Annotated in this window: 31 protein-coding genes (1 of these 31 running past the window's edge); 16 read left to right on the top strand and 15 right to left on the bottom strand. The window is 66.7% G+C overall.

The features are described 5' to 3' along the window. The 5 genes from rfbD to ACTHQV_RS17100 all read left to right on the top strand — a co-directional run. Positions 1 to 771 carry the 3' portion of a dTDP-4-dehydrorhamnose reductase gene (gene rfbD / locus ACTHQV_RS17120; RefSeq protein ID WP_440491952.1) on the top strand. The gene continues 117 nt to the left of window position 1, outside the view, so only the last 771 of its 888 coding nucleotides appear in the window; its start codon lies beyond the left edge, outside the window; the stop codon is at positions 769 to 771. Then, the gene (gene rfbA / locus ACTHQV_RS17115) at positions 768 to 1,637 is read left to right on the top strand and encodes a glucose-1-phosphate thymidylyltransferase RfbA (RefSeq protein WP_440491951.1); all 870 of its coding nucleotides are present in this window, start codon (positions 768 to 770) and stop codon (positions 1,635 to 1,637) included. Before rfbD ends, rfbA begins: the two co-directional genes overlap by 4 nt. A gap of 90 nt (positions 1,638 to 1,727) precedes the next feature. Then, a complete protein-coding gene (locus ACTHQV_RS17110) occupies positions 1,728 to 2,597 on the top strand; it encodes a glycosyltransferase family 2 protein (RefSeq protein WP_440491950.1) in 870 nt (289 codons plus the stop codon). A gap of 81 nt (positions 2,598 to 2,678) precedes the next feature. Next, entirely contained in the window at positions 2,679 to 5,165 is a 2,487-nt protein-coding gene (locus ACTHQV_RS17105) for a glycosyltransferase (protein ID WP_440491949.1), read from the top strand. Next, the gene (locus ACTHQV_RS17100; RefSeq protein WP_440491948.1) at positions 5,162 to 6,454 is read left to right on the top strand and encodes a glycosyltransferase family 4 protein; all 1,293 of its coding nucleotides are present in this window, start codon (positions 5,162 to 5,164) and stop codon (positions 6,452 to 6,454) included. The genes ACTHQV_RS17105 and ACTHQV_RS17100 overlap by 4 nt, the downstream gene beginning before the upstream one ends. 110 nt (positions 6,455 to 6,564) lie before the next feature. Here ACTHQV_RS17100 and ACTHQV_RS17095 read toward each other — a convergent pair whose 3' ends face one another. The 4 genes from ACTHQV_RS17095 to ACTHQV_RS17080 form a co-directional block, all read right to left on the bottom strand. Further along, positions 6,565 to 7,869 carry a hypothetical protein gene (locus ACTHQV_RS17095; RefSeq protein WP_440491947.1) on the bottom strand — a complete coding sequence of 435 codons (1,305 nt, stop codon included), beginning with the start codon at positions 7,867 to 7,869 and terminating at the stop codon, positions 6,565 to 6,567. 11 nt (positions 7,870 to 7,880) lie between these two features. Further along, on the bottom strand, positions 7,881 to 9,095 hold the full coding sequence (locus ACTHQV_RS17090; protein ID WP_440491946.1) for a glycosyltransferase family 2 protein: 1,215 nt from the start codon (positions 9,093 to 9,095) through the stop codon (positions 7,881 to 7,883). Between the two features lie 129 nt (positions 9,096 to 9,224). Continuing rightward, positions 9,225 to 9,881 (bottom strand): hypothetical protein, encoded by a 657-nt coding sequence (locus ACTHQV_RS17085; RefSeq protein WP_440491945.1) that lies wholly within the window; start codon positions 9,879 to 9,881, stop codon positions 9,225 to 9,227. Further along, positions 9,874 to 10,764, bottom strand: a complete 891-nt coding sequence (locus ACTHQV_RS17080) for a hypothetical protein (protein WP_440491944.1) — start codon at positions 10,762 to 10,764, stop codon at positions 9,874 to 9,876. The genes ACTHQV_RS17085 and ACTHQV_RS17080 overlap by 8 nt, the downstream gene beginning before the upstream one ends. Before the next feature lie 77 nt (positions 10,765 to 10,841). On the opposite strand from ACTHQV_RS17080, the gene ACTHQV_RS17075 reads away from it, so the two are divergent. After that, positions 10,842 to 11,780 carry a hypothetical protein gene (locus ACTHQV_RS17075; RefSeq protein ID WP_440491943.1) on the top strand — a complete coding sequence of 313 codons (939 nt, stop codon included), beginning with the start codon at positions 10,842 to 10,844 and terminating at the stop codon, positions 11,778 to 11,780. Between the two features lie 111 nt (positions 11,781 to 11,891). Here the strand turns inward: ACTHQV_RS17075 and ACTHQV_RS17070 are convergent, their stop codons facing one another. From ACTHQV_RS17070 to ACTHQV_RS17045, 6 genes are all read right to left on the bottom strand, one after another. Next, positions 11,892 to 15,542 carry a glycoside hydrolase family 99-like domain-containing protein gene (locus ACTHQV_RS17070; protein WP_440491942.1) on the bottom strand — a complete coding sequence of 1,217 codons (3,651 nt, stop codon included), beginning with the start codon at positions 15,540 to 15,542 and terminating at the stop codon, positions 11,892 to 11,894. Positions 15,543 to 15,570: 28 nt separating this feature from the next. Then, positions 15,571 to 17,040 (bottom strand): hypothetical protein, encoded by a 1,470-nt coding sequence (locus tag ACTHQV_RS17065; protein ID WP_440491941.1) that lies wholly within the window; start codon positions 17,038 to 17,040, stop codon positions 15,571 to 15,573. A 39-nt stretch (positions 17,041 to 17,079) separates the two neighbouring features. Beyond that, positions 17,080 to 18,624, bottom strand: coding sequence for a TolC family protein (locus ACTHQV_RS17060; RefSeq protein ID WP_440491940.1), 1,545 nt, complete (start codon positions 18,622 to 18,624; stop codon positions 17,080 to 17,082). Positions 18,625 to 18,683: 59 nt separating this feature from the next. Beyond that, a complete protein-coding gene (locus ACTHQV_RS17055; RefSeq protein ID WP_440491939.1) occupies positions 18,684 to 20,042 on the bottom strand; it encodes an HlyD family type I secretion periplasmic adaptor subunit in 1,359 nt (452 codons plus the stop codon). 14 nt (positions 20,043 to 20,056) lie between these two features. Next, complete coding sequence (locus tag ACTHQV_RS17050; protein WP_440491938.1) at positions 20,057 to 21,850, bottom strand: type I secretion system permease/ATPase; 1,794 nt, start codon at positions 21,848 to 21,850, stop codon at positions 20,057 to 20,059. A 204-nt stretch (positions 21,851 to 22,054) separates the two neighbouring features. Continuing rightward, positions 22,055 to 26,851: a cadherin-like domain-containing protein gene (locus ACTHQV_RS17045; RefSeq protein WP_440491937.1), complete on the bottom strand. Its 4,797-nt coding sequence runs from the start codon at positions 26,849 to 26,851 to the stop codon at positions 22,055 to 22,057. Between the two features lie 714 nt (positions 26,852 to 27,565). Between ACTHQV_RS17045 and ACTHQV_RS17040 the strand changes: the two genes are divergently transcribed. The 3 genes from ACTHQV_RS17040 (at position 27,566) to ACTHQV_RS17030 (ending at position 42,518) form a co-directional block, all read left to right on the top strand. Next, entirely contained in the window at positions 27,566 to 34,804 is a 7,239-nt protein-coding gene (locus ACTHQV_RS17040) for an autotransporter outer membrane beta-barrel domain-containing protein (protein ID WP_440491936.1), read from the top strand. Between the two features lie 273 nt (positions 34,805 to 35,077). Next, positions 35,078 to 35,767, top strand: a complete 690-nt coding sequence (locus ACTHQV_RS17035; RefSeq protein ID WP_440491935.1) for a hypothetical protein — start codon at positions 35,078 to 35,080, stop codon at positions 35,765 to 35,767. Between the two features lie 19 nt (positions 35,768 to 35,786). After that, complete coding sequence (locus tag ACTHQV_RS17030) at positions 35,787 to 42,518, top strand: autotransporter outer membrane beta-barrel domain-containing protein (protein ID WP_440491934.1); 6,732 nt, start codon at positions 35,787 to 35,789, stop codon at positions 42,516 to 42,518. Positions 42,519 to 42,890: 372 nt separating this feature from the next. On the opposite strand, the gene ACTHQV_RS17025 is transcribed toward ACTHQV_RS17030, so the two are convergent. Next, a complete protein-coding gene (locus tag ACTHQV_RS17025) occupies positions 42,891 to 43,772 on the bottom strand; it encodes a hypothetical protein (protein ID WP_440491933.1) in 882 nt (293 codons plus the stop codon). Between the two features lie 535 nt (positions 43,773 to 44,307). Next, complete coding sequence (locus ACTHQV_RS17020) at positions 44,308 to 45,693, bottom strand: S8 family serine peptidase (RefSeq protein WP_440491932.1); 1,386 nt, start codon at positions 45,691 to 45,693, stop codon at positions 44,308 to 44,310. A gap of 118 nt (positions 45,694 to 45,811) precedes the next feature. On the opposite strand from ACTHQV_RS17020, the gene ACTHQV_RS17015 reads away from it, so the two are divergent. From ACTHQV_RS17015 to ACTHQV_RS16995, 5 genes are all read left to right on the top strand, one after another. Then, positions 45,812 to 46,294, top strand: a complete 483-nt coding sequence (locus tag ACTHQV_RS17015; RefSeq protein WP_440491931.1) for an RNA polymerase sigma factor — start codon at positions 45,812 to 45,814, stop codon at positions 46,292 to 46,294. After that, positions 46,291 to 46,983, top strand: coding sequence for an anti-sigma factor family protein (locus tag ACTHQV_RS17010; RefSeq protein ID WP_440491930.1), 693 nt, complete (start codon positions 46,291 to 46,293; stop codon positions 46,981 to 46,983). The genes ACTHQV_RS17015 and ACTHQV_RS17010 overlap by 4 nt, the downstream gene beginning before the upstream one ends. 160 nt (positions 46,984 to 47,143) lie before the next feature. After that, positions 47,144 to 47,902, top strand: coding sequence for an SDR family oxidoreductase (locus ACTHQV_RS17005; RefSeq protein ID WP_440491929.1), 759 nt, complete (start codon positions 47,144 to 47,146; stop codon positions 47,900 to 47,902). Next, positions 47,899 to 49,014, top strand: a complete 1,116-nt coding sequence (locus tag ACTHQV_RS17000; RefSeq protein WP_440491928.1) for a glycosidase — start codon at positions 47,899 to 47,901, stop codon at positions 49,012 to 49,014. The genes ACTHQV_RS17005 and ACTHQV_RS17000 overlap by 4 nt, the downstream gene beginning before the upstream one ends. 332 nt (positions 49,015 to 49,346) lie before the next feature. Next, complete coding sequence (locus ACTHQV_RS16995; protein WP_440491927.1) at positions 49,347 to 50,201, top strand: MBL fold metallo-hydrolase; 855 nt, start codon at positions 49,347 to 49,349, stop codon at positions 50,199 to 50,201. Here ACTHQV_RS16995 and ACTHQV_RS16990 read toward each other — a convergent pair. Further along, positions 50,198 to 51,382 (bottom strand): Fic family protein, encoded by a 1,185-nt coding sequence (locus ACTHQV_RS16990; protein WP_440491926.1) that lies wholly within the window; start codon positions 51,380 to 51,382, stop codon positions 50,198 to 50,200. The genes ACTHQV_RS16995 and ACTHQV_RS16990 overlap by 4 nt on opposite strands. A 194-nt stretch (positions 51,383 to 51,576) precedes the next feature. Here ACTHQV_RS16990 and ACTHQV_RS16985 point away from each other — a divergent pair, with 194 nt between their 5' ends. Further along, a complete protein-coding gene (locus tag ACTHQV_RS16985; protein WP_440491925.1) occupies positions 51,577 to 54,054 on the top strand; it encodes a TonB-dependent receptor in 2,478 nt (825 codons plus the stop codon). A gap of 38 nt (positions 54,055 to 54,092) precedes the next feature. On the opposite strand, the gene ACTHQV_RS16980 is transcribed toward ACTHQV_RS16985, so the two are convergent. Next, positions 54,093 to 55,130: a GSU2403 family nucleotidyltransferase fold protein gene (locus tag ACTHQV_RS16980; RefSeq protein ID WP_440491924.1), complete on the bottom strand. Its 1,038-nt coding sequence runs from the start codon at positions 55,128 to 55,130 to the stop codon at positions 54,093 to 54,095. A gap of 238 nt (positions 55,131 to 55,368) precedes the next feature. Further along, complete coding sequence (locus ACTHQV_RS16975) at positions 55,369 to 55,737, bottom strand: helix-turn-helix domain-containing protein (RefSeq protein WP_440491923.1); 369 nt, start codon at positions 55,735 to 55,737, stop codon at positions 55,369 to 55,371. A 351-nt stretch (positions 55,738 to 56,088) separates the two neighbouring features. Between ACTHQV_RS16975 and ACTHQV_RS16970 the strand changes: the two genes are divergently transcribed. Continuing rightward, complete coding sequence (locus ACTHQV_RS16970; protein ID WP_440491922.1) at positions 56,089 to 57,426, top strand: ABC1 kinase family protein; 1,338 nt, start codon at positions 56,089 to 56,091, stop codon at positions 57,424 to 57,426. Positions 57,427 to 57,671: the final 245 nt, after the last annotated feature.

The raw sequence follows: 57,671 nt of genomic DNA, 5'->3' as shown, positions 1-57,671 counted from the left end.
GATCCGGCGGCGATCGCACGCGTGGTCGCCGAGCGCGACTGGGCGGCGGTCATCAACGGTGCCGCCTATACCGCGGTCGACAAGGCCGAAAGCGACGTCGTCAGCGCGTGGCAAGTCAATGCGCTGGCCCCCGCCGCCTTCGCGCAAGCCTGTGCGGCCGCCGGCACTCCGCTGGTGCAGGTGTCGACCGATTACGTCTTCGCCGGCAACCGGCAAGGCGCATGGGAGGTGACCGATCCCGTCGCCCCCTTGGGCGTCTATGGCGCGTCGAAGCTCGGCGGCGAACTCGCGGTCCGCACCAGCGGCGCGCGTCATGCCATCATCCGCACCGCATGGGTCGTGTCGGCGCACGGCCATAATTTCGTGAAGACGATGCTGCGCGTCGCAGCCACCCGGCCCACGCTGTCGGTGGTCGACGACCAGGTCGGCAGCCCGACCAGCGCCGCCGATCTAGCGAGCACGCTGCTGACCATTGCCATCCGCCTCACCGAGGATGCTGATGCGCCGACCGGCACCTTCCATTTCAGCAACGCCGGCGCGGTCAGCTGGGCCGGTTTCGCACGCGAAATCTTCGCGCAATCGGCGGCACGCGGCGGGGCATCGGCCGAGGTCGCGCCGATCCCGAGCAGCGACTATCCGACCCCGGCGAAGCGCCCGGCCAACTCGCTGCTGAGCCACGACGCCATCCGCGCCGCCTATGGCATCGAACCGCGTGGCTGGCAGGCGGCGCTCAGCGACATTCTCGACGAACTGATCGGACATGCAGCATGAAGGGCATCATCCTCGCCGGCGGCTCGGGCACGCGGCTTCACCCGGCGACGCTGGCGGTGAACAAGCAGCTGCTGCCCGTCTATGACAAGCCGATGATCTATTATCCGCTGAGCGTGCTGATGCTGGCGGGCATCCGTGACATCCTCATCATCTCGTCGCCCGAGTTCCTCGGCAATTACCAGCGTCTGTTCGGCGACGGATCAGCGTTTGGCCTGACCATGTCCTATGCCGAACAGCCCAGCCCCGATGGCCTCGCCCAGGCGTTCACCATCGGCGCGGACTTCATCGGCGACGATAACGTCGCGCTGGTGCTGGGCGACAATATCTTTTTCGGCGCACACCTGACCGACCTGCTCGCCAGCGCCGTCGCCCGGCCGACTGGCGCAACGGTGTTCAGCTACCGCGTCGAGGACCCGGAACGCTACGGCGTGGTCGAGTTCGGCGAAGGCGGCCGTGCGGTCAGCCTGGAAGAAAAGCCCGCGCAACCGAAGTCGAACCATGCGGTGACCGGCCTGTATTTCTACGACAACCGCGTCGTCGAATACGCCCGGAACCTGAAGCCCTCGGCGCGTGGCGAGCTGGAGATCACCGACCTCAACCGGCTCTATCTGGAAGCCGGGGACCTGTATGTGGAGCAAATGGGTCGTGGCTATGCATGGCTCGACACCGGCACCCATGACAGCCTGCTGGAAGCGGGCGAATTCGTGCGCACCCTGCAACACCGTCAGGGTGTGCAGGTCGCGTGTCTCGAGGAAATCGCGTTCGAGATGGGTTTCATCTCCGCGGAGCAGGCGCGCGAAGCTGGTGAGCGGTTCAAGAAGACCGCCTATGGCCGGGCGATCCTGAACGCAGTGGGCGGCCGCTAGTCCGATCCCGCCGGCCGCCGGATCGCGCCGGCGGTGACAAAACATGACGGACCGACTAGGACGGCGCTCCCCATCTCCCGGAAATTGTTCGTGCCGCCACTCGCCATCATTACCATGGTCTATAACGAGGCGGAGAAGCTGCCGATCTGGCTGCGGCATTATGCGCGGCAGGTCGGGCTGGCGCATTGCTACGTCATCGATCACGGGTCGAACGACGGTTCGACCGAGGCGCTCGGCGGCGCGAGCCGGATCGCGCTGCCGCGTTCTCCACAGGACAATGACCAGCGACTGGCGCTGGTCGCCGACCTGACCCGCGGGCTGCTGCGCTATTATCGCCGCGTCGCCTATGTCGACGCCGACGAACTACTGCTCGCCGATCCGGCGCGTTACAGCGACCTCAACGATTATGCCGAACGGATGACCGCCGATGCGGTCACCTCGATCGGGCTGGAGATCGTCCACGCCGCAGGCGAAGCGCCGCTCGATTCCGCACGCGGGATCGGGGGTCAGCGCGGCAGCGCGATCTTTTCGTCGTCGATGTGCAAGACCAACATGGTCGGGCGTGCGGTCGCCTGGGCACCGGGCTGGCATGCGCACGACGCGGCACCGCGCTTCGACGACCTGTACCTGTTCCACCTGCGCCACGCCGATCTCGATCAGGCGCTGCGGCGGCTCGCCATCACCCGGGCGATGCCCTGGGCCAGCGAAGCCGCCGGCCGGCACCAGCGCAACGACGACGACTGGATGCGCGGGGTGGTGAGCCACTTCGGCGGGCTACCGTTCGATCCCGAGGCCGGGGTCGCGCAGGCCGACGGGCCGGTCGCGCGCGCGTTGCAGGCGTTCGTGGCGGACGCCGCGCCCGGTGCGACCCCGGCGCAACCCTGGTCGGTGCCGCTGGCCCGCTATGGCCGGCCGCGCGTCGCGATCGAACCGCGGTTTCGCGAGGCGCTGAACGCTTGATCTGGTTTATCTTTAAGCAATCTTTACCATCGCCGTTTACCCCCTGGCCCATCGCATCGCTGCCGAAGGGGCAAGACACACGTGGCACGCAGCAAGCCGTCGAGGCTCAGTACGATCCGGCCGGACCATAAGCCGGCGATCGGCGTGCCGGCTTCTCCGCCCGCGACCGCACGCTGCATCGGACGGGTGGAATCGATCGAGACGGGCGATGGCTTCCTCGTCGTCACCGGTTGGGCGACCGATGCCGGGGGGCAGCCGGTCGATACCGGGCTGGCGATCGAGATCGGCACCGAACACCACGCCGTCGCCGGGCTGTTCCCGCGCGCCGACCTGAAGGCCGAGGGCGTGTCGGACGGAGCCTGTGCCTTCTGCATCGACATCGCGCATGCCGGCACGCTGCCGCGCGTGCGGCTGCTGGCGGGCGAACGCGAACTCTGGTCGAGCATGCGCCATGCCGCGAACGTCCGCGCCTTCCGCCCCACGGCATCGTTCGATCGGGTCGATGGAGACACGGTGTCGGGTTGGATATTTGACCCGGCGCTATGGCATGGCAGCGGCGCGGCGCAGGCGCTGAAGCTGCGGATTGGCGATCGGCGATACCCGGTCGCCGTCGATGCGCGCCGCACCGACCTGCCCTTTTCCGCCGCGCGCGAAGGGCGCTGCCTCGGTTTCCGGGTGGCACTGGATGCGCTGGCGACGGCCGACCACGGCATCGGCAGCGACATACCGGTGACCCTGTCGGCGCAGGGCCACGACCTTGCCACGGCGTTGCTGCACGTGACCGCGCGCCCCGCCCCCCGCCCCCCGGCCAAGCCGGTCGGCGTGCCGGACGGGTTCGTCGATTTCCATGGCTGGTCCGCCGGGTTGAACGGGTGGCTGTTCGGAGGCTGGATCCGCAACGACGCGTCGGGCGGCACGTCGCCGACCCAGGCGCAGCTCGACCATGACGGCGCGACCGAGCAACCGGTGCTGCTGCTTACCTATCCGCGCGCCGACGTGGCCGCGATCGGGCAGGGCATCCTCGCCTTCGTGCCCGGTGGTGTCGGCGAGACGGGCGACTGCATCCGCCTCGCGATCGACGACGGACAGCGACTGGCGCTCAAGATATCCGAGACCACGCAGCGGCTGAACGATCTGGAAGCGGTGCGGACGGTGCGCGCGATCGTGCGCGATCTGCCGCACGCAGTCGACAGCGCACTCGTCCACGCGGTATCGCGCCCGGTCTATGAGGGCGTCGACACGCTGACCCCGCTGAACCGCCCGGTGTTCGTCGAAGTGGACGAGATCGTCCGTGGCGGGGCCGACGGGGTCATGCTGATCGGGTGGCGGGTCGACCCGACCCGATCGGTCGCGACGATCCGCGTCCGTTCGGGCGCGCTCGCCTCCGCGCCGCTCGGCGAACGCTGGCTGAGCGTCGACCGCCCCGACATTCGCGACACGCTGGGCCGGCGTTTCGACCTCGACCATGCCGGCTTCGGCTTTCATGCCTATGCCGCGATCCCCGGCTACGATCCGGCGCACCTTTATCTCGAGATCACGCTGACCGACGGCACGGTGGCGTTCAAGCCGCTGCCGGTCGCGACGCGCGCCGGGCGCGGCGGCATCGTCCGCCTGCTGTCGGGGATGACGGTGACCGCCGACAATGTCCGCCATATGTGCGGGCAGGTGCTGGGCCCGGCGGTGGTCGGCATCAACCGCGAACGGATCGCCGCTAGCGGCAAGCCGGCGGTGATGGCGCTCGGTACGCTGCCGCCGCGCCCGCGCTGTTCGGTGGTCGTGCCGCTCTATGGCCGGCTCGATTTCATGATGTACCAGATGGCGTTGCTGTCGGAGGCGGGGCTGGCGCGCGACGAGCTGGTCTATGTCCTCGACCAGCCCGAACGCAGGGCCGAGTTCCTCGATCTCGCCCGCTCCTGCCACCGCCGCTTCGCCATGCCGGCGCGCCTGGTGCTGCCGCCCGAGAATCTGGGTTTTGCGGGCGCCAGCAACGCGGGCATGACCGCCGGTGCCGGCGACTATGTCTGCTTCCTCAATTCGGACGTCGTGCCGATCACCCCCGACTGGCTCGACCGGTTGGTGGCGGCGATGGAGGCCGATCCGGGCATCGGCATCCTCGGTGCGCAATTATTGTTCGAGGACGGCACGCTGCAGCATGGCGGCATGGCGGTGCAGCGACTGGCGAGCTTTGGTAACATGCCCTTTCCCTATCATCCCGGCAAAGGTCGATTGCCGGCCACGGGCGATACCGTGCGCGACGTGCCGCTGGTGACCGGCGCACTGATGCTGATGCGGCGGACGCTGGCCGAGGAACTGGGCGGGTTCGACACCGATTATGTGGTGGGCGACTTCGAGGATGCCGATCTCTGCATGAAGGTACGCGCACGCGGCCTGCGCTGCGCGGTGCATGACGGCGTCCGCCTCTATCACCTCGAACGACAGAGCCAGGGCAGCGCTGCACAGGCATGGCGGCAGAATCTGACGCTGGTCAACGCCTGCACCTTTGCCGAACGCTGGGATGCCGCGCTAGCCGATATTCCGGTCGAAGACGAACTGACGGTGCTGGCATGACCCGTTCGATGAAATCCGCCGCCGTGGCGATTGCGGCGCCCGGCGCACCTGCGGCGGAAACCCGCGTGCTGGTGATGTCGCACATGGACCCGCGCGTGTCGAAGGGCGGGGCGGAGATCGCCGCGTTCCAGCTGCACGAGGAGCTGTGCCGCCGGTCGGGCTATCGCTCCTTCTTCCTGTCGTGCGCGCCGGGCAAGATCGAACGCCGCGACGGCGTGGTGTTCGGCCAGCCCTTCGGCCCCGACAATTTCGTCTATACGATGCGCGGGTTCGATCATTTCCTCCATTCGAACCCGGATGGCGAGACGGTGGCCGAACTGACGGCGCTGCTGCACGAAATCCGGCCCGACGTGGTGCACATGCACCATTATACCAATTTCGGGCTGGAGATGCTGCTGACCGTCCGCCGGGCGCTGCCCGAGGCGCGGATCGTCGTGACGCTCCACGAATATCTCGCCATCTGCAACCATTTCGGCCAGATGGTGAAGCGCGGCAGCTTCGCGCTCTGCCAGAAATCGGGCCCGCGCGAATGCCATGGCTGTTTCCCGGACATCAGCCCGCAGGACTTTTTCCTGCGCGAACTGTTCATCAAACGCTTCTTCCGCCTGGTCGACCGGTTCGTGGCGCCCAGCGCATTTCTGGCCGAACGCTATATCGCCTGGGGCATTCCGCGCGAGCGGATCAGCGTCGTTGAAAACGGCATTCCCGATCCCGACCGGCGCGGGCAGCTTCCCTATCCACCGCTCGACCGCGGCATCACCTTCGGCTTTTTCGGCCAGATTTCGCGGCTGAAGGGGTTCAACGTCCTGCTCGACGCTGCAGCCCAGCTCGACAGCGACGACGATGCCGATATCCGGATCGAGGTGCATGGCGACTATTCGTCGCAGCCCGAGGATTTCCAGCGCGAGGTGCGCGAACGTCTGCTCACCGCGCCGCGCAATCTGCGATACATGGGACCGTACGACAACAGCCGCGTCGACACGCTGATGCAGTCGGTCCATGCGGTGCTGGTACCCTCGATCTGGTGGGAAAATTCGCCGCTGGTGATCCAGGAAGCCCTCGCCAATCGCCGGCCGGTGCTGTGTTCGGACATCGGCGGCATGGCCGAAAAGGTCCGCGACGGGGTGGACGGCTTCCACTTCCAGGCCGGCAGCGGCGCCAGCCTTGCCGCGCTGCTGCGCCGTTTGGCCGCGGACCGGGGATTGCTGGCGGGGGTGCGGGGGACGATGGCGACCCCGCCGACGGTATTGGAGACGGCGGACCGAATGACGGCGATATATGGAAATTAGGGTTTGACCCAACCCTGTAGAACCGGACGCCATCCCAGCGCAGGCTAGGGCCGGTGACGGCAGGGGACGGGAAGCCCCAGCCTTTGCTTGGGCGACGTTTCGATTGGGATTTATCTACCCGGCACGGTGCCGATAAAACGCTCGACCGTCTGGCATATCACCAGATCCGGTCCGATCTTTTCGATCAGGTCGAGATCGATCGATGAGGACCAGACGAAGATGGTCTCGCGGAACATGCGCGCCATCCACCATGACAGCGTGAGCGAACCCTCGCCTCTCTCGAAGATCGAGTTTCCGAAGATCATGATCTTCTGGTCCGACGGACTTTGTTCGTTGGTCCAGTGCCGGATGGTGCCTGTATGACCGTCCTCGGGGGTATGCGCGTTGATCAGGGTGGTATGTTGTTGGGCGAATGGCCAGGATTCGGGAAGCGGATGTTCAACCGTTTCCACGATCTCCCCGATAGCGAACTTGTTGCCGAGGTCGCCCGGCGACAGCCGGGGCTCGAGAACCGGTCGACCGATTGGGTCCGCTCCCGGCTTTGCCCAACGCAGGATCGCATTGGCCATCGCTTCGACACCGAAGAAGTTGAGATGGGTATCGACCTTGCGGAACGGCGACAGTCCCCTTTGCCGATACAGGTCGTCAAACAACCGGTAGACATCGAGGTAGAAAGCGTCCCAGGCGTGCGCTTTGTTGATCGCTTCCAGTAACGGCGTCGCACCCGCCATAGTGTCGGGATGCAACCGCCCGAGAATCGACTGCTTCTCCGGAACGATGCACTGCAGATATCTGCACCCCATGGATTGCAGCGTTTTCGACCGACGATCGATCAGGTCGTCCCATGCGTTCGCGAGATCGGAGCAATCGGTCATCCGGTATAGGCGACCCAGATTGTTCGATCCGCCGTCGAGAAACAGATAGCCGTCCCTTCCGACCACGGTCGAATGGTCGAACGCCAGCGTCCCCACTTCGACGGGAAGCGCGACGATTTCACGATCGACCGTGTGCGCGACGGATCGGGCCGGGTCGAGAAGCGTCCCGATCAGCCGCGCGCGCTGCTGGGGATCGAAATCGGCGGACCGATTGCCGATCACCACGGCGATGACCTGGGCGACCAGCTTGTCCCAGACCGGCAGGTCCGTTGCGCCGGCAACCCCTGTCGCAACGGCCTTGGCGGTTCCAAAGGCTATGGACAGGGCGGCGGCCTCTTCGTCAAAGAAGATGCGAAACCCGAAATCGATCGTCGCATGCACGTCGGAACGGATGTGGCGTGCGATCTCGGCGGCCTCGACGCCTTGCACCTCAAACGCGTCGACCGGAAATCTTTCGCCGTCGCGTAATTCATACGCCCAGCCCGACAGCGCATAGCGCCCGTTCAGACAGGCGAAACCGTCGATAGCACCGCTGATCATCGATTCATTCCCTACGATGCCTTCGACGTGCACGCTGCCACGAGCGCTGCGAAATCGACCTGGCGGAGATTTGCGTTCAGCAACGGCAGGACCTCGCTGCCTGCCCCCGCCAGCAGGCTGGTCTGCTCGACAGCCTGGGCCGCAGGCGGCGTGAACCGGTTGAGGATCGAGGTGACATAGATCTTCGCATCGGATGCCAGCGTCACCGTATCGTGCCGGTACTGTTCGAGGAAATCCCTGATCTCCCCCCGGTCGACCAGCTGCTCCGGCAGGACGCCCTTCGTACGCAGATGCTTGATCGCGCGTTTCTCGACGATGCGCGGATCCAGGTTGCGCGCATGGATGATGAAGATCTTTCCGAAGGATTCCTGCCCCATCTGTCCGGCCACTTCCGGAACATGGAGATTATGCCCGAGATGCGACAGGCGCTGCACGACCGATGTCGCGATCACCGCCTTGCCCGCGACGGTTCCCTGCGCAAGGTCCCTTGGACCTATGGCGAGTTCGGTTTCTACGGACCAATCCAGCGCGCCGTCCACCTCCGGAATGACTGTCTGCGCGTTCAGCCATGTCCCGGCGAAAACGGCTTCGTCGGAGCATTGCAGCAGCGGCACGACCGCGTCCGCGGACAGGACGCCGTCATCGGCAGCGAACAGAAACTCGTCGGCGTCGAGAATGGTCACATAGCGGGCATTTGCGCAGATCAGATTGTAGAGATCGATATTCGCATGCGGATTATGGATCGTATTATAATGGTTCGGGTATGACAGAACGATCATTTTACGGGCGTGGCGTGCGATCTTCGCCAGATATTCCGGGTCCTGCGAACCGCAATCGAGAATGACGATATTCTCGTACCCGACGATAGCGGCATGATGGTTGACCCATTTGTCGATGAGTTCGGGCTCGTCCTTGACCTTCAGGATGATCTTGAGCGTGGTGTTGCCGGTAGCGTTGTACGCAAGGCCGAGGCGGCGCCCGGCCGCGACCCAGTCGGCATATGCCTCGTCCGCGCTTCCGAAGGACAATCCCCGGGCGCGCGCATATATGCCCGCATCGAACCGCTCGGTAACATGCCGGATATCATAGCCCAGCAGACCGAATTGTCGTTGTTCCGGCCGATCGAGCAGATAGAAATAGGTGTCCGGTCGGGACATCTCAGGCTCGCTTCGCCTGCGCCCGAGACGCTGTAGCGTCTCTGCCGGGCCGGAATGAGGTTCCAGCATCGATGCATGATGCGCGATTATATCCGACAGCAGCGATCATCACCCGCATCCTCGAAACCCCCTGTTCATGACCGACGTTCATTCCAATCGACGTCCGCTTGCGCAATACACGCAACATGATTCCAAAATCTACCCGAACAGCCCCGTGAGCCGCGCATCCGCCACCCGCCCGTCGAACCCCGCCCTGGCCCGCACCGCATAGAGTGCGCGGTCCTCGGGCGACACGGCACCGGCTTCCTTGTCCCAGTCGACTTCGACCAGCATCGCCTGCGGATCGTGGCGCAGCGCGCCTGTCGCCATCGCCAGCACGGTCAGCTCGGTATCGGCATAATGGCTGCGATAGCCTGGATGGAACAGGTCGCCGGCATAGTTGCCGCGTGCCCAATCGGTGCGGACCATGCCGAACGCGGCCAGCGCACCCGCCCATTTGCCGTCGTGAAACGCCAGCAGCCCGCCCTGCCCGTCCTCCAGTGCGCGCACCCCATGCGCCAGCCATCCACGCCCTGCGAACGCATCCTGCGCGACATAGGCGACGAATGGCGCGGCCGTGCGGCGAAAGGCGGCGTTGGCGACCGCGATGAACCCGCGCCGCCGGTCGTCGGCGACGCAGGCCACGCTGACCGGCGTACCCGCGCGGCGGGCCAGCTGCACCGCCGATCGCTTCGCCGCCGCCGCGTCAATATACGGCATCACCACCAGCGGCCGGTCGTCGCGACCGATCCGCGCCGGCAACGCCTCGGCGCTGGCGAACACGACCTCTGCGACGGGAACGGCGTCGTCAGGCAAAGCGGATCTCGCCCGGCGTCACTTGGCGCAGATAGCGCTGCGCCCATCCCCGGCCATGCTGCTGCTGGAGGTACAGGCTGCGATAATTGACCCAGCACGCCGCCAGCCACGACGAACGGTCGCGACAGGCCTGATCCTTCATCTCGCGCAGCAGCTTCTGATGGACGTTCAGCTCGTCCTCGGGGATCGGTAGCGGCAGTTTGAACCCCGACAGATGCGCGCCGGCGGTACGCAGGAACAGCGGGAACAGCCGCTCGACGATGAAGGGCATATAGGTGCAGCCCTTGTGCACCATGCGATCGTCGGCGGCGGTGCTGTGCAGCGCGGCCTTATCCTCGGCCGACAGATTGGCGTCGGCGCGGCGGATCGCCCCACGCACGAACGGCAGATAGGCCGACCAGAAGGCCGGCGTGCCGACGAAATAATTGGCGGTGGAATAATGCGCCGACGGCTCGATCGCATCCACCGTCTCCCCCGGTAGCCCCGCCGCGACCAGAAAGGCACGCGACAGCTCCACGAAACGCGGATGCGCGGTTTCGCCCTGTACCCACAGATTGTGGTAGATACCCTCATGCTGCGGATGCGGGTTGCAGAAATAAACGTCGTGGCCGGGATTGGCTGCGATCAGGTCGAACAACTCGCCCCCGTCCAGCCCGGTCTTTTCGGTAAAGCGCCACGACAACGCGCCCCATAACGCCGCGCCCTGCACATGCGGCGAGATCGACAGCCGTTCGAACAGGTCGAATTCGAGATATTCGGTCGCCGGTCCCCGATTGTCGAGCGGGATGAAGCGCGGATCGCACACGCTGCGATGCCAATCCTCATAATGGATCTGGAAGATGCGCGGCGCCTCCTGCATCCCCTGATCGCGAACGTCCGGCATCGTTAACCACCTCGTGACCTCCGAGCGGTAGGGTGCGGCGATATGCAGACCACCTGCCCGGTCGAGGGACGTTAACCATGGAACTGATTGACAAACCGTCACCAACGCCGACGATCGGCTATCTGGGGGCGGTCGACGACGATCGGCAAGGACGGCTGAGCGGTTGGGCGATCACGCGGCAAGGCGATCCGTGTGAAGTCACGGCCACCGTCAACGGCCGCAGCTTCACCGCCGCATCCGAGCTGCCGCGTCCCGATCTTGCCAAGAAAGGCCAGTCGCGCGGTGCCGGCGGATGGCGGATCGAACTGGCCGACGCGCTGGCGCCGGGCGAGAACCGTGTCGACATCACCCTGCCCGACGGCACGCCACTGTCCGGCAGCCCGCGTATGGTGACGTGGACGCCCGCCCCGGCCGCCGCGCCCCGCCATCTGGGCGCGATCGACAGCGCCAATGCCCGGCTGTTGTCGGGCTGGGCGCTGACCGCGACCGGCGATCCGTGCGAGGTGACGATCACGATCGGCGATGACGATCCGGTGGCCGTGCGGTCGGAGGGGACGCGTGCCGACCTGGCGGCCAAGGGCATGTCGCGCGGCGCCGGGGGATGGCACTTGTTCCTCGAGGACCGGTTGATGCCGGGTTCGAACCGGGTGACGATCACCCTGCCCGACGGTTCGGCCATGCCCGGCAGCCCACTGACGATTGAGGGACCACCGGTCGCGGCGCCGGCGCCGCCCGAGACGGTCGCCCCACCCGCGCCGGCGGCAGCGCCCGCACCCGTGCCGGCGATCGCGGTCGTGACCGAACTGCCGCCGCGCCAGCGCCCGGCCATGCCGTCGCTGGCCGAGCTGGACGAATTGTCGCTCGACGATATCGCGCTGGCGGTCGCCAGTGGCCGGGTACGGGTCGACGCCCCGCCCCCGCCCGAACCGGTCGCGCCGCCGGTCGTGTCGGAACCCGGGCCGGAGGTCGCCGCGTCGCCACGGCGAAGCTGGGTAGGGCGGTTGCTCGGACGGTAGCTGCCGCCTCCCATCCCGTTCGCTTCGAGCGCAGGTTCTAGCTTGTCGAGAACCCGGCGCGCCGGGCGGGCGGCGCTAGACCGCCTGTTATGAATCTGCCGTCCACCCCTATTACTCGATCGACGCCAGATAGGCCGCGCGTTCTGCTGCGCGTTCGGGGTAGGGGTCGAGTGCGTGGACACGGGCGATCTCGGCGTGGTGGCGTCCGGCATCGCTGCGTTCGGCAAAGGATGCGGCGTGCTGGCGGTGGCGGCAGAGCGGTTCGGGCACGAACACCGCGCCATGCCCCGCCGCCGCCGCGCGCAGGTACAGCAGCCAGTCGAACGCGAAGTCCAGCGTGGCCAACGCCGCACGCTCGCGCTCCAGCAACTCGGCCAGCACTGAACGGCGCCACACGACCGAACTGACCGACAGCACCGGGTTGCGGACACGCATCCCCGATGCCCGCAGCGTCGCCGCATCGATCGCGCCGTCATGGACGGCAGTGCCGATCACCGATGCCGGATAGGGCGAATGGTCGGCTATCACCTGGTCGCCGCCATCGATCCATTCGACCGCGGTAAAGGCATAGGCGGCGTCGGGCGCGGCCTGCAACGCGGCGACGCAGCGTTCGAGCATATCGGGCGCGATCCAGTCGTCGCCTTCAGCCAGATGCAGGAATTCGGCATCGCTCTCGCCGACGATTTGCTGCCATGTCGTAGGCAGATGACCGCCATTGGCCGGATCGGCGCGGAAGTCGAAGCCAAGCCGTGCCGCCTCGTGCCGTGCCGCCGCCGCACTGCCGTCGGTCGAGGCGATATCGTGATAGGTGACGCGCATCGGTGGCAGCGTCTGCTGTGCGATACTGGTACAGCGCGACGCAACGAAGCGGCCATGGTTGTGGCCGATGATCGCCACCTCGACCGCCGGGGGAGCAAGCACCAGCCCGAGCAATGCGCGGACATAACCCGGCCAGTCGAACCGCTCCGCCGCCCATGTCGCTCGCGCTTCCGACCGGCCCAGCGCCAGCCCGGCGTATACCGCCTCCGTCAGCGATGCGACGTCCTCGCCCCCCGCCAGCGCGCCTAGATCGGCATGCTCGGCGATCAGGTCGCTGATTCCGCCGGCATCGGCCAGTGCCACCACCGGCAGCCCGCATGACCATGCCTCGATCGCGGCGGAGGGCAGCGGGTCCTCGCGCGACGACAGCAGGAACAGGTCGGCCGCCGCCATCAGCGTCTCGATCTCGGGACTGTCGGGCAGATGGAGCAGCCATCCTGCCGCAACCAGCGGCTCGACACGGTCGGCCAGCGCCTGTGCGGTCGCACCGTCCCAATCGCCCTGCCACACGAACAGCATCGCCTCATCCGCGGCGCAGGCGGCTTCGGCGGCGGCGACGAACAGATCGATCCCTTTGCGCCGGTCGCCATAGCCCAGCCCGACGGCCACCGCGCGGTCATCGTCGCGGCCGAGCAGCGCGCGGCGCGCGGCAGCGCGATCGGCCCGTGCGACGCGGCGATACTGGCCCTGCGGCAACAGGGTGATCGCGTCGGCGGGCACGCCCGCTTCCTCGATCACCCGCGCGACCGATCGGGTGGAGGCGACGAAACCGCGCACCGCCCCCGCCGCCGCGCGCAGATCGGGCGCGAAGCCCAGCGTATCGGCCATGGCGGGCAGTTCGTGGATCAGCGACAGGACCTTCAGCCCCGCCTCCGCGAGCGGCTTGAGCGCCGACGCCGACGCACCGCTATTGACGATCGCCGCGCCGAACCCGTCGCGCACCAGCTCGGCCGCGACGCGATCGACCGGGCGGTGCGTGTTGCACACGATGGTCGGCGCGACTGCCTGATATTCCGACAACAGCCCGTCATAGCCGGCATCGCCACGCAGCAGGACGAAGCGGACGCTGGCCCCCAGATCGGCGGTCAGGGTGCGACCGAGATGCAGCAGCAACCGCTGCGCACCGGCCGGAAAGGCGTCGTGCCCGACCAGCACGATCTTCAGCCCGCCGGCATCCTCCTGCGGGTGCATCACCGCCTGCACGGTATTCAAATAGGCATAGCCGAAATGGCGATCGGGTTCGAGATAGGCGCCCTCGCCCCATTCGTTCCAAGCGTTGATGCAGACGATCGGATCGTCGCTGTCCGCCTCCGCCGCCTCTACCAGCGGTTCGAGCCACTGGCGGAACAGCGCGGGCGTCGATCCGTGGATGACCGAGGACGCGCCCTGCCGACGGCTATCATTGTCCCATGACGGAAAGCAGGCGCGGACCAGCGGATAGGGGGTCGGTTCGGCCAGATCGGCCAGCGCCGCCGCGACGAAACGGTCGTAATCCCAGACCTTGAGCGCCGGATTGCTGCCGAACGGCCGCTGCGGCATCGCCAGCGGCAGTTCGCGGCTGTGCTTGTGCGGCGGGAACTCCATCGCCCCGTCGAGGTCGTAGACGCGCGGGTCGAGATCCTCGAACGTCTGCGCCATCCAGATCACCGGGTCCTCGCCCAGCATCCGACAGGCATCGCGGAACCGCGCGATCCAGACGATCGGATCGGGCAGATGCCCGACGCGGTAGATCACGAACAGCGGCCGCCCCCCGATCCGGCGATAGCGCGGGTCGGCGGCATAGCGCACCAGATCGGCGGCGACTTCGTCCGGCAGCGTGTCGGGATAACGTTGTTCAAGAAGAATCTCGGCCTCGGACCCGTCCCAGCGGCGCGACCAAGTCTCGTTCGCCCAGATCAGGAAGAAGCCAGCATCGAGCGACGGGTCGGACACGAACCGGTCGAGCGGGCGCTCGAGCAGCCGCTGGTCGCCAAAATGATAGTAATAAAAGGCGAACCCGGCGAGCCCGGCCTGCCGCGCCAGCGCCACCTGCCGCGGCATGACGCGTGGGTCTTCGAGGTCGTAAAAGCCCAGCGCCGAAGGCACACGCGGCTGATAATGACCCGAAAAGCGGGGCGTCCCGCGCACGACATTATGCCATTCGGTAAAGCCCTCCCCCCACCACGCATCGTTTTCGGCGACACGGTGATATTGGGTCAGGTAGAAGGCATAGACGTCGCAGGCGCGCCGCGTGCCCGCGACCGGTGGCGCGGCATGATGTTCGTAGAGCGGCGAGGGGCGATGGTTGGCGCGCACCTCCTCCTGCATCCGCTCCGCCGCCGACGTGCGGTCGGTACCGGTATCGTCCTCACCCCCGCCCAGCAGTCGCCAGCGCGCCATCAGCGCGCGAAACGCCTCCGCATTGCTACCCGACAGGTGATAGCGTTCGCGCAGCGCGAACCAGTTGAAGTCGGCCGACGGCAGCCGCCCTTCATCGGCGCCGACATGCACCCAGTGCCAATAGGGATCGACCCCGGCCGCGACCACGTCTGGGTTATGTTCGCCATACCATTTGGCGGCGAAGAAGCGGTTGGGATCGATCGGACGTCCCGCCTCCACCGCGCGCACATAGCCGACCAGCGCGGGTTCGTCCCGGCGACCGGCCCGCGCGCGGACGAAGGCGGGGTCGAGCCCGATCATCGGCTGATAGCCATCGCCATCGCCGACCGTCAGATAGTGGGCCAGCAGGCAATGCCCCTCCGGCACGCGGCGCAGCTGTCCGCGATACCAGACCGGATCGAAATAGGGCGACGGCGCGCGGTTCTCCGCCTCGCCCTGCACGATGTAGTGCGCCAGCAGATCCTCTTCGCCGGCCAGATCGGGATTGTTCCGGGCATAGAAGCCGGCATCGAAGGTGCGCGTGGCGCGGATCAGACGGTGGAACTTGCGTTGGAGCGGGGTCATCCGGATGCGCCGAGCGAGAGGAAAGGGGTCAGGCGGGTTGCGCGATCAGCGCCGCGATCTGACGCGCCAGCGTCGGATTGCGGCCACGGGTGCGCGCATGGGACAGCAGATGGCGCTGCGCGAACAACGACCCGCCCGATGGTGGCCCGATCACGCGTACACCCAGATGATAGGCCTCTACGGCGGTCAGCCCGGCGGCATAGGGCGCGGTGTTGACGATCGCACGGTGCCGAGCGACCGCCGCCAGATAGGCATCATGGCCATCGGGGGTGACGACCGCCGCGATCGACACGCCGATCGGTTCGAGGACGCGGCGCACCCGCTCCAGCGTCGCGCCATAGGCATAGCGACGGTCGATCAGCGTCACCTCCCGCACGCCTTCGGGCCAGAGCGGGCGCAACGCGTCGGTCACCTTCACCGGATTGCCGACCAGCGCGACCCCGGTCTTGGGCAAGTCGCGCAAGGTGGCAATGGCGGCGGGCGGGGTATAGTCGCAATAGCCGCGATCGATCTCGACCAGCGGTTCGGCATAGAGAGCGCGCGAAGTCGCAGGCGATTGCCATTTGTCGCCGATCCACCCGTCGAACGCGTCCAGCCCTGTGGTGGCCGATTGCCCGCCGATCCAGGTATAGGCGCGCGCCGCCGGCCGGGCCGACAATGCCGACAGCGCGGCGACATCGCTCCACCCGCCCAGGTCGAACACCACGTCCAGTTCGGCGGCGACCAGACGATCGGTCAGCGCCTCGGGCGTCAGATGGGCGACGTCGTGCCATTCGCCCGCCAGCTCGCGGAATTGTGCGGTCGCGGCGTCGTCGCGCGTCCCGCGCTGAAAAATCACCAGATCATGCGTCGCTGCCAGCGCCGCCCAGGTGGAAAAGGTCAGGAAATAGACCGGCGAGGCGCAGAATAGCGGCGAGATCAGCCCGACCCGCCGCCGCCCGCTGCGCAGTACCCGGGCCGGTGCCGCCGGCCGCTGCAACCGGGTGCGCGCAAAGGTCCGTAGTCCTTCGGTCAAGGCCGCCGGCGCCAGCGCCCCGGTATAGAGCGCGGCCATCAGCCGCGTCAGTTCGGCATCGCTCACCCATTCGGACAGGTGCGCGACCCGCCCCGCCAGCGCCGCCGCCTGCGCGGCATCGCCGAAGACGTTGAGGTTAAGGTCGGCCAATGCCATCAGCGCCGGGGCGCTTGCCGGATCGTGGGCCAGTACCGCCCGCCACTGCCGTTCGGCCGCGACCGGCTGTCCGCCGTCGCGCGCGACCCGGGCGAGCAGCGCGCGCGCCTGCCACAAAGCAGGCTGGATCGCGACCGCACGCGCGGCGGCATCGGCCGCCCCGCGCCGTTCGCCCGCGGCATAGCGCGCCAGCGCCAGATTCTGCCAGATCGCCGCATCTTCCGGGCGCGCCTCGGCGGCTTGCGCGAACAGCGCCACTGCCGCCGGCCAGTCGCCCGCGTCGCGGCGGGCCTGTGCATCGGTCAGCAACGTGTCGATCGGGTCCATCGCCGCCGTCCTGCCCGCGTACGCGACGCCCGGCAATGGTCAGTTCCCCAGCAGAAAGGCTTGGGTCGCCGCCATCGCATCCTCAGGTGCCACCCCGGCCAGCAGCTGAAGGTTCAGATAGTTGGTGGCGAGCGTCGTCGCGGCCTGCACGTACGAATTCTTCACCTCGAACACCGTCTGGATCGCATTGACGACGTCGACATTGGTGCGCACCCCGCCTTCATAGCTGCGGCTGTTGGCCTCTACCGACAGTTCGGCCGCCTGGATCGCCTTGGCATTGATCGCCAATGCCTGCCGCCCGCCATCGACCAGCGCGTGGAGCCGTTCGAGTTCGGTGCGGGCGCGTTCCTCGACCTGCCGCCGTTCCTCGTACGACCGGCGCACCGTCGCATTGGCGGCGCCTACCTGAAAGATCGATGCGGCGTTGAGCGGCGCCGACAGCGACAGGCCGACATAGCTGTCGGTCAGCCCGTTGCGCCGGGTATAGGTCGCGCTGGCGCCCAGCACCGGAAAGATCGATCCGCGCACCCGGCGCGCCTCGAGCTGGTTGATCCGTTCGGTCTGGCGCGCGGCCTCGATCTGCGGATTGGCGGTTTCCTGCTTGCCGAGATACGCATCGACCGGATTGAGCACGACCGGACCGAAGCGTTCGGGCAGGCGGAACGCACCGGTCGGCACCGGCTGCCCAGTGATCGAGCGGAGCCGCGTCGACGCCGCCACCAGATCGCTGTTCAGCAGGATGCGGTTAGCCAGCGCCTGTTCGTAGCGCACCTCGATATCGCGGGCGTCGGTGACGGTGCCCTGTCCCGCCTTGTACAGCCGGCTCGCGCGTTGCGACTGGGTGCTGAAGGCGGAGATGCGCGCGTCGTTGAGAGCGATCGCCTCAGTCGCCTTGATGATGTCGGCGACGGCGGTCATCGTGCGCGTCGCCAGATCCTGCGCGCGTACCTCCAGCGTGGCATCGGCATAGGCGCGGCGCGGTCGACGCTGCTTCAGCGTGGCGAGGCCCGACATGCTGACGATCGGCTGCGTCACCGTGGCGACATGGCGGGCGCCGCCTTCGGTCGGGATGTTGTTGTAGGTGTAGCTGGCCTGCGGAAGATAGGCGGTGATCGTCTGCCCCGCCGTTTCGCGGTTCACGTCGCGCTCGGCGATCGCCGCCTGAAAGGTCGGATCGTTCTCGCGACCGAGCGAATAGGCGGAAACGAGGTCGATCTCGCCCGGCGCGCGTACCCGCCGTTCGCCGGGTGCGGGCGGACCCTGCACCTGCTGGTCGACCGGTCCGACCGCCTCGGGCGTGTTGCCGAGCGGTACCTGCGGGCCCGACAGCGGACGCTGCGGCACGGCCGGCACGTCGGGCACAGGCGAGGTCGCGGGGGGCAGCGGGAAACTGGTGACGCGTCCGCCCAAAGCGGGCTGCGGCAGCGCCGGGCTGGACGGCACCTGATCGATCGTCACCGGCGGCGGCGCGGTGCCGCCCGACGTCGCGGTGCTGCCCTGTCCGGCGGCGCTGCTCATCGGCACCGGCGGCACGCTGACCCCGGTCTGCGCGCGTGGCGCGGCAGGGGCAGCGGCGGCATTCATGGTTAATGCGATGGCCGATGCGAGGGCGGCCGCCGGCAGGCGATGCGATGACATGAAAATCAGTCCTTGAAGGCGCGCGCGAACTTGTCGGCCAGCGGCTTGAGCAGCCACGACATGAAGGTGCGCTCGCCACGCTTGGCGATCACGTCGGCGGGCATGCCGGGGCGCAGCTGGTTGTCGCCGAGCTCCTTCAGTGCTTCCGGTCCGATCTCGACCTGGGCGAGATAATAATCCTCTTCCTGGCGCACTTCCTCGCCGGGCTTCGCCTTCAGCTTGTCGACGCCGACCGACTTCACCGTGCCGGACACGACCGGGGTGATGGCGGCGTTGAACGAGGTGAAGCGGACATCGGCGGGCATGCCGACATGGACCTTGTCGATCGCGGCGGGCGGTACCTTGGTCTCGACGATCAGCGCGCCGTTGGACGGCACGACTTCCATCAGCACCTCGCCGCCGTTGATGACACCGCCTTCGGTAAAGACCTTCAGGTTGACGATCGTGCCGGCGACGGGCGCGCGGATCTCGCTCAGCGACTGGTTGAAGCGCGCTGCCGACAGCTTGGTGGCCAGCGCCTCGCGGTTCTTCTGGAACTCGGTCAGTTCCTTGGCGACCTCGCTCTGGAACTGCGACTGGGTCTCGGCCATCTGCGCACGGATCTTGCCGACATCGGCCTGCGCGGTCTGGAGCGCGGCTTCCTGATCGACCTTGTTGCGCAGGGTGGTGTTGTACTGCGCCTTGGGCACGAAACCGTCCTTGGCCAGCGTCTCGACGCTGCGCAGTTCCTCCGACAGCGTGCCCAGCTGTACCCGGTGCGACGCGACCGCGCCCGACAGGCCGGCGATCTGCGCGCTCAGGCCGCGTGCCTGTTCGGCATATTGCTGGCGACGGGTGGCGAAGAAACGCTGTTGCAGCATCTTAGCCTCGGCCACCTCGTTCGGGCTTTCGCGCTCCAGCGCGGCCAGTTCGGGGTCCCAGACGATGGCGCGGCCCAGCAGCTCGGCCTTGGCGCGGCTGACGCTGACCAGCGTGTTGATATATTCCTGGCGCAGGTTGGTCAGCGTCGCCTCGGTCTCCAGCGGGTTGATGCGCAGCAGCACCTGTCCCTGGCGCACCTGTTCGCCTTCGCTGACCAGCACCTTCTGCACGACGCCGCCGGTCGGATGCTGCACCGCCTTGCGATAGCCCGCGACCGTCACGGTCCCGACCATGTTCGATCCCGCATCGATCGGCGCGGTGATCGACCAGACGAAGAACGCGCCGACCGCCGTTACGATCAGCCACGTCCCGCGCTTGCGCACGGTCGATTCCTCGACCGCGACCGGTTCCAGCCCGCGCTCGGCGAGCCGGGCGGGGTCATAGGGGTTCCAGCTGCGCTTCAACCGGGCGGCCCAGCCCCCCGCTTCGGTTACCGTTGCCATGTCGTCCGTTTCCTTCAGGCGGCCTGCGGCGTGATCGGGGCGACCACGACAGGCTGGGGGGCAGGCTTGGGGGCAGTCTTGGTGTCGTCGGCTGCGCCGTTGCGCACGGTGCGTACCGCGGCGATCATCTCGGCCGCCGGGCCGAAGCCGACCTGCCGCCCCTGGCGCAGCACCAGCAGGTTATCGACCACGCTCATCAGGCGCGGGCGGTGGGTGGTGATCGCGAAGCTGGTACCGCGCGCCTTCATGGCGGTGATCGCCTTGAGCAGCGCGGTCTCGCCCACTTCGTCGAGGTTCGCGTTCGGCTCGTCCATCACGACATAGGCCGGGTCGCCATAGAAGGCGCGGGCGATGGCGAGGCGCTGGCGCTGCCCGCCCGACAACTGGAACCCGGTCTTGCCGAGGAAGGTGTCGTAGCCGTCGGGGAAGGCGAGGATGGTTTCATGCATGTCGACCAGGCGCGCGGCGGCGATCACCTTCTCGCTGTCCACCTCGCCCAGACGCGCGATATTCTCGGCGACGGTGCCTTCGGGGAAGCGGATCTCCTGGGGGACGAAGCCGATATGGGGGCCGACCTCGTCATGGTTCCATTCGTTCAGTTCGACGCCGTCCAAACGGACCGATCCGGCGGCAGGCTTCCACACCCCGACCAGCAGCCGGGTGAGCGACGTCTTGCCCGATCCCGACGGACCGATGATGGCGACCGCCTCGCCCGGGCGGATGGTGAAGCTGACGTCGGTGACCACCGGCTTGCTCGCGCCCGGCGGAGCCGCGGCGGCACCGACCACGTCGAGCCGGCCGGTGGGCGCGGGCAGCGCCATGCGGCCCGCGCTCTTCGCCTCTTCGGTCAGGAGGATGTTCAACCGGTCATAGGCGGCGCGTGCCTGGACGATCTGCGCCCAGTTGCCCATCAGCCGCTGAAGCGGCGAGACCGCGCGCGAGATCAGCATCGACGCCGCGATCACCATGCCGCCGGTGATCTCGCCATTGATCGCCAGCCATGCGCCCAGCGCGATCTGGAGCGAGGGCAGCGCCTTGTTCAGGAATTTCGACAGGCCGCCGGCGATGCCGCTGGCCTCCGACGCGTTGACGGACATCTGCAAGAACTGCCGATGCTTGTCATGCCACCGCCGCCGCACCGCCGGCAGCATGCCGAGCGCCAGCGTCGCATCGGCCTGCGCCAGGCCGTCGGCGGCGACCGCCTGCGATTCCGTATTCTCGTCGTTGGCGGCCTTCAGGATCGGCGAGGAAATCTTCTGCGTGAACCATGCCGATACCAACATCAGCACGACGGCGGTCGCGATGAACGCCGCCAGCCACGGATGGAACAACGCACCGACGACGATGAACACGATCGCGAACGGCGCGCTCATCAGCGCGAGGATCGGTTCGCCGGTCATGAACTGGCGGAACGACACGACGTCGCCCATCAGCTGCTGGACATTGACCCCGCGCCGCCCGACCGAGCGGCGGAACGAGGCGTCGAACACGTCGGCCGCCAGATCCCAGTCGGTGCGCAGCGAGATACGGATCAGCAACCGGGTGCGCATCCATTCGAGCGCCGACCAGAACAGATAGACGCCGACGATCAGCAGCGTCAGCGACACGAGCGTGACCCCGCTGCGCGTGCTGATGACGCGGTCATAGGCGCTCATCATGTACAGCATCGGCGCGACCGCGAGGCATTCGGTGATCGCGGTGAAAAAGAAGACGAGGTAGAAGGAGTGGCGGCATGCCTTGAGCAGCCGCGCCACCGGCTTGTCCGCCGCGCGGATCGGTCCGCTACTGCCCTGTCCGTCCGTGGCCATTCACTTGCGCCCTGCCCGTTGTTCGGGCCGGCTATGCGGCGAAAATGGTTAAGATGGGGTTAGACGGTCGTAGCACGAACGGCCCGGCCCCAAGGGGACCGAGCCGTCGCTGGATCTGCAATCGGCACCAACCGATCGATATGAAAGTAGGACGATCGTGGCCAATCGCCGCCCCCTTCCGATCGGAAGGGGGCGGGACAGACCTTACCGGTCGTGATGCAGCTGGCGGTACAGTTCGTCGTCCTGCCCGATCAGCTTCACCTCGATCCCGACATCGCCGAATGCCGGTGGGGTCATGTCGTCATCATCGGTCAGTACGTCGATCTCGGTGATGCCGATCGCCTTGAGCTGTTCCAGGCCGCCTTCGACCTGCGACAATGCGTGCGCGGCATCGGCGTCCATCACCAGTGCGACCTTGTCGCTGCCCTGGAAGATCGGCTCCGGTCCGTTCTGCCCTTCGCCCAGCGAGCGGAGCAGGGCGCGGATTTCGGCCATGCCGCTATCCCCGTCCAGCCCGTCGAGGCCGAGATCGACATAGACCGGCGCACCTTGGCCATCGGCCAGGCGGACTTCGTCGACACCCATGTCGCCGATGTCCTTCAGCGTCGCCAGCAGCTTGTCCGACGAACCCGTGCCGTCGATGACCAGCGTATCGGCGGTATAGGCGCGGAGCAGGCCCGATTCCGCCAGCGCATGATGCGCACCGTCGGTGATGCGATACACGCCGCCGGTACCGTCATCGTCGGCACCTTCGAAGCCGCTACGCATTTCCTGAATCAGCTCGGCTTCGGCCCGCGCTTCTTCGGGATCGAGGAAGCGCTGCTCCACCGGATCGAAGGGTTCGTAGGCGAAGTCGATGCCGAACAGGTCGGTGATCTGGTCCAGCACCGCCAGCTGATCGGGATCGAGCAGGGCAAGATCCTGATTGGTGACGATATGGTCGATCCCGGCATCGGCCAGGCCCTGCGCCAGCTCGACGATCGCACCCAGCTGGCCCGCATCGACGCGCAGCGTGACGTCGAGCAGGTCGTCCGACTGTGCCACATCGAACTGCGGCAGGTCATCGGCGCTGATCCCGGTCAGGTCGCCGGCATCGATCACCAGCTTGCCGCCGATGGTCCCCGCCACCGCATCGACCTTCAGGTCGTGCAGCCCGCGCAGCGTCGTCGACATCTGCGTGCCTTCCGCCGCGACGGTGATGTCGTCGCCGTCGGCGAAGTGCAGGCCGGCCGCCACCAGATTGGCCGCCTGATCGTCGGAGATGACCGCCTGATCCTCGATCACGTCGAGCGTGTCGACATTGATCTGGCCGAGCAACGCCGCCTCGCCCGGTGCAGTGACGGCCGCCAGTTCGGTGGCGCCCAGATGCACGACCACGTCGGTCGCAGGGGTGAAATCCATGCCGCTGACCGACACGCCCCAGGCCTGCTGGAGCGACAGCCCCAGCGTGCCCGCCCCGGCGACGCCGATATGGTCGATACCCGCATCGGCGAGCGCCGGTGCCAGTGCGAACATGTCGAAATTACCGTTCAGCATTCCAGCATCGACGGTCAGCGTCACGTCGAGTGCGGCGTCGGTCTGGTCGATGACGAACGAGGGCAGGTCGCCGGTCGTGATCCCGTCAAGCGCACCGCCGGCCTCCAGCGACAGGACGGTAACGCCCGCGCTCACCGCGACCGCATCGACATGCAGCGTCTGCAGACCCTTCAGCGTAGTCGACATCTGCGTGCCTTCGACCGCCAGCGTCACATTGTCGCTCTCGACGAAGTCGACGCCCGCGCCGATCAGCTCGGCGGCCTGCGTCTCGGTGATCGTGGCCGGACCGGCGACGTCGAGGTGATCGACATGCAGCTGGGCCAGCATCGCCGGGTCGTTCGCGATCCCCGCCAGCTGTGCCGTGTCCACGTCGAGCGTGATGTCGGCGGCGGTCGCGAAGTCGAGCCCCGCACCCGACAGCGCCTGCGCCTGGCCCATATCGAGTGCCAGCGCACCGTTTCCGACCACGCCCAGGTGGTCGATGCCGCTGGCGCGCAACCCGGCAGCCAGCTGGGTCAGGTCGACCCCGGCGACGAGCGTGCCCGGGTCGACGTTCAGCGTCACGTCGAGCGCGGCATCCGATTGCGCCACGTCGAACTGCGGCAGGCTGCCGACGCTGAGCGAGTCGAGCGATCCGCCGGCTTCCAGCGACAATTCGGTGACGCCCGCGCCGACCGCGATGACGTCGACATGCAGATCCTGCAGCGACTTCAGCGTGGTGTTGAGGTGCGTGCCCTCGACCTGCAGCGTCACGTCGTCGGCTTCGGCAAAGTCGATACCGGCCTCGACCAGCGTATTGGCCTGTGCATCGTCGATGGTCGCGGTGTCGACGGCGATCGTCTGGACGCCTGCGGCAGCCAGATCGGCGGCACGGCTGACCGCGAAATCGACCTGTTCGGGCGCCACCAGCAGCAACGGCGTGGCGAGGCTGGCGGTCGCCGTCCCGATCGCGGTCGCGCCAGCGCTGTCCGCTACCGTGTAGTTGAAGCTCTGGCTGCCGAGGAAGCCGTCCGCCGGGGTGAAGGTCAGCGTGCCGTTCTCACCGAGCGTGACCGTGCCGTTGTCCAGATCGACCGACTGGCCGATCGTGATCGCGCGGCCTTCGACCGCGACGATGCTGAGCGGGCCGCCATTCGGGTCGCTGTCATTGGCGAGCACCGCCATTTCGACCGACAGGCCGAGTCCGAACTTGGCGACATCGGCCAGCGTCACCGGCGGCAGGTTGGCATTGGGCTGGTTGAGGTCGCGGACCGTGTCGACCAGTGCGTCGGGCGTCGTGGCGCTGGCCACCGCCTGGTTGATCGCTGCCGTCTTCTGCGCAGCGGCTGCCGCCACGCTCGCATCGGTGCCGGCCGCGACCAGCACGTTCGCCAGCTGCGTCGGGTTGCCGAGGTCGACCGCGCCGGTCGTCGTCAGCTGGGCGATCTGCGCACTGACCGCGGTCGCGCTGACGCCCGCCGCCTGCGCCTGGATCATGACGGTCGCGATCTGGGTCGCGACCTTCTGGATCGCGAAGCCGATCGCCGGATCGGCAGTGGGCGCGAGGAAGTCGAAGCTGCCGAGATTGACGCCTTCGGGCAGGCCGAACGCACGGGCGACCTGTGCCTGCGCGGTCGCGACGTCGACACCGGTCTGGGTCAGTTCGGCGACCAGCGTGGTCAGCGGCGTCACTGCCGTCGATCCGGCCGGTGCCTTGAGCGGAATGGTGTTGGGCAGGCCGGTATCGGTGTTGACGCCGCCCAGCGCGATCATCGTACCGACCGGCTCGCCGACCAGCGTGAAGCGGCCCTGTGCGTCGGTGGTGGCGACCACTTCGCCCTCATCATAGGCGCCGTTGCCGTTCGCGTCGAAGAAGATGCGCGCGCCCGCGACATAGCCGTCGATGACCACGCCCTGCGTGACCTGTGCCACGGTCAGGTTCAGCGTGTCGGTATCGGTCGTCTGGCCATCGCTGGTGACCATGGTCAGCGTTTCCGTGCCGACATAACCCGACGTGCTGGTATAGCCGATCGTGGCGAGCGTCGCATTGACCTGAGCCAGCGTGCCGGTCAGCACCAGCGAACCGGTACCCGCGCCGCTGATGACGGCGCCGCCATCGACGGTGCCGGCGACCAGCACACCGTGCGCGACGCTCAGCGTGGTGGTGAACGTCGTATTGCCGCCGTCGACATCGGCGATCGACAGGCCCTTGATCGCAACCGCCGTGCCCTGTCCGACCGGTGCGACGCTGGCGGGCAGCGTGTTGACCGGCGCATCGTTCACCGCGGTGACGGTGCCGTTGACGGTTGCGGTGGCAGTGCCGCCCTTCCCGTCCGACACGGTGTAGGTGAAGCTCGGGCTACCGTTGAAATTGGCGGTCGGGGTGAAGACCAGATCGCCGGTGGCATTCAGGCTGACGACGCCACCGGTGACCGCGACCGGGGCAGTCGTGGTGATGGCGGTGCCGTTGATCTGGGTCACGGTCAGCGCGTCGCCATCGACGTCGCGGTCGTTGGCGCGCACCGTGACGGTGACGGCGGTATCCTCGGCGGTGGTGAAGCTGTCGTTGGTCGCGACCGGTGCGTCGTTGACTGCCGTGACGGTGCCGGTGACGGTCGCCGTCGCGGTGCCGCCCTGCCCGTCCGACACGGTGTAGGTGAAGGTCGGGCTGCCGTTGAAATTGGCGGTCGGCGTGAAGGTCAGCCGACCATCGGCGTTCAGGCTGACGACGCCGCCGGTGATCGTGACCGGGGCGGTCGTGGTGATCGCGGTACCGTTGATCTGCGTGACGCTCAGCGTGCCGCCGTCGCGGTCGCTGTCGTTGGTCCGCACGTCGAAGGTAACGGCCGTGTCCTCGGCCGTGGTGAAGGCATCAGCGCTCGCGCTCGGCGCGACATTGGGAGCGGGACCGTCCTTGTCCCCGCCGCCGCCGGCGGCCAGTGCGACGCCACCTCCGACTACCGCCAGACCGGCCAGCAGCCACAGCGGCGAGAAGCCGCCGTCGAGCGCCGAGTCATGATGCGTGTCGGCGCTCGCGCGCTCGGCATGGGCGACATCGCCATGCTCGCCGCCATGCCCGTCGCCGGCGGCAGCGATCTTCGCCTCGCCCTTGACGGGGGCCTTGATCTTCTCGCGGAACGCGGTTTCGAGGCGACGGATCGCCGCCGAGGCGTCAACGTCGAGCAGCTGGATGAAATCGCTGTCGAGGCCGAGCGCAGCCAGCGCCTTGGCATCGAGCAGCTGCTTGAGTTCGTCGATCGACAGGGTACGGATCGCTTCCGGATCGATCGCGGCGATCGCTTCGGGCACCGCCGCGGCGGGCACCGGACCCGCATCGCCGGCACCGGTATCGGCCGGCAGCGTCTCGGCGTGCGCCGACTGGGTTTCGATCATGACAGCGACGAGCAGGCCGACCGCCAGCTCGACCATGTTGCCTTTAAGCTTCAAAAATCGCCGACGCGGCAGCCGGATAGCCGAAGACTTCACTTGATATTCCCCCTCTACGCCCGCTCCGGCCGGTCGCAGCGCATCGGGGTCGCCCGAGAGGGACGGCCGGTGCCGGTTCGACTGGATCGGTGCGCGTGCGACGATCGCGATACGGATGTCCGGAACTGGAACCCCCGCTGCGACCATGGCCGCCCCGATGCCTGCTCCGGACGGGGCCGTTTTCGGAGAGAAAGATTAAGGTCGAGTCAAAAAATGCCGCGGCGCGCAAAGAAAACGCGCCAATGTTCAAGCGGTGATTGGTTGGGATGATTTCTGATTATCTGCAGCGCGATTTACGCGTCATCGTCACAACAGCGGTTTGACGCATTGCCACCTCCCATAGGGGCACCGTACAGGGCTTTCCTAACGACCCTTTGGCGTATTGGGGGTAACGCCGCACGCAGATGCTGAAATACCCCTGCCGATCAGCTTCCCAAGCTTGGACAGCCTGAAGCAAACGGCGCGTCAGGCGCATGGTCGGCTTTACAGCCCCACAAAAGTAAAGATTAATATTAACTATCTTTACAAACACATAAGCTGTGACAGCTTATTTGAATACAAATATGATTTTATGTACTTGGATTACAGCGCTTCTCAAAATTAATTTTATCCAAAATGGGTTTAAATGGCCCAGTAAGAGATCGGGTAGATCTCGAAAGTCTCGACAACATTCTGGCCAAACGGTAAGCGCTCTCCTGTTAAAAGGGGAATGTCATGATCGGTCGGAACGGTATGTCGCAGTCGCGGCAGGTGCGGGCTCGTGCGTTGGGGTCGAGCGCGATGACGGTCGCGTTGATGCTGGCCGGCCCGGCCTTCGCCCAATGCACGCCCGATCCGACCGTTTCCGGCACGACCACCATCTGCAGCGGCACCGATGCCGACGGCCTGATCGTCTCGACCCGCGGCACGACCGTCGTCATCAATCAGGATGCGACAGTCAGCGGTGCGAACGGTGAACCGGGGATCGACGTGCGCATCCAGTCGGCCAACAATGGCGGGCCGGTCACGCTGACCGTCAACGGGTTGGTCAATGACGGTGTGTTCCTGAACGTCGATCCGATTGCCGGCGATACCAATGCCCATGTGCTGGCATTGACTGTCGCGACCGGTGGGCAGGTGAACGATGGCGTCGCGCTTCAGCGAATCTCCCGGCAATCCAACGCCGCCAGTGCCAGCATCGATAATAGCGGCGTCATCGGCGCGTCCGCTTTCGGCGTTGCCGTCTCTTCCGACAGTTCGGATGTGCCGTTCACGTCGATCGTCAATCGTGCAGGCGGAACGATCAACAGTATTTCGGCACCGATCGGCACGCTCGATAATGCCGGAACGATCGTCAGCGCCGAGCGTGGTATCAATGCGATCAGTCAGTTCGGCAATTCGTCGTCGACCGGCATCATCAACAACAGCGGCACGATCCGGTCCACCGACGATTTCACGCCGACCGTGTCGATCGATTTTTTCAACGCGCTGAACAATAACGGGACGATCGAGAACCTAGGGGCGGAAGCCGCAATCAGCGCTCTGATACTTACCATCAACAACAATGCCGCCGGACGCATCACCAGCGCGGGCACGACCGCGATCACCGTCCGCGACAGGCTGAACCTCACCAATGCCGGCACGATCGTCGGTGACGTGCTGGCCGGCGGCACCTCGACGACGTCCGGCAGCACGGTGGATTCGTCCGCTGGGCAGATCACCGGGTCGCTGCTCTTCGGTGCCGGCAACGATACCCTGATCGCCGCCTATGACGGAACGCAATTGCGCTACGGCGTTGCCGGCGCGATCGATGGCGGGGCCGGCACCGATTCCGTACGGCTGCGCTTCACGACCGATGCGACGATCGCGACGCCGCTGACGCTGCCCACTGCGTTCGAGCGTTTCTCGCTGATCGCCGAGGCCGGCACCACCACGACGTTGGCCGCCAGCGCTACCGGAACCGAAGCACTGGCGATCGGTGGCGGCGGGACGATCGTCAACAATGCGGTGCTGACGACGCTCGGCCAGGTCATCGCCAACGACCTGTCGGTGACCGGTACCCCCGGCCTGACCAACAACGGCACGATCGCGCTGACCACCACCCGCGGCACGCCCTATGCGATCGACCTCACCCGGTTCAGCCGGTTCGAGAATAACGGCACGATCGACAGCGCGCGCAATGCCGTGTCGCTCGGCGATGCGACGACCGGGGCCGTCAACAACGGCGTCGTCGTCAACAACGGTACCGTCAATGCCTATTTCACCGGCATGCGGGTGACCGGCGACAGCTTCACCAACAGCGCGACCGGCGTCATTCAGTCGTCGAACGGCATCGCCCTCGCGCTTACCGGCGGGGCGACCGGTACCGAACGCAGCAATGCCGGGCGGATCGACGGGCAAACCGGCGCACGGCTGACCAACACTTTGCTGGTCAATACCGGCACGATCCAGGGCACGCAGACCGGCATGGTGCTCGGCGGCACCGCCACGCTCGACAACCGGGCAGGCGGTGTCGTGTCGGGACCGACCGCAATCTCCGGGCGGCTCAGTGGCATATACACCTCGAACAACATCGTCACCAATGCCGGCACGATCAACGGCAACGTCGTCTTCGCCGACCTGACCGATACCGTCACCACGACCAGCACCCGCAACCGTTATTTCGCGCTGCCCGGCGGCGTGCTGAACGGCGACCTGACGCTCGGTCGCGGCGACGTGCTGGTGACCGATTTCGTCAACACCGGGACCGGCGCGTTCGCCGGGATCAACGGACAGGTTTTCGCGAGCCGCTCGACGCTGCGGCTGCGCGTGCGTGCTGATGCGACGACCACCCTGGCCGAACGCGACGGCTTCACCAGCCTCGGCTATGACCTGTCGAACGATGCGAAGCTGACGGTCAGCGGCACATCGGACCAGACGCTGCTGGTCGCCGGCCATGGCACCGTCGACCTGAGCGGTAACATCACGACCGTGTTGCGCGCGGCGATCCAGACCATCTCGCCCACGCTCGCCCCCGGCGAAACCGCCACCGCCAACGCGCTGAACATTACCAGCAGCGGTGATCTGAGCCTGTTGCGGATCGAGGAAGGCAATTTCACCGGTGCGGCGGTCATGCTGCAAAATGGCGACCGCTTCACCAACAGCGGCACGATCAGCGTTACCGATCGCGCGGACCTCAACCCGAACGAAGTCGCCGCCATTTCGGGTGCTGCGGTCAACACCGGTTCCGGTTCGGCATCGCAGATCACCAATAGCGGCCGGATTTCGCTGAGCGGCGCGATCGGCATCCGCGACACCGGCACGATCGTGAACACCGGCACCATTTCGCAATTGATGCGCAACCGCACGTCGGTCGGCGTGCTCGGCAGCTCCAGCTATGCCACGACGCTGACCAATTCGGGCACGATCAACGTCGGCGGGGTCGCGGTGCAGGCCGATACCAGGGGCATGACGATCGCCAATAGCGGCCGCATCAGCAGCTTCGGTGGTCTTGCCATCGCACTGGGGGGCTTCAGCACGATCGACAATGCCGCGACCGGCACGATCGCGGGCGGCCTGGTCGAGGGGCAGACCGAACGACTGGCGATCCGCACGGCCGGCGGCAGGCTGACCAATGCCGGTACGATCACTGGCACCGTCGATATGGGCTACGCCACGTCCGGCCGCTCGTTCACCAGCGCGACCTATATCCAGGATGGCGGCACGATCGACGGCAACCTGCTGTTCGGTAACGGTAACGACACGCTGATCGCCTACAACCCGCTCAGCATCAACGGTACGATCGACGGCGGTGGTGGCATTGATACGCTGATCCAGGCACGCCGCGCCAGCGATACGGTGACGATCAGCCCGAACGCCACCACCAATTTCGAACGACAGGGTGTGAGCGCGATCGGCGCCGACACGGTCGTGACCTTGCGCGCGATCGAACCGATCACCGGTTCGGTTGCGCTCACCGGCGACGGCGCGATCGTGAACACGGCGACGATCGAGAGCGCGACGCTCGGCACGCCCGATCAATATACCAACCGTGGCTTCGTGTACGGAACGCCGCTGAATAGCTTCTCGAACCAGGGCACGATCACCGCCTCGGTCGAGGGCAAGGTCCGCCAGTTTGCGAACACCGGCACGATCGGTGGCGCAACGATCAACACCAACCGGTTCGGGACCGTAGAGGCGGTATCGAACGACACGCTCGACTTCACCAACAGTGGCAGCATCACCACCAGCAATGTCGATTTGGGGGCGGTGTTCCTGTCCGTGGAAAAGGGCAGCGCGCTGACCGCGAGCAACAGCGGGACGATCACCGGCGGCACCGATGTCCGCATCGGCAACAACTATCTGAACGAACCGATTTCAGGTTCGCAGTCGCTGTCGTTCATCAATACCGGGACCATGACCTCGGCCGATACTAATGAAGGCGAGACGCTCGCGCTTTCCGCCGACAATGCGACCGCCGCCGGATCCACGATTACCTTCGACAACAAGGGCTTGATCGAGATCACCAGCCCGTCCAGCGACGCCGTATCCCTGCGCGGTTTCTCCGGTCCGGGCACCGTTGCCATCACGGCGACCAATTCGGGTACGATCCGCGCCAATGCCGGCGAGCGGATCGTGGAAGGTACTTTCGATCCCAACTACACCTATATCCTGCCCAGCGTCGGCCTGTTTGTCGGCAACTATAGCGGCGGCACGACGCAGCTGACCAACACCGCATCGGGCGTGATCGAGGCGACTGGCACCCAATCGGTCGCGGTCGCGGCCGCCGAAAGTGCGCTCGACCTCGTCAACGCCGGAACGATCCGCGGCGGCGCGGGCACGCGGCTGACCGATGTCGAAAACTCTAGCTTCGCCTATTTCGGCGCATCCGATTACCTCGCCGGCGCGATCCAGACGTCGGACGAAGATACCGGTTTTTCGACGATCGCCGACCGCATCATCAACAACGGCACGATCATCGGTTCGATCAACGTTGCCGTCGGCGACGACCGGATCGAGAATTACGGCCGGATCGAGGGCGACGTGTTCCTCGGTGCCGGCAACGACACCTTCCTCCATCGCCTGTCGGCGACGCTGATCGGTACCGTCGATGCGGGCGAGGGCGATGATAACTTCATCGTCGATGCGACCGGTGGTGGCACGCTGAACGGCGACCAGTTCATCAATTTCGAACGCTTCAGCCAGACCGGATCGGGCGACGTCCGCTACACCGGCAATTTCCGGCTGAACACGATCGACTTGGTCGGCGGCACGATCAGCGTCGCCGCCGGGCAAACGCTGACCAGCAGCGGCGCGTTCACCATCACCGGATCGGACGCGATCGAAACCGTCGTCAATGACGGCACCATCGCTGGCGGTATCACACTGGGCGGCGGCAACGACCGGGTCGTCAATCGTGGCACGATCGGCGGTACGGTGCTGCTGGGTGACGGCGACGACAGCTTCGTCGACGGCCCCAACAGCACGGTCGCGGGCGGCGTCGATGGCGGCGCCGGCACCGACAGCTACAATGTCGTGCTGGCCGGCGACCGCAACGGCATCAACGCGCGCACCAATTTCGAGCGGCTGTCGCTCGAAGGGACCGGCACGCTGACCCTCGCACTCGACCAGAGCTTCCAAACCACGACGCTGACCGGCACCGGTCTCAACACGACGCTGAACGGCTTCTCGCTCGGCACCGTTACCGGATCGGACGCCGCCGAGCAGTTGATGGTCGATGGCGATGTCGCCTCGGTCGCACTGGGGGCGGGCAACGACATGCTGGCGACCGGCGCGCAGACCGCCGCCGGCAGCTATGACGGTGGCACGGGCAGCGACACGCTCGCCTTCATCAATACCGGTGTGGTGATACTGACCGGGACCGCGACCGGGTTCGAACAGGTCGCGCTGACCAATGGATCGCTGACGGTTGCCGGCACGCTCGGCGCCACCAACGCACCGCTGTCGTTCGGCGACGGGGCGCAGGTGGTGACGGTCGCCTCGGGCGGTACGCTGGCCGGGGTGATCGATCTGGGCGCAGGCAATGACGCGTTGCGGCTCACGACGGGCAGCACGCTGAACGGCACCGTCGCGGGTGGTGCAGGCAGCGACAGCGTTATCCTGACCCTCGCCGGCGACCGCAGCCTTGCCAGCACCACGCTGACCGGCTTCGAAACCTTTACCAGCGAAGGCACCGGCACGCTGACCCTGACCGGCGCCCACGCCTATGACGCGCTCAATGCCGGCACTAGCCTGACGATCGCCAGCGGGTCGACGCTGACCGCCCCGGTCCGCTTCGGTAGCGGCGACCAGCGCTTCACCATCGCCGGCGGCTTCACCGGCGCGGTCGATGGCGGCGCGGGCAGCGATACGCTGGCGATCACCGGCGGCAACACGGCGTTCAGCACCGTCACCAATGTCGAGGCGTTGGCGATGTCGGGCGGTTTCGCCACCGTTTCGGGCACCGCCACGCTCGGCAGCGTCGACCTGACCGGCGGGCGCCTCGTCGGCCTGGCCGGATCGGTACTGAACGGGACGTTCGCGGTGCGCAGCGGCGCGACCTTCGGCTCGGCGGGCACCGTCAACGGCAACGTTACCGTGGCAGGCATTCTCAGCCCCGGCGCGTCGCCGGGCACGATGACCGTCAACGGCAATGTCTCGCTCGCCTCGGGCTCGACATCGGTGTTCGAGTTCACGCCGACCGCACAGGACAAGCTGGTCATCAACGGCACGCTCGCGATCGCATCGGGTTCGACGCTGCAACTCACGCAGAGCGGCACGCTGCGTCCCGGCGCCAGCTACGACCTCATCACCGCCAGCGGCGGCATCACCGGCAGCTTCACCACGATCCAGAAGCCCGACACGCTGTTCGGCTTCGTCGTCCAGCGCACCGACCGCATCCAGCTGCTCGGCCAGTTCCTGAACGATGCCGGTTTCAGCCCGCAGGTCAGCCGTTCGGTCGATTACGCCAACACCGTGCTACAGACCCAGCCCGCGACCAGTGCACTGTTCGCGGTGCTGCCGGCGCTGACGACATCGGGCGGCGGTTCGAATGCGCAGGCATTCGCGCGCCTGACCCCCGAAGCCTATGCCAGCGCGACGCAGATCGGGGTCGAGAACGCGCTCGCCCTGACCGATATCGCGCGCGGTCCGGGCTTCGCCGCCAACCGCAGCGAGGCCGGCGGCTTCACCTTCGGTCAGGCGATCGGCAGCTGGTACCGCCTTGCCGCCGATCGGTCGGAGGGCGTGTCGCGCGCCGCGACCAACAGCTACGGCTTCGTCGGTGGCATCGGCTATGGCGACAGTGCATGGTCGGTCGGGGCCTTTACCGGCTTCATCAACAGCCGCCAGCGCATCGACGCACTCGCCGCGCGCACCGGCGTCGATGGCTGGGTAGCGGGCGTCCATGGCCGCTATGCAACCGGCAAGCTCGGCTTCGGCGCATCGATCGCCTATCATGGCGGCAAGGCCGATACCGACCGCGCACTGCCCGCCAGAGTCGCCTCGCGCGCCAGCTATGACCTGACCAGCGTCGTCGGCGATCTGTCGACGCACTATACGATCGACATGGGCGAATGGGCGCTGCGGCCGCGTGCCGGGGTGACCTATATCCGCACCTCGCGCGATCAGCTGGTCGAGGCCGGCGGCCCGTTCGCGCTGACCGTCGCCGCCGACAAGCATGTCGCGAGCTTCGCCGATGCGGGCGTGGGCTTCGCGCGCGCGGAAACGTCGGACGCCGCGTTCCGGCCGTTCGTTTCGCTCGGCCTGCGCTACCAGATCGAGGGCCAGCGTGCCGATGCGGTGGCGGGCTATGCCGGCGGACCGCTCGGCCTGGTGGCGCTCGGCGCGGGCCGGGCACAGGCAGTCGGCACCGTCGCCGCCGGCCTCGTCCAGCGGGTCACCGACGGCCTCGACCTGTTCTCGACCGCCTCGGCCCAGACCGGATCGAGCGACAACCGCGCTGCGATCAGCACCGGGGTTCGGCTGCGGTTCTGATTGAGGAGCTGGGAGCCTGTCTGTTCGGCAGACAGGCTCCTGCCACTCCGCTTCTTATTTGGAACAACCGGCCCCCTCATAGGGAAGCTAAGTCGCTTCTTTACATTAACCGAACCATGGAACGTACCTGCTATAGGTCCGGGGCGTACCCGACGTATTGCAGTCCCAGACGCGCTTAGCACGACCTACCGCCAATCCGGATACGAGCGACGGTAGAATACTCGACAGCGAGACGATCGCTCGATACCCTGCAGGAATCTTTAGGGGGATGTCATGATCGGTCGGAATGCTACGCCGCAAGCGCGGCGGGTGCGGGTGCGCGCGCTGGAATCCAGCGCACTTACGGTAGCGCTGATGCTAGCGGGCCCCGCCTTCGCCCAATGCACGCCCGATCCGACGATCGCGAACAATACTAGCGTCTGTTCCGGCGTTGATACCAATGGCATTGTCGTATCAACCAGCGGGACAAACGTCGTAATTGAACAGGCTGCAACGGTACGCGGCTCTACTGACGCAGCAATCGCAGTCCGGCTTGATGGTGCATCGGCCTTCTACGGATCAGTTGCTACCCAGGTAAACGGCGTGGTGGACGGCGGCACGAATGCCGGGATCAGCTTCTTCGTACAGTCCGTTCCAAACTCGTTCGTATCGCAGTCGATGTTCGTGAACGTCGCTACTGGTGGACGCATAACCGGTGCTAACGGCGTGCGTATCGGCCGCTCGACCGATTCTAATTATGTTTCGGGAAGTACATCGATCGACAATAGCGGTGACATTATCGGAACGGACGGCGCTGCGCTGTTATCAAACGATCCCGACATGATTTTCGACTATCTTTACAACCGTGAAGGCGGCACGGTCGGCGCGATCGACGGTACGGTAGACAATTTCATCAATGCCGGAACTATAAACGGCGGGGGGGCGGAGTGCATTCACCTCTGGAACCGGTTTTGCGTTTGGTAATATTACCAATAGTGGGTCGATGCTATCAGCTAGTACGACTTCTACGCTCGCCAACCTGTTCTCGCGTACGATAGACAACAGAGGCACGATCGAAAACAGCGGCGCTGGCGCAGCGATCGAAGGGCGGGGGATAGTCATCATCAATGCTGCCAACGCACGTATCGCTAGCGCCGGTGCAACGGCGATTAGCAGCGACAACTACCTATTACTGACCAATGCCGGCACGATCGTCGGCGACGTCCTGACAGGCAATTCGGGTAATTTCGTTGATTCCACCGCCGGGCAGATCACCGGCTCGCTGCGCTTTGGCACGGGCAACGATACACTGATCGGGACCTTTGACGGCACTCGCATATCTTATGGTGTCGACGGCACGATCGATGGCGGCACGGGTACCGATCTTGCCCGCATCCGCGTGACTGCCGATGCGACGCTTTCCGCACCGCTGACGCTGCCGACGGGATTCGAACAACTCTCGCTTGCACCGGATACCGCTATCACTGCTACGCTCGATAGCGGCTTCTCAACCCCTGGCACGTTGTTTGTGAGCGGCTACGGTACGATTCTCAACCGTACGACACTATCCGGTACAGGACAGATCCTGCGGTCCGAATTTCAGGACAGTCGCAGTCCATATATTATCAACGCCGGGACGATCGTCTCGACGTCGACCAGCGATCTCGCAGCAATCGACCTGTCGACCGTCAATCTGTTCGAAAACCGTGGCACGATCACCGCGGTACGCAACGCGGTCGACGTGTCGATAGCAGGCTCGGTCGTCAACAGCGGCACGATTACTGCCGGCAATACCGCAGTGTATCTCTTCGGAGAAAAATTCACCAACACCGTGACGGGCGTGCTGCGTTCGACGGGTGGCGTCGCGCTCGAAATACGCGGCAGTATCTACAGTACGCCCGCAACCAATGCCGGCCTGATCGAAGGAATAACCGGTGCGCGCATCGGCGTTACATTCGCCAACACCGGCACCATCACCGGCAACCAGACCGGCATGTTTCTGACAGGTCCGGCTACGTTCGAAAACCGTGCGGGTGGCATCGTTTCAGGGGGCAATGCGATTGTTGCCCGCGACTCAAGCGAAGGATTCTTCACCAACAACGCGACAATCGTCAACGCCGGCACAATTGCCGGCAACGTCGTTCTCGGTAACAATCAGGCACAATTCTACAGCAACAACAATCGGTTCATCGCGCTGCCGGGCGGGGTGCTCAATGGCGACCTGATACTGGGTCAGGACAACACCCTGGTCACCGAACTGGTCAACACCGGCAGCGGTGCGTTCGCCGGGATTACGGGCAATGTGATTGCCAGCGATTCGAACCTGCGCCTGCGCGTCCGCAGCGATGCAAGTGCGACGCTAACCACGCCCGCCGGCTTCAGCGAGATCGGTTACGAACTGTTCGACAATGCTGCTCTGACGTTGACTGGTCCGGCAACGACCATGCCAGTGCTGCTCGCCGGCAGCGGTAGCGTCGACCTGAACGCCAACATCACCACGACCGCCGCCTCGGCAATCCGTATTTCCGGTTTGTCACAATACTCGACCGATTCGCCGACGTCGCTTACCATCACGAGCCGTGGCGCGCTGAGCCTGACACGAGCCGAAAGCGTGGGATATGGCAGTGCCAGCGTGGTGTCGCTCGGCGGCCGCGAAAGCTTCACCAATCTGGGTACGATCACGGCAATCAACCTTGCCCCGGCGGGCTATGGTGAAACGTCGGCGATCACCAGCGGATTAGCCTTTGGCCCACCCTATCGTGGCGGCACACAGGTCACCAACGCCGGCACCATCATATTGGGTGGCGCGACCGGTATCAGCGGTCCACCGACGATCATCAATACGGGCAGCATCGTGCAAGCTGAAGGCGCCCGCGCTTCGACCGGCATCTATTATTATGGTGGCGGCAATCCCGCGACGCTGACCAACAGCGGGACGATCGATGTTGCGGGCATCGCGGTGCAAGGCACCTATGGCACGCTCGCTATTACCAATAGCGGCCGGATCGCCAGCTCGGGTAATGTCGGCATCGCTGTCGACAGCGGCTTTGGGCTTACCATCGACAATAGCGCGACCGGTACCATTGCCGGCCGGGTCGACGGCCTTGCCATCCGCACCGGCGGCGGCAAGCTGACCAATGCCGGAACGATCACCGGCGGGGTCGACTTGGGTTATAACCAATATGGTGGTCGCGCGTATGGCGATGCGACCTATGTCACCGATGGCGGCACGATCGACGGCGACCTGCTGTTCGGTCGCAGTGATGACACGCTGGTCGCCTTCGGCGCGCTGGGCGTCAGCGGTACGATCGACGGCGGCGAAGGCGCCGACACGCTGGTCGTTGCCCGGCGCGCCAGCGACACTGTAACGCTGGGCTTCGCCAGCGTTACCAATTTCGAGGCACTGGGCGTCCGCGCACTCGGCACCGACACGATCGTCACTGCGCGCGCCGATGCAAAAATCGAGGGAGATCTACGCCTGTCTGGCGATGGCCAGATCGTCAATACCGCGTCGATTGACGGCAATGTGCTGATCTACAATCCCTCTTTCCTGGTCGATGGTATCTATCAGAGCGGCCCGGTCCTCTCTGCCTTCACCAATCAAGACACCATTACCGGCGCGGTCACTGGCACGACCAACCGCTTCGTCAACAGCGGGTCGATCGGATCGGAAACGCAAGGCGGTAGCACCGTCCAGATCGACGCACTTGGCAGCCTCTCCTTCATCAACGGCGGGCGCATCCTTGCCGCCGCCGACGAGCGTGCGGTCAGGCTTGAAGGCTATCGCAGCGACACGATCGATGCCGTCAACAGCGGCACGATCACCGGCAGCGTCCAGGCCGACATCGTCGATTATCCTTGGACTGACAACCCGCGGTCCAATCCGGTCGCAATTGCCTTCACCAACACTGGCACCGTTTCGGCAACCGACCTGACCGTCCGGCTGCTTGCCGATATCGGCAGTGACGTCGCCGTCAGCCTGACGCTTGCCAACAGCGGTACGATCGAGGCAACCGGTACCGCCGCTACTGCGGCAAGCTTGACAAAGACCAGTCAGGGCGGCGGGGTCGGCACGGTTACCGTCACCAACAGCGGTACCATCAGCGCCAATGGCGGCGGGCGTCAGGATGAATATTACGACTGGTTCAGCGATACGCTGCGATCCTTTACCTTACCATCGGTCGCACTTGACCTAGCCAATGGTTGGGTCAGCCAGGCACAGGTGAACAACAGCTCGGCGGGGGTGATCGAAGCGGTCGGTGAACGATCGGTGGCACTGTTGTCAATCGGTGCCGCACTCGATCTGACCAATGCCGGACTGATCCGGGGCAGCGCGGGCACCGCGCTTGCCGACGATGACGGCATCAACTCTTTTGTCGGCCGTCCTTATCTTGCTGGTGCGATCCAGACCGGATTGGGCGACGACCGCATAGTCAATACCGGCTCCATCGTTGGTTCGGTAGATCTAGGTATCGGCAACGACCGCATCGACAATCTCGGCCGGATCGAAGGCAATGTCTTCCTCGGCGAAGGCGACGACACCTTCCTACAGCGTGCCTCGGCGGTCACGATCGGCACCGTCGATGCCGGCGCCGGCACCGACACGTTCATCGTCGATGCGACTGGTGGTGGCACGGTCAATGGCGACCAGTTCGTCAATTTCGAACGCTTCAGCCAGACCGGATCGGGCAGTGTCAGCTATACCGGCAATTTCCGCCTGAACACGATCGACCTGATTGGCGGCACGATCGGCGTCGCCGCAGGGCAGACGCTGACCAGCGACGGTCCGTTCACCATCACCGGGTCCGACGCGATCGAGACGGTCGAGAATGACGGCACGATCGCTGGCGGCGTGACGCTGGGCGCGGGCAACGACCGGGTCGTCAATCGCGGGACGATCGGCGGCGCGGTGCTGCTGGGCGAAGGCGACGACAGCTTCGTCGAGGGCGCGAACAGCCGCGTTGCCGGCGGTGTCGATGGCGGCAGCGGCACCGATACCTATGGTGTCGTGCTGGCGGGCAACCGCAGCGGGATCAACGCACGCACCGGCTTCGAACGGCTGTCGCTCGAAGGGACCGGCACGCTGGCCCTCGCGCTCGACCAGAGCTTCGAGGCGGTGACGCTGACCGGTACCGGTCTGTCGGCGACGCTGGGCGGCTTCTCGCTCGGCACCGTTACGGGATCGGACGCGGCCGAACAGCTGATGGTCGATGGCGACGTCGCCTCGGTCGCGCTGGGCGCGGGCAACGACATGCTGGCGCTCGGCACGCAGCTCGCGGCCGGACGCTATGACGGGGGCATGGGTAGCGACACGCTCGCCTTCACCAATGCCGGTCCGGTGACGCTGCTCGGCACCGCCAACGGGTTCGAACAGGTCGCATTGATCGGCGGAGCGCTTAACGTCGCCGGCACGCTCGGGTCGGCGGGAACCTCGCTGTCGTTCGGTGACGGGGCGCAGTCGGTGACGGTCGCGTCGGGCGGCACGCTCGCCGGCGTCGTCGACCTGGGTGCAGGCAATGACAGCCTAACCTTCGCAACGCAGACCGTCACCGGCAGCTATGACGGCGGCGCCGGCAGCGACACGCTCGCCTTCACCAATGCCGGTCCGGTGACGCTGAGCGGGACCGCAACCGGGTTCGAACAGGTGGCCCTCACCAACGGCGCGCTGACCGTTGCCGGCACGCTCGGCACCGTCAATGTGCCGCTGTCGTTCGGTGACGGCGCGCAGTCGCTGACGGTCGCGTCGGGCGGCACGCTCACCGGGATCATCGATCTGGGTGCGGGCAACGACGCGCTGCGGCTTGCCGGTACGCTGAACGGCACCGTCGCGGGTGGCGCGGGCAGTGATACGGCGACCCTCGTCCTGACCGGCGACCGCAGCCTTGCCAGCACCACGCTGACCGGCTTCGAAACCTTTACCAGCGAGGGCACCGGCACGCTGACGCTGACCGGCACCCATGCCTATGACACGGTCAATGCCGGGACCAGCCTGACGATCGCCAGCGGGTCGACGCTCACGGCGCCACAGGTCCGCTTCGACAGCGGCGACCAGCGCTTCACCATCGCCGGTGGCTTTACCGGCGCGGTCGATGGCGGCGCGGGCAGCGATACGCTGGCGATCACCGGCGGCAACACGGCGTTCAGCACCGTCACCAATGTCGAGGCGTTGGCGATGTCGGGCGGTTTCGCCACCGTTTCGGGCACCGCCACGCTCGGCAGCGTCGACCTGACCGGCGGGCGCCTCGTCGGCCTGGCCGGATCGGTACTGAACGGGACGTTCGCGGTGCGCAGCGGCGCGACCTTCGGCTCGGCGGGCACCGTCAACGGCAACGTTACCGTGGCAGGCATTCTCAGCCCCGGCGCGTCGCCGGGCACGATGACCGTCAACGGCAATGTCTCGCTCGCCTCGGGCTCGACATCGGTGTTCGAGTTCACGCCGACCGCACAGGACAAGCTGGTCATCAACGGCACGCTCGCGATCGCATCGGGTTCGACGCTGCAACTCACGCAGAGCGGCACGCTGCGTCCCGGCGCCAGCTACGACCTCATCACCGCCAGCGGCGGCATCACCGGCAGCTTCACCACGATCCAGAAGCCCGACACGCTGTTCGGCTTCGTCGTCCAGCGTACCGACCGCATCCAGCTGCTCGGCCAGTTCCTGAACGATGCCGGTTTCAGCCCGCAGGTCAGCCGCTCGGTCGCCTATGCCAACACCGTGCTGCAGACCCAGCCCGCGACCAGCGCGCTGTTCGCGGTGCTGCCGGCGCTGACCACCAGCAACGGTGCGTCGAACCCGCAGGCATTCGCGCGCCTGACCCCCGAAGCCTATGCCACCGCAACCCAGGCGGGCGTCGAGAACGCACTGGCGCTGACCGACATCGCCCGTGGTCCGGGCTTCGCCCCGAACCGCAGCGAGCCCGGCGGCTTTACCTTCGGCCAGGCGATCGGCAGCTGGTACCGTCTCGCCGCGGATGCCGATACCGGCGTGTCGCGTGCGCGCACGACCAGCTACGGCTTTGTCGGTGGCGTCGGCTATGGCGACAGCAGCTGGTCGGTCGGGGTGTTCGGCGGCTATCTCAATAGCCGCCAGCGGATCGATACGCTTGCCGCGCGCAGCGATATCGATGGCTGGGTCGCGGGCGTCCATGGCCGGTACGAAGCCGGCAATTTCGGTTTCGGCGCATCGATCGCGTACAATGCCGGCCAGGCGAATACCGACCGCACCTTGCCGGCCAGCGTTGCCTCGCGCGCCAGCTACGACCTCAACAGCCTCGTCAGCGACCTGTCGGCGCATTACACGATCGACATGGGCGATTGGGCACTGCGGCCGCGTGCCGGGGTGACCTATGTCCGCACCGCGCGCGACCGGTTGGTCGAGGCGGGCGGTCCGTTCGCGCTGACCGTCGCTGCCGACCGACATGTCGCGGGCTTCGCCGATGCGGGCGTCGGCTTTGCCCGGGCGGAGACGTCGGATGCCGCGTTCCGGCCGTTCGTGTCGCTGGGCGTGCGCTACCAGATCGAGGGCCAGCGTACCGATGCGGTAGCGGGCTATGCCGGCGGGCCGCTCGGCCTGGTGGCGCTCGGCGCTGGCCGGGCACAGGCAGTCGGCACCGTTAGCGCCGGCCTCGTCCAGCGGGTCACCGACGGCCTCGACCTGTTCTCGACCGTGTCGGCGCAGACCGGCAAGGACGATCACCGCGAGGCGATCAGCACCGGCGTGCGGTTGCGCTTCTGATCCGGGGAGCCCGCGCTTCGGTCGGGGCGCGGGTTTTTCCAGGTGGTGTGACGGCTCAGGGAGCACGAAGAAGATTGGTTCGCGCAAAGGCGCAAAGGCCGCAGAGGATCACCTCCCGAACAACCGGCTCATGATCGGGAGACCACTGCGCCCGCTGCAACCTGCACGGAGGCCGCTAGCGCGAGAGGCAGTGCCCCAAAAGCGCCCTCTCTGCGTCCTTTGCACCTTTGCGCGAACCAATTTTTCTTCGTGCCTTCGCGCCTTTGCGTGAACCAATGCCTCCCCACCGCACGAACGAAAAACCCGCCCCCTCCCCGGCAAGGGGAGACGGCGAGCCGGGACGGCTTCGGTGGGGAGTGATGCCGAGCCGGCTTACTGCTCCTTGGCGGCGCGCTTCACCTGACCCTCGCCCATCGCCGAGACCAGCACGTCGCCCTGTACGTTGAAATTATCGGCGGGCAGCGTCGCGGTGCGGCGGCCGACCGCCATCGTCACTGCCTCGACCTTGCCCGCGGCGTTGCGACGGACCGACTGGACGCGGCCGATCGCCTCGCCCTTGGCATCGCGCACCATGGTGCCGGGGTTCAGCGCCGGGATCGCCCCGCCACCCATCAACGACAGCGCCCCTTCGCCCGAACCGGACGCCGATCCGTTGCCGACCGAGCCGTTGCCGCTGCCCGAAGCCGCACCGTTCAGGCTGCCCGCACCGCCTTGCACCGCACCGACCGCGCCCTGCGTCCGGTCGCGCGCCGCACTGGCGACACCCTGTACCCGGTCGCGGGTGGTGGCGACGCCGCTGCGCACCCGGTCGCGGGCCGCACTGGCGGTCGAGCGCACCGCATCGGTCCCGATCAGCTGCGCATCGGCACTGCCCGAGGCGTTCCCCGAACCGCTGCCCGACCCACCGAGCACGCCGCCCAGCGCCTGCACGCTACCATCGGACGCACCGTCGCCGCGGGCCGATCCACCGGCACGAACCCGGCCGCTGCGACGATCGACGCTGCGCTCGGCGGTCACCTCGCCGCTGCCACGCCGCGCGCTGCGGACGCTGGTGTCGGCGCGGTCGCGGACGCGCTCGATGGTCGGGGCGACGCTCCGGTCGAACGTGCCACCGACATTGCCGCCGAGGCCACCGCTCAGGCTGCCGCCCAACCCGCCGGTCAGCCCGCCGCCGCCACCGCCCAGCAGCTGCGCCGAAGCCGGGGTGATCGTCACTGCGGCCAGCGCCGCGCCCATCAGGAACAGGGTCTTCATCGCAATGTCTCCTTTGTCGTCACGCCGCACAGGCGCTTCGAAAAGGAGAACGGATGCCGTTTTCGGTTTAATCCCGGCCGGTGCATTTTTTCTGGGGAATTCGTGCGAACAATCGCGGCAGCCGCGAGCACAGCATTGATTCAACGACGAATATCCCGCCCGACCGACAGGACGACATTATTGAAATCGCAAGCCACCCGGCCTATTATCGTGAGTGCAGTATCGGAAGGATGTGTATCCCGCCGACTCGAACAGGCTCCAGTCTTTGCCGAGGCTGGGGCCTAATTCGTTCCGGAGGCACGGACCGAAGCCCGCGCCCCCTTCACCACGTTATTTCGAACGTGAAGCCGATCTGATCGCAAGGACCAGAGAAGCCAGTTCGACCATCAGCGTTGCCGCGCTGACGATCAGTATTGCAGTATCGTATGTGATGTGAATCACCTCCTCTTCGGGCGGATTTCGCACCCTTCCAGAAGGAAGAAGGCGAGCGCCACGACGGGTATGTGATCTGCCTGCTCCAAAGACAATTCGGATGCTACCGCACCGGCGTCCGGCACGCCCCGCACACCACGCCGCGCCCGGTTCGCGCGCTTTTGCCCTTCGCCTCGCGGTCGAGCCTTGCCAGCGCGCCCGCTACGTCGCCGTCCCACAGCGCCGACAGCCGTGCCGCCGCCAGCGGCGCGGCGAACGACGTGCCCCGTACCGGCCGCGCCTGCCCGGCCGCATTCAGCGCCAGCATGTCCGCCCCCGGCGCGGCATAGTCGAGGTGCCGCGCCCGCCCCGCCTCGATCAGCGGCCGCCCGCGCGCATCGATGCCGGTGACCGCGATCGCCTGCGGATAGCTGGCCGGATAGGCGGGGGGTGCCGCCGGCCCGGCATTGCCGACCGCCGCGACGACCACCGTGCCGCGTGCCCGCGCCGCCGCGACGAAGCGCGCCAGCAGCGGATCGGCCGGCCCGGCAAGGCTGACCACCACCACCGGCACACGCCCGCGTACCATCCATGCCAGCGCGCGGGCGATGCCGCTGGCGCTGCCGCCCGCCGGGTCGCTGCCATAGACATCGGCCACCGCCAGCGCTGCGCCCGGTGCCGCGGCCTTGATCCCCCCGCCGCCGGTCAACAGCGATGCGATGGCGACCGCATGGTCGTTGGCGCGCGGCGCCCCCTCGGCAAAGCCCTGTTGCGCGGCGAGACCGGGGGTACCGGGACCGACGCCACCATCGATAATGCCGATGCGGCGACCGGCGCCGGGGGCAGGCAGTCGCCCCCCACCGCCTCCCCGTACCCCAGCGAAGGCCGGGGCGTGCGAAGGGGACAAGGAGGAAGCGACAACCGCCCCCGCAAACACGCCGTACCCCCGCGCAGGCGGGGGTCCAGAGCCAAGCAGCGCCATCGCCTGCCGCCCCTGGGCCCCCGCCTGCGCGGGGGTACGCTCGGAGGTAGAGGGCACCGCTCCCACCCCACTCGCGCTATAAATCGGATCGGTCGCGACCCGATTGACCCCCAATATTCGTCCGAGCCGCCGCACCGCCTCGACCGCCGACAGTCCGGCGGGCGCGCGCAGCCGGGCGAAGCCGATGCCCAGCTCCTCGAACCGCTCGTTCGCGATCACCCGGAACCCCGCCGCCTCCGCCAGCTTCAGCAGCGCCGGATCGGGATCGCTCAGCGTCACCTCGCCCGCGCGCACCGGATTGCCGTCGCGGTCCAGTTCGATCCGGTCGGGATAGCGCCGCGCCAGATCACGCGCCCGCTCGACCGACTGCCGCACCAGTTGCCGGGCGTTCGACAGCGTCTCCTCGACCGGCAACGCCCGGCGCACCCCGTCCACCGCCCCCCCGACCGGCCCGGGCAAGGACGGCAGCGACGGCACCTGCGGCAGCAACTGCGCCGACGCCGGCACCGGCAGCAACAGCGCCAGCATGCCCCAGAGTTTCGTCCGACCCATCGCGCCCCGCCTGCTATACGATCTTTCCATCTTCATGCCGGATTAAACGGACGGTGCCATCCGTTTCATCCCCAGGCGCGACGAAAGGACGAAGGTGCGCTTCGAAGACGAATTGCTCCCGCATCTGCCGCGGCTGCGCCGGGTAGCGTATGCGCTGGCCCGCAACCCCGCCGATGCCGACGATCTGTTGCAGGCGGGCGTCGAGCGCGCGTTGGTGCGCCGCGACCAGTGGCAGCCGGGCACGCGGATCGACGCATGGGCGATCCGCATTCTGCGCAACCTGTGGATCGACACGGTGCGCAGCCGAAGCCGGGCCGGTGAAACCTTCGTCCCCGCCGAACAGGGCGATGCGATCGGCGCACATGGGGAACAGGAAATGGCGGTGGAAATGCACAATATCGGCCGGGCGATGGGCAAGCTGCCCCCCGAACAGCGCGAGGTGATCGCGCTGGTGATGGTGGAGGGCTTTGCCTACAAGGAAGCCGCCGAGATCCTCGACATCCCCATCGGCACGCTGACCTCGCGCCTCGTGCGCGGGCGCGACGCATTGCTCGGGCTCTTGGGAGAAGCGGCATGACGATCGATCCCGAAATGCTCGCCGCCTATGCCGATGGCGAGCTCGACCCGCTGACCGCGAAACGCGTCGAACGCGCCATCGCCGCCGATCCAACGCTGGCGGCGGAGGTCGACCGCCACCGCGCACTGACCGCGAAGCTGCGCGGTGCGTTCGCCGGACTCGACGCGCAGCCGATGCCGGCGGGGGTCGAGGCGCTGCTGAAGCAGGGCGACAATGTCGTCCCCTTCCCGACCCGGACGCACAAGCCCAAACCGCAACGCTGGTACGGCGCGCTCGCCGCCAGCCTCGTCGCCGGGCTGCTGCTCGGACAGCTCGTGCCGCGATCGGGCGGCAACTTGGGCTTCGACGGCGGCACGGCGGTCGCGCAGGGACAGCTCGCCCACGCGCTCGACACGCAACTCGCCTCCGCCACCGACAGCGGCCCGGTCCGCATCGGCATCACCTTCCGCGACCGCGCTGGCGGCCTGTGCCGCACCTTCGAACAGGGCACCACCGGCGGCATCGCCTGTGCGCAGGGGCAGGGACCATGGCGGATCGAGCAGCTGCGCGGCGGCATGGCCGACAATGGCGGCACCGCCTATGCCCAGGCCGGATCGCCGATGGCGACGCTGATGGCCGACGCACAGGCGATGGCGGCAGGCGACCCGCTTGACGCGGCGGCGGAGGCGGCGGCCCTGAAAGGGCGGTAAATCCCCCTTCCCTCCGTTCGGTTCGAGCAGCTTCGAGTTTGTCGAGAAGCGTCCGTCGAGAACCCGCCATCCCCAACCCTCAACCCAAGTTACTGCATTCGCAAAGGAACCTCCCGCGTCCTGCCTCGCTTGTCGAACCGATAAGCGACAGGAGCCGCCCATGATCCCCGCCACCGACGCGCACACGCAACAACCAACCCTCGCCGGCCGCCGTGCAGCGATTACCGGCGGGACCACCGGCATCGGCCGCGCCATCGCGGTGCTGCTCGCCAGCGAAGGGGCCGAGGTGTTCCTGTGCGGCCGGAACGAGGACCATCTCGCCGACGCGCTCGCCCGGATCGAAGAGGTCGGCACCGGCGGCGGCATCGCCATCGATCTGGCCGAGGCCGACAATGTCGGCCGCTTCTTCGCCGCCGCCGAGGAGCAGATGGGCGGCATCGACATCGCCATCATCAACGCCGCCGTCGCTGCCGAGGGGATCACCGACACCGACGAGGCGACGCTGCGCGAGGTCATCGCGATCAACTTCACCGGCTATCTGCTGAGCGCGCACCACGCCGCCAAACGCGTCGGTGACGCGGGCGATATCGTCTTCATCGGATCGACCAGCGCCTATGCGCTGGGGCCGGGATCGACCATCTATGCCGGGATCAAGTACGGGATTCAGGGCTTTACCCAGGCACTGCGCCGCGAACTGGGGCCAAAGGGCATTCGTGTCAGCAATGTCGAACCCGGCCTGACCGGCTCCGACATGCAACTGCCCGATATCCAGCCCGACGAACAGCGTGAGCGCATCGCCGACGAAACGATGCTGCGCGCCGAGGATATCGCGGTCGGCGTCCATTACCTGCTGACCCAGCCCCGCCGCGCCATCGTCCAGCAACTGACCATCGTCCCGCGCGATCAGGCGGAGGAATGAGCTTCGCCGTCGACCGACTGGTCCTGACCCCCGACGATATCGACCTGTCGCGCTCGCCACTCGCCGGGCAATTGGGGGTCGAAACCTATGTGCTGGGTGCGTTCAATCCGGCGCTGACGCGGTTGCCCAGCGGCAATCTGCTGATGATGGTCCGCATCGCCGAGGCACTCAGGAAACCCAAGTTCGACGGCCATATCCACAATATCCGTTGGAGTGAGGGGCGGTACGTCCTCGACGCATGGCCGCTGGACGCGGTCGACACCGCCGATCCGCGCAAGTTCCTGCTCAACGGCGGGCGCTGGCGGGTGATGGCGCTGACCTCGCTGTCATGGCTGTTGCCGGTCGAACTGACGCCCGACGGGCTGGAGATCGTCGCGCTCCACTACGACCGCGCGGTCGCGCCGCAGGGCGATTTCCAGATGTACGGCGTCGAGGATGCGCGGATCAGCAAGGTCGGCGACGAATGGCTGATGACGACCTGTTCGGTCAGCCCGGAGCGGCATTCGACCACGCTCTATACCTCCGACAACGGGCTCGACTGGCGCTTCGCCGACATCATCCTCGACCATCAGAACAAGGACATGCTGATCTTCGAGGGCACGATCGACGGGCAATATTGGGCGCAGACCCGGCCGCTGGGCGACCTCTATTTCGCCTATCCGCCGGGCAGCGAATGGCGTGCCGGGCCGTCGATCAACCTCGCCACCTCGCCCGATGCCCGCCACTGGAAGCCGTGCCTGAAGCCCGGCATCCGCCCGCATGCCGCGACCGTCGCGACCGCGCGCATGGGCGGTGGCACGCCGCCGATCCTGACCGAACGGGGCTGGCTGACCCTGTGGCACGGCGTCGAGCCCAAGGAGATCGTCGGCGTCTATCGCACCTATTGGTCGATCCTCGACGCCGACGACCCGAGCCGAACGGTCGCCACCGACCACGCGCCGCTGCTGGAGGCGAACCCCGATCTGACCCGCGACCTTGAGGACCAGATGTACGTCCGCGACGTGGTGTTCACGACAGGGATTGCCGACCGCGGCGACCATTATGTCGTGGCGTCGGGCGAGGCGGACCTTGCGTGCCGGATCACGCACATCCCGAAAGCGCGGTTCGAGTAGATTTTGGTTTCACGCGAAGGCGCGAAGGGCGCGTAGAGAACAGGAAGAAGGTAGATTTCGCGCAGATGCGCAGAGGAGGCGCGAACGAGGCTACCGGCTCGCGATTGAGAGACCCTAGCACCCGCCGCAACCTGCAATCAGGCCGCTGGCGCGGGGGACCGTACCCCGACCGCACCTTCTCTGCGCCTCTGCGCGAAATCCCTCTCTTCGCGTCTCCGCGCCTTCGCGTGAACCACCCTTCTTCCTGCCCCAGGTTAACAAGATTCCTGAACAACCAAAGACACTTATCTACCCCCCCACCCGTTGCCCCACTACAACCGGGAGCAACAGCCATGCGCATCCACCACCTCAATTGCGGCACCGACTGCCCACTGGGCGGGGCGCTGTTCGACGGGCGCAGCGTCAGTCCGCTCGGGCAGATCGTCTGCCACTGCCTGCTGATCGAGACCGATGCGCACGGGCTGGTGCTGGTCGATACCGGCTATGGCCTGCGCGATGTCGACCACCCACACCGCCGCCCCGACCCGCGCATCACGGTGCCGTGGCGGATGCTGCTCAACATCCGCCTGCGCGAGCAAGAGACGGCGATCCGCCAGATCGAGGCGCTAGGCTTCACCGCGAACGACGTGCGCCACATCCTCGTCACTCATCTCGATTTCGACCATGCCGGCGGGCTGGAGGATTTTCCGAACGCCACCGTCCATGTCATGCAGCGCGAATATGACGACGCGACCGGCCCGCGTGCCGGTATCGTCGCCCGCAACCGCTGGCGCCCACGCCAATTGGACGGGGTACGCCACTGGCAGCGCTACGGCGCGCGCGGCGAGCCATGGTTCGGCTTCGATGCGGTGCGCGACCTGGCCGGCCTGCCCCCCGAATTGCTGCTGGTGCCGCTGCCCGGCCACACTTGGGGCCATGCCGGCGTCGCGATCCGCCGGGACGACGGCCGCTGGCTGCTCCATGCCGGCGACGCCTATTTCTACCGCGGCGAGATGCGGCAGGCCCGCCGCCGTTGCACCCCGGGTCTGCGCGCCTATCAACGGCTGATGGAGGTCGACGCGCGCAGCCGCATGGACAACCAGTCCCGCCTGCGCACCCTGTCGATCGAGCGCCGCGACGAAGTGACGGTGACCTGCACCCACGATCCCGTCGAACTGGAGCGGGCGCAGGCGGGACGGCCGCTCTAATCCACGATCGGCTCCGCCCCGAACGGTCGGTTCAGCACCCGCAACACCTCCTGCGCCACGAACACCCGGTTGCGGCGATAGCCGGTCCGCTCGACCAACACCCCCGCCTCGACCAGCTGCGCGATCGCCGCATTCGCCGCCGGGGCCGAGACGCCGAGCCGTTCGCCAAGCCGCCCGGCGGTAATCACCGGATAGTCGGGCAACAGGTCGAGTGCGCGCAGCGCCGCCGACTTGTCCCGATAGCGCCGCCGCGCCCGCCACATGCCCCCAAGCCGGACCAGCGCCGCGCGCGTCGCCATCAGCTCGTCGACCGTGCCGCTGATCGCATCGGCGATGAACGCGACCATCGCCGCCCGGTCGAGCCGCTGCTGCGCGGCCTTCAGCGCATCGTAATAGGCCGGCTTATGCGCTTCGATATAGGGCGACAGGTACAGTGGCACCTTGCCATCGGCGGCCATCATCAGCGGCAGCAACAGCCGCCCGACCCGGCCATTGCCGTCGCGATAGGGGTGCACCGCCTCGAAATGAGCATGGGCGATCGCCATGCGCGCGATCAGGCTCTGGGTCATGACCTGCATCCCCTCGGCCCGTAGATAGGCGATGCTGTCGTCCAGACACGCCGCCACCCACGCCGGCGGGGCGGGATTATAGAGCGAATAGGCGATGTCGCGCACCCCGCCGATCCACACCACCCGGTCGCGCAGCACCCCCGGCACATCGCCATAATCACGGTCGCTCTGCATTGCCGCCCAGTGCAGTTCGGCGATCAGCTCGCGCGTGAAGATCGCCGGCCCCTGCGCCGTCGCCTGCGGCACGATCCGGTCGAGGATCAGCGCATAGTCGCGGACCTGCCGCGCCGCGTCGCGCCGCTCGTCACCGGCTTCCTCCTCCAGCGTCAGCAGCTCGTCGAGCGTGCTGTGCGTCCCCTCGATCGACGAACTGCTCACCGCCTCACGCCGGCTGAGCAGGCGGCTGACCGGATAGGGATCGCCCATCTGCCGGGCCAGCATATCAACCCGCGCCAGCGCCTCAGTCGCGTGCTGGTGGCTGGCCAGCCCCGGCCCCAGCGGCACGGCGTCCTCGGGCGGGGGCGGTGGCACCACGCCATAATGCGCCGCATAGGGTTCGGGCAGGCGTTCGAGCCGCTGGCGGATCGCATAGCACAGATCGTCACGGCGCATCGGCAGCCTTTATCATGACCGCCATACCCGATCCATAATAAAGGTTAGTAGGTCAAACCTGCACAAGAAGCGGATGCAGGCGCCTTGCCGAAGGTTACTGTCCCCAAGCAAAACTACCCCCGGCCTAAATCCCCACTCTATTGCTCGGCAATGCCGCCTCCGCCATTCTCCCATCATATACAGGGAGATTACGCATGGCATTGTCGTTGGCGCTGATTCTGGCGCAGGTCGCCACCCCGGTGGCGCCCGAACCGGTCGCGCCCGCCCAAGCCACCCCCGAAACCACGGACGCGCAGGACACGCCCCGCCCCGACACCGGCCGCCTCGCCCCGGCACAGGGCGGTGGCGAGATCGTCGTCACCGCGCGGCGCCGCGTCGAAACCGTCCAGTCGGTGCCGATCGCCATCTCGGTCATTGGCGGCACGACGCTGGCCGATACCGGCGCGTACAACGTCAACCGCCTGACCCAGCTGCAACCCACGCTGCAATTCTATTCGACCAACCCACGCAATTCCGCCGCCAATATCCGGGGCCTGGGCGCACCGTTCGGCCTGACCAACGACGGCATCGAACAGGGCGTCGGCATCTATGTCGACGGCGTCTATTACAGCCGCATCGCCTCGGCCACGTTCGACTTCACCGACACCGAACGGATCGAGATCCTGCGCGGCCCGCAGGGCACCCTCTATGGCAAGAACACCACGGCGGGCGCGATCAACATCACGACCCGCAAGCCCAGCTTCACCCCCGAAGCGCGCGTGGAACTGACCACCGGCAATTACGACTTCATCCAGGCCAAGGCATCCGCCTCCGGCCCGCTCGTCGACGGCAAACTGGCCGCGCGCATCTCCGCCTCGGTCACGTCGCGGCGCGGCACGATCCGCAATACGGTGCTCGGCGGCTATGCCAATGCGCAGGACAATCAGAGCGTGCGCGGCCAGCTGCTGTGGACGCCCGCGCCGAACCTCGATGTGACGCTGTACGGCGATTACGGCCATCAGAACCCCGATTGCTGCGCGCAGATCTATGTCCGCACCGGCACGACGCAGCGCCCGCTGAACCGGCAATATGCCGCATTGGCCGCCGCGTTCGGCTATGCCCCGCCCTCGACCAACGCGTTCGACCGGTTGACCGACCTCGACACGCCGCTGCGGGCACGACAGGAACTGGGCGGCGTCTCGCTGGTCGGCAATCTCGATCTCGGCGGCGCGACGGTGACCTCGGTCAGCGCATGGCGTTTCTGGGACTGGGACCCGTCGAACGACCGCGACTTCACCGGCCTGCCGATCACCACCGTCTCGGCCAATCCGTCGCAACAGCGCCAGTGGAGCCAGGAACTGCGCGTCGCCTCGAACGGCAAGCGCGCGATCGATTACGTCGCCGGCCTGTTCTATTTCCACCAGACCATCGATACGCAGGGGTTGCAGGTACAGGGCCCGGCCGCCTCGCGCTTCCTGCTCAACCCCGGCAATGTCGCGCCGGGCAGCGCCGGCTGCGCCACCGCGACGACCGCGGCGTGCAACCCGGCGGTGCTGAACGGCCTGACCGCGCGCAACACCATCGGTTTCTCGAACACCAGCGCGGCGGTGTTCGGCAAGGCGACGTGGCACATCACCGACGCGCTCTCGATCGCGCCGGGCGTGCGCGTGAACTATGACAAGAAAATCGGCTCCTATGTCTCGGTCGTCACCACCGGCAGCGGATCGACCACGCTGACCAACGACCAGCGCGGCGTGCTCGCGCCCCAGCGCTACGAGCCCGATTTCGACGACTGGAACGTGTCGGGCGACGTTACCCTCGCCTATGACGTGGCGCGCGACGTCCATGCCTATGCGACCTATGCGCGCAGCTATAAGTCGGGCGGCATCAACCTGTCGGGCCTGCCGCTCGACGGCAGCAACAACCCGATCCTGGCGGCGGCGCAGGTCAAGCCCGAACAGGTCAACCATTACGAACTGGGCGTGAAGACCCAGTGGCTCGACCGGCGGATCACCGCCAACCTCGCCGCCTTCTGGACCGATATCAGCGACTATCAGGCGACCGTCACCAACGGACAGCTGGGCGTGCTGCGCGGCTACCTCGCCAATGCGGAGGCGGTGCGCACCCGCGGCGTCGAGCTCGACACTGCCTTCCGCCCGACCGAGCGGCTGAACCTCTACGCCAACGCCGCCTATACCGACGCGAAGTACGTCCGCTTCACCGACGCGCCCTGCCCGCCCGAATTGTCGGGCGGCCGCGCACCGGCGGCGGGCGAAACGCCCAGCGCGCCCGGCACGCCGGGCGGGATCAGCCCCAATGCCTGCGACGTATCGGGACAGCGGCTGCCCGGCATCTCGAAATGGGCGTTCAGCTATGGCGCCGAATATGCCCTGCCCGCCCGGATCGGCGGAGAGGACGGCAATGCCTATCTCGGCTTCGACGGCAGCTATCGCTCGCGCTTCTCGTCCAACCCGTCGCCCTCGGCCTATACCTATATCGACGGCTATGCCCTCGCGAACTTCCGCCTGGGCTACCGCGCCGATGCGGGGTGGAACGCGTTCCTGTGGCTGCGCAACGCCTTCGACCAGAATTACTACGAACTGCTCGCGACCCAGTCGGGCAATACCGGCCTGATCGTCGGCCAGCCCGGCGACCCGCGGACGTACGGAGTGACGATCTCGGCGTCGTTCTGAGGATAGGGCGCGATCCGGTAATGCCCGGATCGCGCCGTTCATTCGTCCCAGCCCACTGCCGAACCACCGGCAAACGACGCGACCAGATCGGCCCCCGGCGCCAGCACCGCCGCCGGCACGGCGGTAAGTACCGGATCGTCGAACCGCATTCCCGGCAGCCGGGTCGCCAGCATCTCGGCCAGCGTATGTGCCTGATGCCGGTCGCGCCGCTGCTTCATCACCTCGCGATCGTTGCGACCCGCAACCCACAGCTTGTGGCACAGGAACGCGCGGGGATCGGGCACGATCAGCAGCAGCGGAAACCCCTGTTCGTCGATGGTGATCCGCTCGATCACCGGTACGTTTTCCAACCATGCCAGCCCGGCAATCTCCACCGCCGCCAGATCGTCGTCGCGCTCGCCGATCCGCCCCTGCGCCCGTGGGACGGTCGCAAAGCGCGCGGCGGGCGTAATCAGGTCCACCATATAGCCGGCATCGTTGACCGCCCGGAAACTGCCCGGCGCGCTGGCACGAAAGCTCTTGTCCAGTCCTTGCAACAGTCCGATCAGTCCGTCGGCCTGCATCGTGCCGACCATCTTCAGCGATACCCGCGCGTCGTACAGGATGTCGATGTCCATCGTGGTCATCGCTTCCTCGCCGAACTGCACCGCCCCCATCGCCTCATAGGCGTAGAGGGCGTGCGTCCCGACGATCTTCAGCCCGCCCCCCAGCAACCGCTCACGGTCGAGCCGACGGATGATCCGCGCGGACAGTACCGGAACCCGTCCAAGCCGCATCGCCCGGTTGACCGGTGCCATTTCGCGCAGCCGCTGGTCGAGCATGTCGCGCCGCACACGCAACGCGTCGCGCCCCTGATGAAAGGCGGCATGCGCTTCCCGGGTACGATCATCCTCGGGACCCAGGCTTTTCCACGTATCGCCCGTCTTGCGGTACAGATAGGTCCGGCCCTTGACCGTCTTCCAGGACATTGCTCCGGCAAAACGTGTCACCAGTTCGCGGGTCGTGTCGCGATAGGTGGCGTAAAGCTGCTCGCAATCGATCCATTGCCGGGTCTGTTGTGCGGTCAGGTCCAACATGACCGCACCGTTATCCCTTTTTCGAGAAATGCCAATGTAAAAGGGATAACTGGCAGCACAACCATCGGATGGGCCTCGATGCGCATGCACCGTCGATAGAGATGCAGGATTAAGAATTCGTCCCACATCGTTCCCGGGAGACGAATGCTCACAATTACTTGGCGCCACCAATCGCAATCATGTCGCGAACGGAATAATGATTCACGCGAAGGCGTGAAGCGATATACGGGAGGCTACCTTACCGCCCGGTCAGCGCATAATCCTGTACCAGCACCCCGGCAGGAACATGCCACGCTTGCGATATCGCCCGGATCATCGGCAGCGTCAGCCCTCGGCGGCGACCCAGTATCTCGGTCGCACGCGACTGTCCGATTAGTGCGGCCAGTTGTGCGCGGGTATAGCCGTTCGTTTCCATCGCTGCCTCGATCGCCTGCACCGGATCGAGCGGCTCGATCGGCCAGCGCCGCCGTTCATAAGTTTCGGCCAGCGTCACCAGCACGTCGAGCCGGTCCCCTGCCTCGGTTCCTTCCTCGGCCCCCCATAATGTTTCGATTTCGCGCAACGCGTCCTCATGATCGGCATCGCTCCGGATCGGGCGAATATGCATGGTCGCATTTCCTTCCATCAAAACAGGCTCACCATCAGGTCTCACGTGGTCCGGCACATTATCCCGTTTCTGGTCCGTTTTTCATGGAAAAGGGATAATGGCTTACGCGAAGGCACGAAGGGCAAAGAAGATAGAAATCGCGCAGGGGCACAGAGGGGTTGCGATCCGGGTGGGCGCTCGCGATCGGAAGACACCTCTCCCCGCTGCCAAGTAGAGAAAGGCCGCGTGCGCGGGATGACATCCGCCCGAGACGCCGCGCCTCCGCGCCTCCGCGCCTTCGCGTGAACCAACCTTCTTCAGCGCCGTCCCCCACGCACCGGAACCCAACGCCACCCCAGTCGCTCCGCCGATATGACCGACGAACCCAACCGCCCCGGCCGCGCCGTTCCCGCCGGCCGCCTGTCGCGCCTGTCCGGTTTCGGCCGCCTGGCCGGCGGCATCGCCGGGGGCGTGCTGGCCGAGGGGGCGCGACGCCTCGCCAGCGGCGAGCGCCCGCACATGAGCGACTTGATCCTCACCCCCGCCAATGCCAAGCGCATGGCCGATCGCCTGTCGCACCTGCGCGGCGCGGCGATGAAGCTGGGGCAGATGATCTCGATGGACGCGGGCGATCTGTTGCCGCCCGAACTCGCCACCATCCTCGCCCAGCTGCGCAATCAGGGCCAGCCCATGCCACCCGCGCAGCTCGACCGGCTGCTGATCGCCGAATGGGGCCCCGACTGGCGCACGAAGCTCGGCAAGTTCGACGCGAAGCCGATCGCCGCCGCCTCGATCGGGCAGGTCCATCGCGGCGAACTGAAGGACGGCCGCCGCCTCGCCATCAAGGTGCAGTATCCCGGCGTGCGCGAAAGCATCGACGCCGATGTCGACAATGTCGCGACGCTGCTGCGCGTCTCCAACCTGCTGCCGCGCAGCCTCGACCTCAAACCGCTCCTCGCCGAGGCCAAGCGCCAATTGGCCGACGAAGCCGATTATCTGCGCGAGGCGGGCGCGATGCGCCGCTATGGCAAGCGGCTTGCCGGCGACACCCGCTATGTCGTGCCGGCACCGGTCGACGCGCTGACCACACCGCGCATCCTCACCATGGACTATATCGACGGCACCCCGATCGAGGGGCTGGCGACCGCGCCGCAGCCGACGCGCGATGCGGCGATGACCGCGCTGATCGACCTGGTGCTCCGCGAGTTATTCGAATTCGCCGAGATGCAGACCGATCCCAATTTCGCGAACTATCGGTGGCAGGCGGACAGCGGCCGCATCGTCCTGCTCGATTTCGGCGCGACGCGGCCCGTGCCGCCCGACACCGCCGACGCCTACCGCCGCCTGATCGCCGCCGGCCTCGCCCACGACCGCGACACGATCCGCGACGTGGCGGTGGAAACCGGCTTTCTCGGCGAAGCGGCGGTCGCGGCGCATCGTGGCGCGGTCGACCGGATCATCGCCGCGATCGACGACGCGATGGCCCGCCCCGGCCCCTTCGACTTCGGCGACCGCGCCTTCGTGCCCGTCGTCCGCGAGGAAGCCCGCGCGCTCGCCACCGACCGCGCCACCTGGCACGTACCCCATGTCGAAACCCTGTTCGTCCAGCGCAAGATCAGCGGCACCGCGCTATTGGGGGCAAGGCTGAAGGCGCGGGTGGACGTGCGGGGAATGGCAGCGAAGGCAACGGGTCGACCTGTCGACATGTAGACTAGCTTGGTAGCGGCGTTCCGGCCGAACCACACGTCATCCCAGCGAAGGCTGGGATCTCCCGGCGGTAGCCCGCAGCAGGAGCCGCATGAGGCCCCAGCCTTCGCTGGGGCGACGCTTCCAACAGAGTGATCGGGTTGTGGCCGCCTCGACCCCCACATATAGGGTCCCTAGGCGGCGTGGACGAATTTGAGCCAGTATCTGGCGGTGGCAAGGTGGACCATGCCCAGGAAGCTGCTGGCCAG

Source organism: Sphingomonas sp. SAFR-052, assembly GCF_051965015.1.
Taxonomy (GTDB): domain Bacteria; phylum Pseudomonadota; class Alphaproteobacteria; order Sphingomonadales; family Sphingomonadaceae; genus Sphingomonas.
This window is presented reverse-complemented; position numbering and strand designations above follow the sequence as displayed.

Bases quoted from the DNA above. Each gene is read 5' to 3' on its own strand.
- ACTHQV_RS17070 (WP_440491942.1), bottom strand. From the start codon at position 15,542: ATGACCCCGCTCCAACGCAAGTTCCACCGTCTGATCCGCGCCACGCGC.
- ACTHQV_RS17035 (WP_440491935.1), top strand. From the start codon at position 35,078: ATGATCGGTCGGAATGCTACGCCGCAAGCGCGGCGGGTGCGGGTGCGC.
- ACTHQV_RS17050 (WP_440491938.1), bottom strand. From the start codon at position 21,850: ATGGCCACGGACGGACAGGGCAGTAGCGGACCGATCCGCGCGGCGGAC.
- ACTHQV_RS17025 (WP_440491933.1), bottom strand. From the start codon at position 43,772: ATGAAGACCCTGTTCCTGATGGGCGCGGCGCTGGCCGCAGTGACGATC.
- ACTHQV_RS17000 (WP_440491928.1), top strand. From the start codon at position 47,899: ATGAGCTTCGCCGTCGACCGACTGGTCCTGACCCCCGACGATATCGAC.
- ACTHQV_RS17030 (WP_440491934.1), top strand. From the start codon at position 35,787: ATGCTATCAGCTAGTACGACTTCTACGCTCGCCAACCTGTTCTCGCGT.
- ACTHQV_RS17055 (WP_440491939.1), bottom strand. From the start codon at position 20,042: ATGGCAACGGTAACCGAAGCGGGGGGCTGGGCCGCCCGGTTGAAGCGC.
- ACTHQV_RS17005 (WP_440491929.1), top strand. From the start codon at position 47,144: ATGATCCCCGCCACCGACGCGCACACGCAACAACCAACCCTCGCCGGC.
- ACTHQV_RS17040 (WP_440491936.1), top strand. From the start codon at position 27,566: ATGATCGGTCGGAACGGTATGTCGCAGTCGCGGCAGGTGCGGGCTCGT.
- ACTHQV_RS17075 (WP_440491943.1), top strand. From the start codon at position 10,842: ATGGAACTGATTGACAAACCGTCACCAACGCCGACGATCGGCTATCTG.
- ACTHQV_RS17095 (WP_440491947.1), bottom strand. From the start codon at position 7,869: ATGATCAGCGGTGCTATCGACGGTTTCGCCTGTCTGAACGGGCGCTAT.
- ACTHQV_RS16980 (WP_440491924.1), bottom strand. From the start codon at position 55,130: ATGTTGGACCTGACCGCACAACAGACCCGGCAATGGATCGATTGCGAG.
- ACTHQV_RS17080 (WP_440491944.1), bottom strand. From the start codon at position 10,764: ATGCCGGACGTTCGCGATCAGGGGATGCAGGAGGCGCCGCGCATCTTC.
- ACTHQV_RS17020 (WP_440491932.1), bottom strand. From the start codon at position 45,693: ATGCTGGCGCTGTTGCTGCCGGTGCCGGCGTCGGCGCAGTTGCTGCCG.
- ACTHQV_RS16990 (WP_440491926.1), bottom strand. From the start codon at position 51,382: ATGCGCCGTGACGATCTGTGCTATGCGATCCGCCAGCGGCTCGAACGC.
- ACTHQV_RS16975 (WP_440491923.1), bottom strand. From the start codon at position 55,737: ATGCATATTCGCCCGATCCGGAGCGATGCCGATCATGAGGACGCGTTG.
- ACTHQV_RS17065 (WP_440491941.1), bottom strand. From the start codon at position 17,040: ATGGACCCGATCGACACGTTGCTGACCGATGCACAGGCCCGCCGCGAC.
- ACTHQV_RS17060 (WP_440491940.1), bottom strand. From the start codon at position 18,624: ATGAATGCCGCCGCTGCCCCTGCCGCGCCACGCGCGCAGACCGGGGTC.
- rfbA (WP_440491951.1), top strand. From the start codon at position 768: ATGAAGGGCATCATCCTCGCCGGCGGCTCGGGCACGCGGCTTCACCCG.
- ACTHQV_RS17100 (WP_440491948.1), top strand. From the start codon at position 5,162: ATGACCCGTTCGATGAAATCCGCCGCCGTGGCGATTGCGGCGCCCGGC.
- ACTHQV_RS16970 (WP_440491922.1), top strand. From the start codon at position 56,089: ATGACCGACGAACCCAACCGCCCCGGCCGCGCCGTTCCCGCCGGCCGC.
- ACTHQV_RS16985 (WP_440491925.1), top strand. From the start codon at position 51,577: ATGGCATTGTCGTTGGCGCTGATTCTGGCGCAGGTCGCCACCCCGGTG.
- ACTHQV_RS17010 (WP_440491930.1), top strand. From the start codon at position 46,291: ATGACGATCGATCCCGAAATGCTCGCCGCCTATGCCGATGGCGAGCTC.
- ACTHQV_RS16995 (WP_440491927.1), top strand. From the start codon at position 49,347: ATGCGCATCCACCACCTCAATTGCGGCACCGACTGCCCACTGGGCGGG.
- ACTHQV_RS17090 (WP_440491946.1), bottom strand. From the start codon at position 9,095: ATGCTGGAACCTCATTCCGGCCCGGCAGAGACGCTACAGCGTCTCGGG.